Here is a 44,312-nt window from a genome sequence, read left to right as displayed (position 1 = left end):
TGCTCGCGCCGTGTCACCTTCTTCTTCATCGCATCGCGCAGGCCGGGAAAGGCGGGTTGTTTCAGCATCGGCAAGCCTCCTCGTGGGGATGCCCAAGCCTATCAGATCAGGCGGAAAGTGGCAGGTTTTTCAGACGTTCCTATAGTTATTATAGTTGTTATTTATTCGCGCAGGCTTTTACTATAACATGCCGGAACCATGTGAACACCCGTTCAGAACATTCATCCTACATATCTATTATATTGTGGTGGCGGGGCAGCGCGAGAACCGCGGCGGCCGCACCGAAGCTTGCCGCGCCAGCCGCATGGCCAGAGCCGGCACAGGGCGCTAGATATCCTCGACCATCGCCACCCCGCGCAGGGCGCGGATGGCACCCTTGATCTGCGGCGTGACCGGCAGCTCTCGCCCTGCCGCAATCTCGTATTCCGCGCCATGTTCAAAATCGGTGACGCGGAATTCTACCGGGCCGCGGGCGCGGGTCTTGCCTTCGGCTTCGATGCGGGCAAAGACCGTGGCCACCGCCGCCGCCGCCTCGGCGGAGTCGAGGAAAATGCGCAGGCCCGCGCCGCCTGCCGCGGCGGCGACCGCATCGACAGGCTGCACCGCGCGCGCCAAGAGCCGCAGCTTTTCGCCTTCCAGCGTTGCCTCGACGGTCATCACCACCGCTGCCCCCGGCTCAAGATACCGGCGCGCGGGTTCCAGAACGTCGGAGAACAAGGTGGCTTCGCCCAGCCCCGTCGGATCGGAGAAGCTGACAAAGCCAAGGCGGGTGCCGCGGGCGGATTTCTTTTCCTTCACGCCCGAAACCATGCCCGCAACGCGGGCGATGACGGCACCAGATTCGGCGGCGACGGCAATTTCGGCCAGTGTCTGCACCTTGGAACGGCGCAGCGCCGGCATATCATCATCAAGCGGGTGCCCCGAGAGGTAGAAGCCGACCGCCTGATGCTCTTCGGCAAGCCGTTCGGCGGGGGCCCAGTCATCGGTATCGGCAAGCCGTGGTGGCGGCAGGTCTTCGCCCGCCTCGCCAAAGAGCGACACCTGCGCCGAGCCCTGCGCCTCGTGCGCCGCCGCCGAAAACGCGGTCAGCGCATCGAGGCTGGCGAAGGCGCGCTGGCGGTTGGGGTCGAGCGCATCCAGCGCCCCGGCGCGGGCGAGCATTTCCAGCGGGCGCTTGCCGATCCGCTTCAGATCCACCCGGCGGGCAAAATCGGTGAGGTCGGCAAAGGGCCTGTCGCCGCGCGCCGCGACAATCAGCTTCATCGCCTCGACGCCGATGTTTTTCAGCGCGCCGAGCGCATAGACCACGGCACCCGCGTGCACCGAGAAGGTGGCCTGCGAGCGGTTCACGCAGGGCGGCACCGTGGTGAGCCCGAGCTTGTCGACCTCGCGCTTGTAAAGCGCAAGCTTGTCGGTCTGGTGGATATCGCAGTTCATCACCGCCGCCATGAATTCAACGGGGTAGTTGGCCTTCAGCCAGGCGGTCTGGTAGCTGACCACGGCATAGGCAGCCGCATGCGACTTGTTGAACCCGTAATTGGCGAATTTTTCCAGAAGGTCAAAGACTTCGCCAGCCTTTTCCCGGGCAACGCCATGCGCCGCAGCGGCACCCTCGATGAACTTTGGCCGTTCCTTGGCCATATCCTCGGGGTTCTTCTTGCCCATCGCCCGGCGCAGGAGATCGGCACCGCCAAGCGAATAGCCCGCCAGCACCTGGGCGATTTCCATCACCTGTTCCTGATAGACGATGATGCCCTGGGTCTCGGCCAGAATGTGGTCTATCGCCGGGTGGATCGAGACCAGCGGCCGGATGCCGTTCTTGACCTCGCAATAGGCGGGAATGTTTTCCATCGGGCCGGGGCGGTAAAGTGCCACCAGCGCCACGATATCTTCAATGCAGGTCGGGCGCATGCGCCTGAGCGCATCCATCATGCCGGTGCTTTCCACCTGAAACACCGCAACCGTGCGCGCCGCAGCATAAAGCGCATAGGTTTTGGGATCATCGAGCGGGATATGCGCGATATCCACCTGCACCCCGCGCGCCGCCAGAAGATCGAGCGCGTTGCGGATGACGGTGAGCGTTTTCAGCCCGAGAAAGTCGAATTTCACCAGCCCCGCCGCTTCGACCCATTTCATGTTGAACTGGGTCGCCGGGGTATCGGAGCGCGGATCCTGATAAAGCGGCACCAGCTCATCAAGCGGGCGGTCGCCGATCACCACCCCGGCGGCATGGGTGGAGGCATTGCGCAACAGCCCCTCGATCTGGCGCGCATAGTCCAGCAGTCGCGCCACCACCTCTTCGCGCGCCGCCTCGCGCAGGCGTGGCTCGTCGGCAAGCGCCTTTTCGATGGAAACCGGCTTTACCCCGTCAAGCGGGATCATCTTGGAAAGGCGATCGACCTGCATGTAGGGCATCTGCAACACCCGCCCGACATCGCGCACCGCCGCCTTCGAGAGGAGCGCGCCGAAGGTGATGATCTGCCCGACCCGCTCGCGGCCGTATTTGCGCTGGACGTAATGGATCACCTCCTCGCGGCGATCCATGCAGAAGTCGATATCGAAGTCGGGCATCGAAACCCGCTCGGGGTTCAGGAACCGCTCGAACAGAAGCTTGTAGCGCAGCGGATCAAGGTCGGTGACGGTCAGCGCCCAGGCGACCAGGCTGCCCGCCCCCGAGCCACGCCCCGGCCCCACCGGAATGCCCTGCGCCTTGGCCCATTTGATGAAATCGGCGACGATCAGGAAGTAGCCGGGAAAGCCCATCTGCTCGATGATCCCAAGCTCCCGCTCAAGCCGGGCCTGATACTCGGGATCCGCCGCGGCGTGCTGCACCTCGGCCAGCCGTGCCGCCAGCCCGGCGCGCGCCTCGCGCCGCAAGGTTTCGACCTCGTCATCGGCAAAGCGCGGCAATATCGGCTCGCGCCTGCCGGGTGCAAAGGCGCAGCGGCGGGCAATTTCGATGGTGTTTGCCAGGGCCTCGGGCAGGTCCGCGAAAAGCGTGCACATCTCCGCTTCCGACTTGAAATAATGCTGCGGCGTCAGCCGCCTGCGTGGTTCCTGCTGATCGACATAGGCACCCTCGGCAATGCAGAGCAGGGCGTCATGCGCCTCGTACATCGCGGGCTTGGGGAAATAGACATCGTTGGTGGCGACCAGCGGCAGCGCAAGCGCATAGGCGGATTCGACAAAGAACTGCTCGGTGGCACGCTCGGCGGCCATGAGCGCGCCGCCTTCGCCCGCATGGCGCTGCAATTCCACATAAAGCCGGTTCGGATAGATCCCGGCCAGCCGCTCCAGCAGGGCCTTCGCCCGCGCCCCCTGCCCGGCCTGGACGAGCTTGCCCACCGGCCCTTCGGCCCCGCCGCTGAGGCAGATCAGGCCTTCGGCATGCGCGGCAAGCTCGGCCACCGCAACCTGCGGCAACTGCCCGGCCTTGTCGAGATAGAGGCAGGAGTTGAGCTTCAAGAGGTTGCGGTAGCCGGGTTCATTCTGCGCCAGCAGCACCAGCGGCGCGGGCTGCCTTGGCGGCTCGCCGGGGGCCGTGTCCGCATAGGCCAGCGCTATTTGGCAGCCGATAATCGGCTGCAAACCCGCGCCCTCGGCCAGCGTCGCGAATTCGAGCGCGGCGAACATGGCATTGGTATCGGTGACCGCGACCGCGGGCATGCCCGCCTCGGCGGCCATTTTCACCAGCTTTTTCACCGGCACCGCGCCTTCCAGCAGCGAATACTCGGTATGCAGGCGCAGATGGATGAATCGGGGCAGGCGCATGCCCCTAGGCTTAGGCGAGGCGGCGGCGCTTTTCACCCCCCTTTCCGCATCCCCCTTGCGCGGCACCGCCCGCCACCGCTAGCCTTGCAGCCAAAGGAGGCCGACATGCCCGAACTGACCCTGACGCTGCACCGACACATTGCCGCCCCGCCCGCCATCGTCTGGCGGCTCTGGACCGAGCCGCATTTGCTGATGCAATGGTTTGCGCCGCGCCCGACAAAAACTGTCGAGGCGGTGCTTGATGTGCAGCCGGGTGGGCGGTTTTACACCTCGATGCTCTTGCCCGACGGCAGCGAGCACGCCTCGGAGGGCTGTTTCCTGCTGACCGAGCCGGGGCGGCGGCTGGTCTTTACCGATTGCCTGCTGGCGGGCTTTCGCCCGGCACCGAAACCCTTCTTCACCGCCGACATCAGCCTTGCCGCCGTCCCCGGCGGCACCGATTACCTGGTGCGCGCGCTGCATGCCAACGAGGCGACGGCACGGCGCCACGCGGAAATGGGCTTCGAGGCGGGCTGGGGGGCGGCCACCGACCAGCTTGCGGCGCTTGCCGCCACGCTCTGAACGGCAAGGCCCTTGCCAAGCGTGGCATAGGCGGGCTTTCATGACCGAACCGGCGCGCCCGCCGCTTTACGCCGCATCGGGTGGGGGCGCAGATGCCGGAATGGCAAAGACCGCGGCAGGCGAACCCATGCAGATCACGTTTCTTCTGAACGGAGAAACCACCACCCTGGAGCTTGCCGATCCCGGCACCACGGTTCTTGACTGGCTGCGCGAAGAGCGCGGCCTGACCGGCAGCAAGGAGGCCTGCCGCGAGGGCGATTGCGGGGCCTGCACGGTGCTTTTGACCGATGCTGCGGGCAGCCACGCGATCAACGCCTGCATCACGCTGATGCCGCAGCTTCACGGCAAGGCGCTGCGCACCATCGAAGGCATCGGCACCGCCGCGAGCCCACACCCGGTGCAAACTGCGCTGATCGACCTGCACGGGTCGCAATGCGGTTTTTGCACCCCCGGCATCGCCATGGCGCTCGCCGCCGCACATCTCAACGGCGAGAGCGACCACGACGAAGCGCTTGCGGGCAACCTCTGCCGCTGCACCGGCTACGCGCCGATCATCCGCGCCGCCGAAGCCGCCGCCGCCGCCCCGGTGCCAGACCGGATGCGCGAAGACGCGGTGCTTGTGCATTCGGCTTGGGCAGAGCACCCATTGGCCGAGGGCGCGGCGGGTTGCTTTCCCGAAACCGCCGATGCGCTTGCCGCATGGCTGCTTGCGCATCCGCAGACGGTGCTGGTTGCGGGGGGAACCGATCTGGGCCTTGGCATCACCAAGGCGCTCAAGCCATTGGGCGAGGCGGTTTTTCTGCACCGCTGCGCGGATCTGCAGACGATCACCGAGGCTGGCGGCCTGATGCGGATCGGCGCGGCGGTCAGCATTGCCGCGCTGGCGGCGGCGCTTGCCGGGCCGCACCCGGCCTTCGCGGCGCTGCTCAAGCGCTTTGCCAGCCCGCAGATCCGCGCCATGGCAACGCTTGGCGGCAATATCGCCAATGGCTCGCCGATCGCCGATGCGCCACCAGCGCTGATCGCGCTTGGCGCGCGGTTGCAGCTGCGCCGGGGCGCGGCGCGGCGCGAGATGCCGCTTGAGGATTTCTATCTTGGCTACCGCAGCCAGGACCGCGCAGCGGGCGAATTCATCGAGGCGGTAAGCTTTCCCGCCCGCGCCCCGGGGCTGCGCGTCTACAAGCTTTCCAAGCGCCACGATCAGGATATTTCGGCACTCACCGCGGCGTTCAACCTGACCGAGAAGGCGGGGCGTATAAGTGCCGCGCGGATCGCCTTTGGCGGCATGGCGGCGGTGCCCAAGCGCGCCCGCGCGCTTGAAGCCGCGCTGATCGGGCGGCGGCTGGAGGAGGCGACGCTGGCCACGCTCGCACCGCTTCTGGCGCAGGATTTCGCCCCGATCAGCGATTTGCGCGCCTCTGCCGCCTACCGGATGCAGGCGGCGCAAAACCTGGTCATCCGCTATGCGCGTGATCTTGCGGGCGAGGCGGTTCAACTGCGCGCGGTGGCACCATGAGCATCGGTGCCCCGCTGCCACATGAAAGCGCGGCGCTGCATGTGCTGGGCCAGGCGCGCTACATCGACGACATTCCGACGCCCGCGGGCACGCTGCACCTCGCCTTCGGGCTTTCGGGCATTGCGCATGGCACGATTTCGCGCATCGACCTTGGCGCGGTGCGGGCGGCACCCGGCGTGGTCGCGGTGCTGACCGCGGCCGATCTGGCTTTTGCCAATGACGTTGGCCCCGCCATGCCGGACGAGCCGCTGCTGGCAACGGGCATGGTCCATTACGCCGGCCAGCCGCTGTTTCTGGTGGTGGCGCAAAGCCACCTTGCGGCGCGCAAGGCGGCGCGGCTCGGGGCTATCGACTATGCCGAGCTGCCCGCGATTCTGACGATAGATCAGGCGCTTGCGGCAGGTTCGCGCTATGAGCGCGGGCCGCTGGTCTGGGCCAGCGGCGATGCGGGAGCCGCGATCGGGGCGGCGGCGCACCGGATCGAAGGGGTTTTCGAGACCGGCGCGCAGGAACATTTCTACCTTGAAGGCCAGGCAGCGCTGGCGCTGCCGGGCGAAGATGGCATGGTGGTGCATGCCTCGTCGCAGCATCCGAGCGAGGTGCAGCACAAGGTCGCGGCGGCACTTGGGGTGCCCTTGCATGCGGTGCGCATCGAGGTGCGGCGGATGGGCGGCGGCTTTGGCGGCAAGGAGAGCCAGGGCAATGCGCTGGCAGTGGCCTGCGCCGTGGCGGCGCGGGCCACCGGGCGGCCCTGCAAGATGCGCTATGACCGCGACGACGACATGGCGATTACCGGCAAGCGCCACGATTTCCGGATCTCCTACCGCGCCGGATTTGATGCCGATGGCCGCATTGCCGGGGTCGAGTTCAGCCATTTCGTGCGCTGCGGCTGGAGCCAGGATCTGAGCCTGCCGGTCGCCGACCGCGCCATGCTGCACGCCGACAACGCCTATTGCATTCCCGCCATGCGGATCGAAAGCCACCGGCTGCGCACCCATACCCAAAGCGCCACCGCGTTTCGCGGCTTTGGCGGGCCGCAGGGGATGATCGGCATCGAGCGGGTGATGGAACATGCCGCGCATCAGCTCGGGATCGACCCGCTGGAGTTGCGGCGGCGGAATTTTTATGCCGAGGCGGGGGGGGCCTCTGCCCCCCCGAGCCCCCCCGAGGGTATTTCGGCGAAGAAGACACAATGCACCCATTATGGCCAGGAGGTGGTCGATTTCGAGCTTGGGGCGATTGTGGCAGAGTTGGAGAGAACCGCCGATCTGGCGTCGCGGCAGCGCGAGATTGCCGCGTGGAACCGCCGCAACCGGAGTTTGAAGCGGGGCATTGCGCTGACCCCGGTGAAATTCGGGATTTCCTTCACGCTCACCCATCTCAATCAGGCGGGGGCGCTGGTGCAGGTCTATACCGATGGCTCGGTGGGGCTGAGCCACGGCGGCACCGAGATGGGGCAAGGCCTGCACCGCAAGATCGGCCAGGTGGCGGCGGCGGCATTCGGCATCGATGTGGCGGCGGTGCGGGTGGAAGCGACCGATACCGGCAAGGTGCCCAACACCTCGGCCACCGCCGCCTCGTCGGGGACCGACCTCAACGGCATGGCGGTGCAGGCGGCCTGCGACACGATCCGCGCGCGGATTGCCGCGCATCTGGCGGCGGGCGCGGGGCTGGACCCGAAGGAGGTGCATTTCGAGGCCGGGCGGGTGTTTGCGGGTGCAAGCGACATGGCCTTTGCCGAGGCCGTGGCCGCGGCCTATCAGGCGCGGGTCAGCCTTTCGGCCACCGGCTTTTACGCCACACCCGAGCTTGACTGGGACCGTGTGGCGGGGCGCGGGCGGCCGTTTTACTATTTCGCCTATGGCGCGGCGGTAACCGAGGTGGTGATCGACACCCTGACCGGCGAAAACCGGATATTGCGCGCCGACATCGTGCATGACGCGGGCGCGAGCCTCAACCCGGCGATCGACATTGGCCAGATCGAGGGCGGCTATGTGCAGGGCGCGGGCTGGCTGACCACCGAAGAACTGGTCTGGGATGAGGCCGGGCGGCTTTTGACCCATGCGCCCTCGACCTACAAGATACCGGCCGCGTCGGACCGGCCCGGGGTTTTCAACGTGGCGCTCTGGCCGGGGCGGAACCGGGTGGCAAGCATCCACCGGTCGAAAGCGGTGGGCGAGCCGCCGCTGATGCTGGCCATTTCGGTGCATCAGGCGCTGGGTGCGGCCTGCGCCGCCTGCGGACCGCACTGGCATGGCCTCGCGGCACCGGCGACCCCCGAGGCGGTGCTGGCGGCGGTGGCGCGGGCTGGGCGGGCATGAGCCTGAACCCCGAGGCGCTGGCGCGGGCGGCGGCGCTTTGGGGGCCGTTTACCCGGGTGCTGCTGGCCGAGGTCAAGGGCTCGGCCCCGCGCGAGGCGGGGGCGGAAATGCTGGTCTGGCCGGATCGGCTTGAAGGCACGATTGGCGGCGGCGCGCTGGAATGGCGGGCGCTGGCGGCGGCGCGGGCGGGGTTTGAAGGGGTGGAAAAGCTCGCGCTCGGGCCGGGGCTGGGCCAGTGCTGTGGCGGCGCGGTGACGCTGGTTTACGAGCGGCTGGATGCGGCGGCGGTAGCGGCGATGCGCGGGCCGGTGCGGCTCAGCCCGCTGGCGGGCGCGGGGCCGATGCCCGCTGCGGTGGCGCGGCTGGCGGGGCGGGCACCGCGCGGGCCGCGGCTGATTGGCGGCTGGCTGGCCGAACCGGTGGCCCCGGCACCGCTGCCGGTCTGGGTCTGGGGGGCGGGGCATGTGGGACGGGCGCTGGTTTCGGTGCTGGCCCCCTTGCCGCAATTCGCGCTGACATGGGTCGATTTCGACGCGGCGCGGTTTGGCGCGGTTCCGCCCGGCGTGCGCCAGCTGGTCGCGGCCGATCCCGCAGGGCTGGTGCCGCTGGCCCCGCCGGACGCGCAGCATCTGGTGGTCACCCATGCGCATGCGCTTGACCTCGCGCTCTGCCACGCGATTCTTCAGCACGGGTTTTCGCGCCTCGGGCTGATCGGTTCGGCAAGCAAAGCGGCACGGTTTGCCTCACGGCTCGCGGTGCTTGGCCACGGCAGCGCCGAAATTGCGCGCATCACCTGCCCGATTGGCGCGCCTGATTTGGGAAAACACCCGCAGGCCATTGCCGTGGGGGTTGTTGCCGCGCTACTCAAGGGCACGGGGTAGCACGCCGATGGGGGAGCGGATGGGCGCGACAGAGCCGTTGCTGCGCGTGGAGGGCCTGAGCAAGGCCTATCCGGGCGTACTGGCGAACGACGCGGTCAACCTTGCCATCGCTCCGGGGCAGGTGCATGCGCTTCTGGGCGAGAACGGCGCAGGCAAATCGACCCTGGTCAAGATGATCTACGGGCTGGTGCGGCCCGATGCGGGCAGCATGGTGCTGCGCGGCGCGCCCTACGCGCCGCCCGATCCGCATGCGGCGCGGGCCGCCGGGGTGGCGATGGTGTTTCAGCACTTTTCGCTGTTCGAGGCGCTGAACGTGGCCGAGAACGTGGCGCTTGGCATGGAAAACCCGCCGCCGCTGCGCCAGCTTGCGGCACGCATCCGGGCGGTGAGCGATGCTTACGGGCTGCCACTCGACCCCGGCCGGATCGTCGGCGATTTGTCGGCGGGCGAGCGCCAGCGGGTCGAGATCATCCGCTGCCTGTTGCAGGAGCCGAAGCTGCTGATCATGGACGAGCCGACCTCGGTGCTGACGCCGCAGGAGGTAGAGATTTTGTTTGCCACGCTGCGGCTGCTGGCGGCGGAGGGAACCGCGATCCTCTACATCAGCCACAAGCTCGAGGAGATCCGCAGCCTCTGCGACCGCGCGACGATCTTGCGTGGCGGGCGGGTGGTGGCGGCCTGCAACCCGCGCGAACGCACGGCGCATGAGTTGGCCGAACTGATGGTGGGGGCGGAGCTGAAGCTGACCGACCGGGCCGGGCGCAAGCCGGGCGAGGTTCTCCTGGAAGTGGTCGGGCTGCACATGCCGCCAGCCTCGGCCTTTGGGCCATCGCTGAAATCGGTCAGTTTCGAGTTGCGCCGGGGCGAGGTGCTGGGCATCGGCGGGGTGGCGGGCAATGGTCAGGAAGACCTGCTGGCGACGCTTTCGGGCGAGCGGCCAAGTAGCGCCGGCACGGTGGTGCTGAAGGGCGAGGATGTGTCAACGCTGGGGCCGAACCCGCGCCGCGCGCGCGGCCTGCTCGCCGCACCCGAAGAGCGGCTGGGCCATGCCGCCGCCCCCGACATGAGCCTGACCGAAAACGCCGTGCTGACCGGCACCATGCGCCGCCCGCTGACCCGCCACGGTTTCATCGACCGCCGCGCGGCGCGCGCCTTTGCCGCGGAAATCATCGCCGCATTCGATGTGCGCACGCCGGGGCCGCAGGTGGCGGCGCGCGCACTTTCGGGCGGCAATCTGCAGAAATTCGTGATCGGCCGCGAGGTGTTGCAGGCACCCGAGGTGCTGGTGGTCAATCAACCGACCTGGGGGGTGGATGCCGCCGCCGCCGCCGCCATTCGCCAAGCGCTGCTTGACCTTGCAGCGGCGGGTGCTGGGGTCATCGTCATCAGCCAGGACCTTGACGAACTCCTTGAAATATCAGACAGGTTCGCGGCGCTGAACGAGGGTCGGCTGTCGCCGCCGCAGGCCACCGCGAAGCTGACCCTGCGGGAAATCGGGCTGAGCCTCGGCGGCGCGCATGGGATGAAACCGCTGGAGGTGCTGGCATGATAACGCTGGTCGCGCGCCCTGCCCCGTCGCGGTTCTGGAGCTGGGCGACGCCGGTGCTGGCGGTGCTGGCAACGATGCTGGCGGGGGGCGGGCTTTTCGCGCTTCTGGGCTCCGACCCATTTGAGGCGATCCGGGTGATTTTCTGGGATCCGCTGTTCGGTGCCAATGCCGGGTATTTCCGCGGCCAGTTGTTCATCAAGGCGGGGCCGCTCATCCTGATCGCGGCGGGGCTGGCGGTGGGGTTTCGCGCCGGTATCTGGAATATCGGGGCCGAGGGCCAATACATCATCGGCGCGCTCTGCGGGGCGGCGGTGGCGTTGGCGGCATTTCCGGCCGAAAGCGCGCTGATCTTTCCCGCCATGGTGCTGGCCGGGGCTTTCGGTGGCTGGGTCTGGGGAATGATTCCGGCGCTGCTGAAAAACCGTTTCGGCGCATCGGAAATTCTGGTTTCGCTGATGCTCGTCTATGTCGCGCAGAACTTGCTGGCCTGGGCCGCTTTCGGGCCGCTGAAGAACCCGGCGGGGTTCGGCTTTCCGGGCTCGCGCAACCTGCAACAATACCCCTCGGCGCATAACGCGGAGCTGATTGCTGGAAGCGGCGTGCATTGGGGGGTGGTTGCGGGAATTGCGGCGCTGATCGGCACCTATGTGCTGATGAACCGCCATATTGCGGGCTTTCGCATTCAGGTGGCGGGCGATGCGCCCAAGGCGGCGCGCTTTGCCGGGGTGGCACCGGCGCGGCTGGTGGGGTTTTGCCTTGGCCTCTCGGGGGCGCTGGCGGGGCTTGCGGGAATGTTCGAGGTGGCGGGCCCGTCGGGGCAGGTCACCGACAGTTTCAACGCGGGCTACGGCTTTACCGCGATCATCGTGGCGTTTCTGGGCCGCCTCAACCCGGTGGGCATTTTGCTTGCGGGCTTGCTGATGGCGCTGACCTATATCGGCGGCGACATGGCGCAACTGACGTTGCGGCTGCCTGCGGCGGCGATTCAGGTGTTTCAGGGATTGTTGCTGTTCTTCCTGCTCGGGATGGACCTTTTGACCAATTACACGGTGCAATGGGGAAAGGCGCGGGCATGACGCTGGGCGGGATCGACCTTGTGGCGCTGATGGCGATGCTGATGGTGGCCTCGACCCCTATCCTGCTGGCCGCGACCGGCGAGTTGATCGCCGAAAAGGCGGGGGTGCTGAACCTCGGTGTCGAGGGCATGATGATCATGGGCGCGATCGGCGGCTTTGCCGGGGCGGTGATGACCGGCAGCCCGGCGCTCGGCTTTCTGGCGGGTGCCGGTGCCGGGGCGGCGATGGCGCTGGTCTTTGGCTTTCTCACCCAGGTTCTGCTGTCGAATCAGGTGGCGACCGGGCTTGCGCTCACGCTGTTCGGGATGGGGCTTTCGGCGCTGATCGGCAAGGGCTTCGAGGGGGTGCGCCCGCCCGCCACCGGAAAGCTCGACCTTGGCGGGCTGGCCGATCTGCCGGTGCTGGGGCCAGTGCTGTTTCGCCACGACTGGGTGGTGTATCTGTCGCTGGCGCTGATCGTCGCGGTGTGGCTGTTCCTGCACCTTTCGCGCGCCGGGCTGATATTGCGCGCGGTCGGCGAAAACCACGATGCCGCGCATGCGCTGGGCTACCGCGTGGTGATGGTGCGGCTGGCGGCGCTGGCCTTTGGCGGTGCGCTGGCCGGGCTTGGCGGTGCCTATCTGAGCCTGGTGCGGGTGCCGCAATGGACCGAGGGGATGACCGCGGGCGCGGGCTGGATTGCGCTGGCGATCGTGGTCTTTGCCTCGTGGCGCATCGAGCGGGTGCTGCTGGGTGCCTATCTTTTCGGCGGGGTCACGGTTTTGCAGCTGCGCCTGCAGGCGGCGGGCTATGCGATACCCGTGCAACTCTTGTCGATGGCCCCATATGTGATAACCATTCTGGTGCTCGTGATCATTTCTGCGCGCCACCGTCGCGGCGCGCAGGCCGCCCCGGCTGCCTTGGGGCGCATCTTCCACGCCTCGCGCTGAGGCTTGCAACCGAGGGCCGCGTGCCCGCGAAACATTGGGGAGTTTTCGATGAACCGCAGATCCTTCATGACCACCACCGCGATCACCGCCGCGGCCTTGAGCCTTGGCCTTGGCCGCGCGGCCTGGGCCGCCGACCCGCTGAAGGTCGCCTTCATGTATGTCGGCCCGGTGGGCGACATGGGCTGGTCGTTCCAGCACGACCAGGGCCGCCAGGCGGTCGAAGCGGCATTCGGCGACAAGGTCATCACCTCCTATGTCGAGAACGTGCCCGAAGGCCCGGATGCCGAGCGGGTGCTGACGCAGATGGCGCTGGCGGGCAATCAGCTGATCTTCGCCACCTCGTTCGGCTACATGGACGCGGTGATGAACGTGGCCGCCAAGTTCCCGAACGTGCGGTTCGAGCATGCCACCGGCTACAAGCGCGCCGACAACGTTTCCACCTATGACGCCCGCTTTTACGAAGGCCGCGCGGTGATCGGCACGATTGCGGGCCGCATGACCAAAACCAACAAGATCGGCTATATCGGGTCTTTCCCGATCCCGGAAGTGGTGCAGGGCATCAACTCGGCCTTCATCCACGCCCGCAAGGTCAACCCTGCGGTGGAGATGAAGGTGGTCTGGGCCTACACCTGGTTCGACCCGGCGAAAGAGGCAGATGCCGCCGCCGCGCTGATCGCCGAGGGCGTCGATGTGCTGATGCAGCACACCGACAGCACCGCGCCGCAGGCCAAGGCGCAGGAAGCGGGCATCTATACCTTCGGTCAGGCATCCGACATGGGGGCCTTTGCCCCGGCCCCGCGGATTTCGTCGATCATCGACAACTGGGGGCCGTATTACGTTGCGCGCGTTGGCGCGATGCTTGACGGCAGCTGGGCCTCAAACGGAAGCTGGGAGGGCATCGGAGCCGGGGCGGTCGGCATTGGCGAGATCTCGGATGCCGTTCCTGCCGAGGTCAAGGCCGAGGCGCTGGCGCTTGCCGCCGCGATTGGCGCGGGCACCTATCACCCGTTCACCGGGCCGCTGAACAAGGCCGATGGCAGCGCCTGGCTGGCGGCGGGCCAGGTGGCGGATGATGGCATGCTTTCGGGGCTGAACTTCTTTGTCGAAGGCATCACCGCGCAGATGCCGCAATAAGACCCGGCGAGAGAAACTTGGGGGCCGTGGCGGCGACGCTGCGGCCCTTTGTCCGTTCACGCCGTGGTGACTTGCCGCCAGTGCCGCGGCATCGTTACTGACCGCGACCCTTGCCTGATGGAGCGCCCAATCATGTTGTCCTTCCCGATCAGACCGCTTGCCCTTGCGCTTTTCGGCCTTGGCCTTGCCACCGGCGCGGCCTTTGCCCAGGCACCCGCCCCTGCCGAAGCAGCCGCGCCAAGCGCCGAGCTTGTGCCAACCGCGGCGCTGGCCGAAGGCGGGGCAGCACTTGGCGACGACGTGCCCGTGGCATGGGAGCTTTACGCGATTGCCGCTGGCGGCAAGGCCGGGGCGCGGGTGGCCCATGCGGGGCCGGGCGCGGTGCTGAGCGCGCCGCCGGGCGATTACATATTGCTGGCGAAGCTCGATCTTGCCTTTGCCGCAGCGGTGGTGACGATTGCGCCGGGAATGAACACGGTGCCGGTGCTGGCACTGAATGCGGGGCTTCTGGAGCTGACGCCCGCATTGTCACTGGCGGGCGAAGTGTATAACGGCGCGGCCTCGTATCTGGTGACCGCCGATGGTACCACGATGAGCTATGTCGGCCCATTCCGGACCTATGTACCGGCGGGCGAAGTGAAGGCGACGGTGGTTTTCGACGCCGTCAGAACCGAGCAATCGTTGCAGGTTCGGGCGGGCGAAACCGTTGCTGAAAGCGTGGTGGTAATGGCTGCCGCCGCCGATGTGCGGGTTTCCACCGGCGCTTTCGTGCTGCCCGAGGGGCTCCATCCACGGATCGACATCTTTGCCGCCCCGACCAGCGCCGGCGGCGCGCTGCGCATGGTGGTCTTTGACAGGCTTTCCGAGCGGCGGTTCATTCTGCCGCCGGGGGATTATGTGGCGCAGGGTCTGGTGGAAGGGGCGAATACCAAGGTGCCGTTCAGCCTCAAGGCAGGCGAGATTGCACCGGTGGCGCTTGATCTGGCGGCGGGCCTGCTGCGCATTTCCGCGCCGGGGGCCAATTCGCTGGCGGTGATGGCTGCAAGCGACAACCCGGCCGAACCCTGGCGGATGATCTATCACCAGTTCGACCTGACCGCGCTGGAATATGTGGTGGTCGAGGGCGACTACTTGGTCGAGGCCTATTTCGAGACCGGCAAGGTTGAGAAAACCGCGCGTGTCGCGGCGGGCGAAACGGCGAAAGTCACGCTTCCCTGACCGCCGGGCGGCCGCAACGCGCCTCGCTTGCCCGCCCGGTGCCGCGCGCGCCGGGGCGGGCAGATTCTTCTTGACGCGGCAACTTGTCACATTCATTGTCCCGAATATATTTGGGCGGCCGGGTGGAGCGGCTGAGGCAGGGGGAAAAATGGCACATTTCGTGGTACTGGGCGCCGGCCTGGGCGGCGCCATCATGGCGTATGAATTGCGCGAGGCGGTGCGCAAGGAAGATACCGTCACCGTGGTGACGAAGGACGCGAAGTATCACTTCGTTCCCTCCAACCCCTGGATTGCGGTGGGCTGGCGCAAGCGCGAAGACATCACCGTGGACCTGGCACCGGTGATGAAGAAAAAGGGCATCGCGTTCATTCCGGTTGCCGCCGAGCGCCTGCACCCGGACGAAAACCGGCTGCAACTGGCTGATGGGCAATCGGTTTCCTACGATTATCTGGTGATCGCCACCGGCCCGGAGCTGGCCTTTGACGAGATCGAGGGCTTTGGCCCCGAAGGCCATACGCAATCGATCTGCCACATCGACCATGCCGAACAGGCGCGCGAGGCGTTTGATGCCTTTTGCAAGAAACCCGGCCCGATCGTGGTGGGGGCGGCGCAGGGGGCAAGCTGCTTTGGCCCGGCCTATGAATTCGCCTTCATCCTCAACACCGCGCTGCGGCGCGCGAAAATCCGCGATCAGGTGAAAATGACCTTCGTCACCCCCGAGCCCTATGTGGGCCACCTTGGGCTTGACGGGGTGGGCGACACCAAGGGCCTGCTCGAGTCGGAAATGCGCGAGAATGACATCAAATGGATGACTTCGACCCGCATCAAGAAGGTCGAGGCGGGCAAGATGACGGTCGAGGAAGTCGGCGATGACGGCCAGGCGAAACCCGAAAAGGAACTGCCCTTTTCCTATGCGATGATGCTGCCCGCGTTCCGCGGCATCAAGGCGCTGATCGGCATCGAAGGCCTGTCGAACCCGCGCGGCTTTACCATTGTCGACAAATACCAGCGCAACCCGAAGTATCAGAACATCTTCGCGGTCGGCGTTTGCGTGGCGATTCCGCCGATGGGGCCGACAGCGGTGCCCTGCGGCGTGCCGAAGACCGGCTTCATGATCGAAAGCATGGTGACCGCGACGGCGCAGAACCTTGGCCAGATCGTGCGCGGACAGGAACCGAGCAACGTCGGCACCTGGAACGCCGTCTGTCTGGCCGACTTTGGCAACGGTGGCATTGCCTTTGTTGCCCAGCCGCAGATCCCGCCGCGCAACGTGAACTGGTCGGCATCGGGCAAATGGGTGCATCTGGCCAAGATCGGCTTCGAGAAATACTTCATTCGCAAGCTGCGCAAGGGCAAATCCGAGCCGTATTACGAAAAGGCGGCGATGCACATGCTGGGCATCGACAAACTCAAAGCCGTGAAAAAGGGCTGAAATATCAAGGCCAAGGCGGAATGTCCAGCAACCGCGCCGAAGCCTCGCGGTCGGCGTGCAGATCTGCTGGCGCACCCCGCCGCCAAGCGCCTTCCAGCGCGGCGGCAAGCCATTCAGCGCCGCCATGACCGGGGCCGGAAAGATACCGGAACGGCGCGGCGCGGATGGCTGTCCGGCGCGGCGGCTTCTTCGATCAGTCCCTCGGGCAACGGGCGGGCGCGCTTGCGGGCCATTTCGATCTGTCGGTTTCGGGCGATGCGGTAGATCCAGTCGGAAGCCGGGGCCAAGCCGCGATCGAATTGCCCGGCCTTGTGCCAGTCCGTCAGCAGCACATCCCGCACCCCATCCTCGGCCTGCGCGGCACCAAGGCCGCCGCGCATGGCCACGCCCTTGAGGCGCGAGCATCAATTGCGGCCGCGTCGAATACGCGACGCGCCACCTTGCCAGCGGGTTCGGGCAAAGCCGCAACCTGGCGCGTCGGGGCTTTCCCCAAGACCGATTTGCGCGCGCGCCGGGTGTTGCCCGCGTGATGGCGGGGCAGCTTGCTTCACCTTCGGGCCCGAACGCGTTGATGCGGCGGCCCCATGCGTGCGCTGGGGCACCAGCCAAAGCCTTCCGCCATGCGGCCGATTTCCTGCTGATCGACCCGGAAGCTGCGGCAGGCCTTGCCGTTTCCGGAGGTTGCGGGAAGGTATTGGTTTTGCTTCGCCTGCACTGCAGAGCGTGTTAGCATCGGCGTATTCCATGGCGCGGGCAGCGAGGGCGTGGTGGCCACGCTTGTGGTTCGCCCGCGTGCCCGTCGGAAACCGCGCCTGATCGGCGCGGCGCTGCATCGCCCTTTGGGGCCGGGGCGCATGGTGGCACTGATCCACTGGCAGGCCCTGACGCTTTGGCTGAAGGGGTCGCGGTATCACCGCCACCCGCTGCCCCCGAAAGAGGAGGTCAGTTGATGATTTACCTGAGCGCCCGGGTGCGCCGCGAATTTCTTGATGCCCTGGCCGGGATTCGGCAGGGAAGCCTTGCGCTGAGCACGCCCGAGGGCGACGCGCTGATGTTTGGCACCGGCGAGCCTGCGGCCGATCTGCATATCACCGACTGGTCGGTGGTCACCGCACTTGCCGCGCGGGGCGACATCGGACTGGGCGAAACCTATGTGGCCGGGCTTTGGCATACGTCGAGCATTGAAAAGCTGGCGCAGATGGCGCTGCTGAACCGCGATCAGCTTGCGGGTTTTTCCTACGCCGACCGCTGGAACCAGTTGCGCTATCGGCTTGCGGACAGGGTGTTGCGCGCCAATTCCCTGCGCGGTGCCGCGCGCAACATCCGCGCCCATTACGATGTCGGCAACGCGTTCTACCAATTGTGGCTCGACCCCTCGATGACCTATTCCTCGGCGCTGTTCGCGCCGGGCGACACCGACCTATACCGCGGCCAGCTGCGCAAATACGACCGCATCCTGAACCGGATCGGCAATGCCGAGAACGTGCTGGAAATCGGCTGCGGCTGGGGTGGGTTTGCCGAGCGCGCGGCGGGCGAGGGGCGGCGGGTAACCGGGCTGACGCTTTCGCCCGCGCAAAAGGGCTATGCCGACGCGCGGCTTGACGGGCGCGCCGAGATCCGGCTGCAAGACTACCGCAGCACCGAGGGGCGCTTTGATGCGATCGTCTCGATCGAGATGATCGAAGCGGTGGGCGAGGCCTATTGGCCCGCCTATTTCGCCACACTCAAGGCGCGGCTGGCCGAAGGCGGGCGCGCGGTCATTCAAGCGATTACCGTGCCCGATGCCTATTTCTCGATCTACCGCGCCGGGTCCGATTACATTCGCCGCTACACGTTTCCCGGCGGCATGCTGGCAAGCACGGCGGTGCTTGTCGATCAGGCGCGGCGCGCCGGGCTGGAGGCGGCGACGCCCTTTGCCTTCGGCGGCGACTATGCCGAAACGCTGCGCATGTGGTCGGCGCGGATGAGCGAGGCGGCTCCGCGGATACGGCGGCTTGGCCATGACGAGGCGTTTCTGCGCAGCTGGAAATTCTACCTCGAAATCTGCGCGGCTGCCTTTGCCACTGGCCACACCGACGTGCTGCAACTTGAGTTGCAGCACGCTTGAGAACCTGTGTCGCGGTGCCGCGGCCGAGGCAAATTTTGCCGGGCCGCTGCGCGTTCCGGGATTTTGCCGCCCCGGGCTGGCTTTACCTGCGGCTTTTCGCCTTAAGCGCGGATTTGTGAACGCTAGCGGCAGCGGCCAGCTTGATCGGTGGGCGAAGTGGCGCTAGAGGCGGGGCATGACAGCGCCCAGCCGCCCTTCGCGCCTTGTTGCGCTTTTGCTCTGCCTTGCGCTGGCAATTTCGGCGCTGGCGATGCCGCCACCGGCGACCGCTGTAACCGGCGCTGCTGTCCACCACGCGCATGCCGCCCATGCCGCGGTGCCGGGTGCCGCCGAAGCCGGGGTGGTGGATGATCTGGCCTGTGCCATTGGCTGCACCGGGGTTTTCGACCCCACGGGCGCGCGCCCCTTCGCGGGCCCCGCCCGGCAGATGACGCGGCTGCCGTTTGCCGAAGCCGCAATTGCCGCTGACGGGCGCGAGCCTGCGCCGATGCGCCACCCTCCACGCCGCTCCACAACCCTCTGAGCGCCGCGCCCCTCGCGCGGCAGTTTCCCTCAAGGCCGCCCGCTGGGCGGAATGGAGCATCAGATGACAGACCACCCTGCCCCGCGCCACGGCGCGCCGCTGCCCGCAACCATGATCGAGGTGCAGCCATGACCCGACGATTTGCCCTGACCGCGCTGGCGCTTGGTGCCAGTCTTGCCGCAGGTGTCTGGCTGCTTGCCGCGCCGCGTGCCGGGCTGGCCGATGCCGGCGAAATCGCGCGTGGCAGTGAAGTTTATGAGGGCTTCTGCGCCGCCTGCCACGGGGAAAATCTGCAAGGCCAGCCCGACTGGCAGCGCCCCGGCGAAACCGGCCGCTACCCCGCGCCGCCGCATGATGCGACCGGCCACACCTGGCACCATTCAGACAAGGTGCTGGCGCAGATCATCTACTGGGGCACCGCCGCCATGGTCGGTAACGGTTATGAAAGCGACATGCCGGCGTTCAAGGATACGATCTCGGAAGACGATATTCTTGCGGTGCTGAGCTACATCAAAAGCGCCTGGCCCGAGCGCGAGGCGGCCTATCAGCGGCAGATCACGCTGCAGAACTGAGGCGCGGCGGGCGGCATCGGGCTGCGGTTGGGGCTTGCGCCCGGCACCGATGCCGCCAATCCTGCGGCAAACAACGAGGGAGCCGCAGATGATCGACGATAGGGGTTTTGATGCCGAACTGGCAGCATGGCGGGCGCGCCGCCTTGCCGATCTTGCCGCCGATGACGGCTGGTTGAACCTGACCGACAGGGTGCCGCTGGTGCCGGGGACGCAAAGCGTGGGCGCGGGCGCAGGCAATGACGTGGTGCTGAGCGTCGGCCCGGCGCGGCTTGGCACGTTGATGCTGGCTGAGGACGGTAGCGCCGCGTTCGTGGCCCACGGCGCGAGCGCCACGCGCCGTTTCGAGCCTGGGCCCGAAACCCCGCCGCGGCTGTGTGCCGGGCGGTTGTTGCTGGAGATTCACCGCGTTGCGGGCGAGGCGGCGCTGCGGGTGCGCGATCTTGACAGTGCGGCGCGGCGCGCATTTGCGGGCCTGCGCTACTTTCCCGCCGACAAGGCCTGGCGGATTCGTGCCCACTGGCTGGCCCTTGCCACCCCCGAGGCGCGCGGGATTGCGCTGAAAGGTGGTCACGCCGCCGAGTTCACGCTGACCCACCGGGCCGAGTTCGAGCATGCGGGGCGGACGGTCACGCTGTTGCCGACGCACCGCAAGGCGGGCAAGCCGATGTTCGTTTTCCGCGACCTGACGTCGCGCAGCCAGACCTACGGCGCGGCGCGGTTTCTGATCCCCGATGAAATCGGCGATGACTGGATCGTGCTCGATTTCAACCGCGCCTTCAGCCCGCCCTGCGCCTTCAGCGAGCACGCGATCTGCCCGCTGCCACCGCCCGAAAACCTGCTACCCTTCGCCATCGAGGCGGGAGAGCTGAAGCCCTGAACGCGGGGCTGGTGCCGGTGGAGGGCATGGGGAAACGGCCTCGCAGATCAACATTGCTGAACATTTTCGGCACGTTGGGCGGATGGAGAGACTCACGCATTACTCCTCCCAGACCATAGCTGAACTTACAACCGCTCTGCTCGAAGTGGACCAAAAGGTGGACTATAAAAAGGTGAACTGGCGAAGGTCCTGATGGTTCTCTCCACAAGTGGATCACTTTTGCACGCGGATTCACATCGAAGGGCTTGCGCTTCTTGGTCAGGATCGCGCGGGTGTGCAGTTCGTCGATCAGCTGCGCCGTGGAACTGGACCGCGCGAACAACCGGAAGATCGTCTGCACCGCTGCGGCCTCGGCCGGGTTCACGACCAGTTTGCGGTCCTTCACATCATGGCCCAGTGGCACCGGACCACCCATCCAGATGCCCTTTCGGCGCGAGGCGGCCACCTTGTCGCGGATCCGCTCGCCGATCACCTCGCGTTCGAACTGCGCGAAGGACAACAGGATGTTCAGCGTCGGTCGCCCCATGGACGTGGTGGTATTGAAGGACTGTGTGACCGAGACGAAGGTCACGCCATTGCGGTCGAAGACCTCGACCAGCTTCGAGAAATCCATCAGCGAACGCGACAGGCGATTGATCTTGTGGACGACCACCACATCAATCAGCCCGTCTTCGATGTCGGCCAACAGCTGCTTGAGGCCGGGCCGCTCCAGCGTGACGCCCGAGATGCTGCCATCGTCATAATGATCGCGCGCCAGAACCCAGCCGCGACGAGACGGTGCAAGCCTTCGGCTGGCAGTCTGTGGACGTCGCCGGACAGGTTGGCCTTGCCAATATGGCCGCCATGGGCCGGCCGGCGCGCAACATCGTGCTGGTAGGTGACCCTCCGTTACGCGAACTCACGAAACCGCTTCTTTGGCGCAGATGGTGGACAGGCCGGGTTCGCAGCGCGTGGATTGCCCCCGGCGAAGAATAGATTTGACATTCATATAGTGGCATATACAAATTTGAGGACCTGTGCGGCGGGAGGGGAGCCCGGTGCGCGGGGAGTGCTGGGCAGAGGGGGAGTGAAGCCTTGGCCAAAAAGCTTGATATCGCGTTGGCAGGTTCGGCCCCGAGCAGCTTCATGCAACCGGGCGTACCGAATTTGTGGCGGCATGGCTAGCCGGGTCAATTTGGTCTGCACCGCAGCCGCAGCGCTCAATGCGGCGAAAATGACCGCCGACAACTTTGCCGGTCGTGCGGCCTGATTGACAACGGCCTCTCCCGGGAAAGGAACCCCGGGCGATGGCGAAGCAACGAAGCTGAGGTTGACGCCCGGGGCGGCTACGGCACCAAGGCAAGGACCGAAAAACAACGGGGAGAGATCGAATGCTGGACGACCATAACGCTAAGTCAATGTCGATCATCGTCACCAAGGGCACGCTCGATTGGGCCTATCCGCCCTTCATTCTTGCCACTACCGCCGCCGCGATGGGGCTAGAGGTGACAATGTTCTTTACCTTCTACGGCCTGCACCTGCTGAAGAAAGACCTCGACCTGAAGGTCTCGACGCTGGGCAACCCCGGCATGGAAATGCCGATGGGGGGCATGCACATGGCGATGCCGAACATCATGGCAGCGCTGCCGGGTGCCTCGGCGCTGACCACCACCATGATGAAAAACCTCATCAAGAAAAAGGGCGTCGCCTCGATCGAGGAACTGCGTGATCTGGCGGTGGAAGCGGACGTTCGCCTGATCGCCTGTCAGATGACGATGGATCTGTTCGAGATCAAGCGCGAGGACATGATCGAGGGTCTCGACATCGGCGGTGCCGCGTCCTGGGTCGAAGTGGCGACCAAGAGCGACATCAACCTCTACATCTGAGAAAGGAACACCATGGCCGATCTGATACTCGACGCCAAGGGGCTGAACTGCCCGCTGCCCATTTTGCGCGCCAAAAAGGCGCTGAACTCGCTGCCTTCGGGGGCCACGCTCGAGGTGCAGGCGACCGATCCGGGTGCGGTAATGGATTTCGAGGCGTTCTGCCGCACCACCGGCAACGAGCTGCTGGAAAGCCGGATGGACGGGTCCACCTACGTTTTCCTGATCCGCCACACCGGCTGAACCTGACCGCAGAATTCCATCTGCGCAGTGATGCGGTGATGCGACTGGCGCGATCTTCTGAAACAGCATAGCCGGTGGAGCGGTCGATGTGCGTGCGGGGCACAAGGCTGTCGTCACGCTGCTGCAATGCGGGCCGGCGCACTTGCGCCAACGTCGAAAGCCCCATTTAGCAACTCCGCCACGCTAGGCTCAGGCCAGCCACGTCTCGAGCCCGAGAATGACCAGCACCATCACGAGGATGAACAGGGATTCGGTCACGACGAGCGCGAGCGGACGCCACCCGAGTTTGGACAGGTCTTGCAGCGAGGTCTTCATGCCGAGCGCGGCGATAGCGACGACGAGGCACCAGCGCGAGGAATCGATGATTGGCGCAACCGCAAATTCGGGGATCAGGCCAAGGCTGTTGATGACGGCGAGCACCGCGAACGCGACCAGGAACAGCGGCAGCACCGGCCCTTTCGCCCCCGCGCCCGGCGCACCTGCCGCCTCGGCCACCGACAGGGCAAGAAAACCGCGCTTGGCGATTATCCAGGCGATCCCGGTAACCACCGGCATCAGCATCGCCACCCGCAGCAGCTTGACATAGGTCGCCACCAGCCCGGCCTCGTCCGAGATCATGTGCCCCGCGCCGACCACCTGCGCGACGTCATGGATCGTGCCTCCCAGCATGATCCCCGCGGCACGATCGTCCATGCCGAGAGTGTTGACGATTGTGGGGTAGAAGATCATCGCCACGGTCGAGAGGATGGTGACCGAAATCACCGTGAACAGCGTGTCGCGTTCGTGCTCCTTGGTCTGCGGCAGTACCGCCGAAATCGCCAGCGCCGCCGAGGCACCGCAGATCGCCACCGAACCGCCGGTCAAGACCCCCTGCTGTTGCGATAGCCCCAGACGCGGTGCCAGCCACCAGCCAAAGGCGATCGTGGTAAAAACGGCGATCGGAACCAGAAGCACGGGCGTAATGCCCAGTTCCGCGATCTGTCCGGCAGATATCCGCGCCCCAAGCAACGCCACCCCGATCCGCAGCACTGTGCGTGAGGCAAAAGCGATCCCCGGCGCATAGCGCGGTTCCTTCGAGGTGAAGTTGAAGGCCATGCCGACAAGCAGCGCGTAAAGAAGCGTCGGTCCGCCATGATGGTCGGAAATGAAAGTTGCCGCCATGGCGATGATGCCCGACAGCGCCAGACCCGGCCCGATCCGCCGCGCCTCGGCAGGTAGCCGCGTTATCCACGCCATGTGTTGGCGCATTGCACCGGGTTCGGTATTGGCCACGTCGGTCTCCCCCCGATGCGTCTGGCACCCCGCGCCCACAGCCAGCCGATCCGCCTGCGCAATCCCCCCGATTGCCCTGCGCGGCTGTGCTATCCCTCTAACTGGCCGTTCGTGCAAATGCGGCCTTGCGGATATTCGTGCCGGTTCTTCCCCTGTCAGTCCAAGCGCCTGCGACGGCCCCGCGCCCGAGCCAAGACGCAGCCCTGCGCGGCATGAGGCGACTGAGGTTTCATATGCGACCTTTGCAATCTGTGCAAGTGGCTTGCCCTGCGACGCTGACAGCCCACCCGGCGGAACCGGGTGCAGGTTTGCCGCCCCCGCGACCACCTGTTTGCCAACGTCACCCGGCGGTCGGTTCTTCGTGATACTGCGCTTGTGAAAGCCCGGCCGACGCGAGCAACGCACGCAATGACGCCAGAAACCCGGGCGATCCCGCCGCATAGACCTCGGTTTGCGAAAGCTCCGGCACCCCTGCCAGCGTGGCGAGCGCCGCGGCACGCGCCTCCGCCGCCGGGTTCGAAACCGGGACGTAGCGGAACTCATCCAGCGCCGCCGCATAGGATCGCGGCAATGCCTCCTGATACAACCCCTCGGCTCCGCCGAACCAATGCAGCGCGATCGAGGCCGCGCGGTCGCGCGACAGCGCGTGTTGCAGCAGCCCTTTGATCGGCGCGTATCCCACGCCTTCGGCCACAAAAAGCAACGGCCGGGCCGAAGCGTCGTCCAGCACGAAACCGCCGAAGGGCCCGGCGATCTCGACGCACTCGTTCGCGCGCAGACCCTCGGCCAGCACGGCCAGCGCGCCGCCGCGCACAAGATGCAGCTCGATCCGGCGCTCCTCGCATGGGCAAGAGGCGATCGAAACCTCGCCCGTCGCCTCGCCGATCCGCAGGCGCAGCCGCTGCCCGGCAAGAAACTGCAGCCGGTCGCTGCGCGGGGTCAAAAGGTGCAGCGCGACAACCCGCGCGCCCAGTGCCTCGACCGCGCGGACGCGCGCCTCGATGATCTGTTCGGGTATCTCGTCCGCGCCGGGAAGTGCTGCCTCGATCACCATATCGCCCAAGGGTGCGTAGCAGCACATCAGCGTTACACTGCGCGCGACCTCGGCCTCGGTGAGCCGATAGTCATGCGGGCGCAGCTTGACCACCTCGCCCGAGACCAGCCGAGCCTTGCACTCGCCGCAGCCACCGTTGGAGCAGCCATAGGCGAACGACAGCCCCGCCCGCAGCCCCGCCTCCAGCAGGGTCTCGTTGCCTTGGGCTTCGAATGCGATGTCTTTCGACTGCACTCTGACCTGGGCCGAAAACAGCCGCATCGTGCGTTCCCGCGCGACCAGACGCTGCCAGCGTTCGCTGTCTTCGGGCGTCTCGGCCAGTTCGCGCGCCAACCAGCTGCGGATCTCGCGGGCGGTTTCGGGCGGCAGCCGTCCCTCCTCAGCCAGCGCGCCGAGCCGGTCGCCAAGCCAGCCGTGGACCTGTGTCTGGTGCCGCAGCGCCGCCTCAAGCCGCGCGAAATCTTGGCCAAGCGCATCGAGCCGCCGCGACAGAATGGCGGGGTCGGGCAGGCGTTCGCGGTCGCGCCCGCGCTTGCCCAGCGCGATTTCCTTGATCCCCTCGACGCGCGCAATCTCGGTCTCGTCGGCAAAGCGCGCCTCGGGGAAGGCACGCAGCACCTCGGCAAACTCGACCTGGCCGTCAGAGGCGGCAAGTTCGCCCGACTGCACCATGCGCTGCAAATCGGTGCGCGGCAGACCGACGATCTTGGCCAGACGGCAGAGCGGGATCGCCCCGCTCATTCCCCGCCCTCTCGGTCCGGGTGTCGGCGCAGGCGATGAAGCCCTGCGCCCGCTTCCGAGAAATCTGGGAAGGCCCGCGGGCCGATCCCGAGCGCCTCTTGCAGATAGGCCGAGACGCCGCCCTTGAAGTGCTGGATATCGCCGCAGACGTCGCACAGCACGAAGCTGCGCCGACCGATCCGGCGCAGGTACCAGCCCGCGGGCAGTTCGGCCGTGGCGATGGCCCGGCCTTCGCCGTCATGTGGCAGCAAGCCGCAGGCTTCGCACCGGATCCCCTCGCCGGGCATCGGCGGCTCAGTATCCGCCCTTGCGGCGGCTTTCCGGCAGGCCCGCGACGCGGCCGCCCTGTTTCGAGGGATCGAGCGGGAAGAGTTCGTAGAGCGCGGTGGTATCAACATTGCGGCCCCAGGCTTCGCTCATCGCCTTGACGATGGCGCGGGTGTTGGGCTGGTTGCCGCCATTGTCGAAATATTCTTCGCGCAGGAAGTTGATGATGTCCCAATGCGCGTCGGTCAGTTCGATGTCCTCCATCGCTGCCATGTGCCGCGCGAGGTCTTCCGACCAGTCTTCGGGCTCGGCCAGATAGCCGGTCGCGGTGGTCTCGATGTCGGTGCCGTTGAAGTCGATGCTCATGCGATCCTCCCTGATTGCCTATCGACGCTGTGCCCACTATCGGGGCGAAACCATGCAAGCTTGTCGCGCAGGGTCACGACCGAGCCGATGAGAATCATCGAGGGGCCTTTGAGCCCCGCCTCGGCCGCCCTGGCGGCGATGTCGGCGATGGTGCCGGTGATAACGCGCTGATTGGGGCGGGTGCCGTTGTCCACGATCGCGACCGGGGTCGTGGGATCGGCACCATGCGCAATGAAATCCTCGGTCAGCGCGGGCAGCATCGCCAGACCCATGTAAACCGCGACCGTCTGGTGCGGTTGCAGCAGCGTTGCCCAGTCAAGATCGGGGCGACCGTTCTTGGCATGCCCGGTCACGAAAATGCAGGACTGCGCATGGTCGCGGTGCGTCAGCGGGATGCCCGCATAGGCCGCGCATGCGGCGGCGGCGGTGATGCCGGGCACCACCTGAAAGGGAATGCCCTCATCGGCCAGCAACTCGATTTCCTCGCCGCCGCGCCCGAAAATGAACGGATCACCGCCCTTGAGCCGCAGCACCCGCTTGCCTTGGCGGGCGAGCGTAACCAGCAATTGGCTGATCTCCTCCTGAGGCAGTTCATGGTCACCCATGCGCTTGCCGACATAGATGCGTTCGGCGTCGCGGCGCACAAGGTTCAGGATCGGGCTGCCGATCAGCCGGTCATAAACCACCACATCGGCGCGCTGCAAAAGCCGCATGGCGCGGAAGGTCAGCAGGTCTGGGTCACCGGGGCCGCCACCGACCAGATAGACCTCGCCGATCACCGGGCGCGACGGGTCAGCCGCGGCGGCGAGTTCTTGCGCCAGCAGTCTTCTGGCACCGGGTTCATCGCCCGCGAGCACCAGATCGGCGACCGGGCTTTCCAGCAGCCTTTCGAAGAAATGCCGCCGTGCATCCGGGGCCGGAATTTCGGCGGCGACCTCATCGCGAATCGCGCCGAGAAAGCGGGCAAGATCGCCGAAAGTGGCTGGGATCGAGCCTTCCAGTTGTTCGCGGATGAGCCGCGTGAGCATCGGCGAGGTGCCCGCCGACGACACCGTAAGCATCAAGGGCGCGCGCTCGAGGATCGCGGGTGAGGCGAAATCGCACAACTCGGGCTGGTCTGGCAGGTTCACCAGTGCGCCCGCGGCACGGGCAAGATCGCGCACCCGCAGATCTTCGGTCGCCTCCCCGGTTGCGACGTAGGCAAGCAGCGCACCGGCAAAGTCCTGCGGCTCCGCCTGCCTGGAACGATGCCGAAATCGAGCATGCTCGACGAGGGGCAGGAATTCATCGTCCAGTTCCGGCGCGACAACAAAAACCTCCGCCCCGGCGCGGAGTGCCAGCTCCGCCTTGCGCGCGGCAACGATGCCAGCGCCGACGACCACCACCTTGCGGCCCCGAACGGTCAGGTTGATCGGCAATTGGTCCATCAGGTGCGCTCCTGCCCAGCCGCCCAATCGGCCATGGCACCGCCCCAGAGGCGCGCGGTCTCGGCGTCGAGGTCGAGTATGGTAAAGCGTCGGCCTTCGCGGATGCGCACCCGCAGCAGAACCATTCCGCTGTCATGCGCCACCTCCTGAAGCAGCACATCGCGCGTGTAGGGTGCCTTGATCCGCACCAGATCGGTGACGTTGGGCTCGCTCACACCGGGTCTCCCAGATAGCGTGGTCCTTGCAGGAATGCGCGCTCGACCGCTGCCTCCCAGCGTTTGGGCGTGTCGCGGTAGTCGGGCTTGATGTCATAGTCCAGAAATCGCGCGCCGTCCGATGCGGCCATTGCAACCACCACCAGAAGTTCGCCGAACGACTGCACTTCGGGGTGGCGGATGATCAGATCCGAAAGTTGGACCTGCCCGTTCACCGGCACCACGCGCTGCTTCATTGTCGCACTCCCCTGATATCGACGCGACCGATTCGCGATACAGCATGATAGTCTGCGCCCGTGGCCGCCGCCGCAGCGGCGGTGCGGTAACCGGAAAACCGATGCCGGAGTGCCGCTCGATCCTGCTCGAAGGCCATTCCGTCGGCGCGAGCAAGAGAACGGGCGGCGCGGCGGTGACCCGCTCGGGGGCGGCGACTGATTCGCCAGCGCGACGGGTTTGCCACGTTGCGCGGGGGCGCGGCACGCTCTGCGTTGCGCCAGCGCGCACAGGTGGTGCCGCCACAGGATTGGAATCCCAGTTCAAAACCCAAACCCGGATGGCCGGTCTTTATGAACATCTGCAACTGCCCCTCCCTGGTCGGTTGCCCTGTTAGCTGGCCGTCGGCGGGCCCTACGCCTCCCATGCGCGAAATCCCGCCACCAGAGCAGCGAGCCGCAGAATACACGGAGCAATGAACGTATTGCAATGTTTGCGTACGTCGTTAAGATTACCTGACGTGGTCCCTTCCCGGGGGATTGGAGGAGAACCCGGGAGACGACAGGGGCAACGTGCAGACGGCCTAGAGGAGCAAGCCGCCAGCGGGGATAGGTGATCGCGCGCCACATGCAGCAACTTGCTGCTCGCGGGGGATTCACGTCCAAGCGGTGCAGGGAAGGAACAGGGAATGACCGAGGATCTCGGGAAATCGCCGGACAAGCATGCCACGCCCCGGTTGGACGAATTGGAAAGCGGCCCTTGGCCGAGCTTCGTAACCGGCCTCAAGCGCCTGCGCGACAGCGAAGACAAGCCCTATGCCGGCATGGTCAACGACCTCATGGGCCAGCTTGAACATTCCTACACGGAACGGCTGGGTTTCTGGAAGGGTGGCACGGTTTCGGTTTTCGGTTATGGCGGCGGCATCATACCGCGCTTTTCCGAAGTTGCAGAAAAATTCCCTGAATCCAAGGAGTTCCACACGCTCCGCGTGATGCCCCCGGCAGGTTTCCACTACACGACCGAGGTGTTGCGCCAGATCTGCGAGGTCTGGGAACGCCATGGATCGGGCCTGATCGCCTTTCACGGCCAGTCGGGCGACATCATGTTGCAGGGCACCACCACCGACGGCTGCCAGAAGGCGTTCGACGAGCTGAACGAGATGGGCTTTGACCTTGGCGGTGCCGGCCCGGCCTTGCGCACCTCGATGAGTTGCGTCGGAGCGGCGCGCTGCGAGATGTCGTGCTACGACGAGGCGAGGGCGCTGCGCACAGTGATCAACGACAATCTGGGCGAAATGCACCGCCCCGCGCTGCCCTACAAATTCAAGTTCAAGTTCTCCGGCTGCCCGAACGACTGCGTCAACGCCATCCACCGCTCGGACTTTGCAGTGATCGGTACCTGGCGCGACGAGATGAAGGTGGACCAGACCGAAGTGAAGGCCTACGTCGCGGAAAAGGGTCGCAAATACACGATCGACCACGTCATTTCCATGTGCCCCACCCGCGCGCTGTCGCTGAACGACGACGACACGCTGGATGTGGACAACAAGTCCTGCGTGCGCTGCATGCACTGCATCAACGTCATGCACAAGGCACTGGCACCGGGCGAGGACCGTGGCGCCTCGATCCTGATCGGCGGCAAGCGGTCGCTCAAGGTGGGCGATCTGATGGGCACGATGATCAAGCCCTTCGTCAAGCTCGAGACCGAAGAAGACTATCAGGCGCTGAAGGATTTCGGCCGCGAGGTTATCGACTTTTTCGCCGACAACGCCCTCGAACACGAACGCATCGGTGAAACCCTCGACCGGATCGGACTGCCAGCGTTCATCGAAGCGCTGGGGATCGACCCCGATCCGAACATGGTGAGGCACCCGCGAACCTCGTCCTATGTGCGCACCGACGATTTCACCGAAGAGGCGGAGAAATATTTCGTCCGCAAGGGTCTGCGCCCCGACGGCAAGGCACAAGCCGCCGAATGACTTTGGCCCGCGCCGCCGCGCCAGCACCGCGCGGCGGCAAGCCCGCCCCCCATTTTCAGCCAGCGAGATCATCATGACCGACGCGACCGAAGTGAAAGCCGCCCCTGCCAAGCCCCGCAAGCCCGTCGAATCCGGCGTGCCTGACCCGATGCAATACATGCACCCGGTGATGCTCAAGAACTACGGGCAGTGGTCGTGGCACGAACGCCCCCGGCCCGGCGTGCTGCGCCATGTAGCCAAAAGCGGCGACGAAATCTTTACTGTCCGCGCCGGTACGCAGCGGCAGATGGACGTCTATACGATCCGCAAACTCTGCGACATCGCCGACCAGGTGGGCGAGGGCCATGTGCGCTTCACCACGCGCTCGAACATCGAATTCATGGTCGCGTCGTTCGAAAAGGTGCCCGCACTGATCGCCGCACTCAACGAAGCGGGCTTCCCGGTCGGCGGCACCGGCAATTCGGTTTCAATGATCTCGCACACCCAGGGCTGGCTGCATTGCGACATCCCCGGCACCGATGCTTCGGGTGTGGTGAAAAGCATGATGGACATGCTGCACAAGGAATTCATCGCCGAAGAGATGCCGAACCGCGTCAAGATCACCACCTCGTGCTGCCAGATCAACTGCGGCGGTCAGGGTGACATCGCGATCAATGTGCAATACACCAAGCCGCCGAAAATCGACCACAGCCGGGTCGGCATGGTCTGCGAACGACCCACCGTCGTTGCCCGCTGCCCGGTCGCTGCGATCCGTCCGGCAATCGTGAACGGCAAGCCCTCGTTGGAAATCGACGAGAAGAAATGCGTCTGCTGTGGTGCCTGCTACCCGCCGTGCCCGCCGATGCAGATCAACTCGGCGGAATCGACCAAGCTCGCGATCTGGGTCGGCGGCAAGCATTCCAATGCCCGCTCGCGCCCGACCTTCCACAAGCTGGTCGTCGCCAACCTGCCCAATAACCCGCCGCGCTGGCCGGAGGTCGAGGAGGTCGTGCGCAAGATCCTTTACGCCTACAAGGACGACGCCAAGCATTGGGAGCGTATGGGCGAGTGGATCGACAGGATCGGCTGGCCGGCGTTCTTCGAGCGCACCGGCCTCGCTTTCACCAAGCACCACCTCGATACCTGGGTGGGGTCGCGCAACACCATGAACATGTCGGCGCATGTGCGGTTCTGAGGTCCGGGAAAATCCATGAAGTTCAGCATTCTTGTCAACGAAGGGCCGTATACGCACCAGTCCTCGGATTCGGCGCTGCAATTCGCCCGCGCCGTTCTGGACAAGGGGCACGAGATCTATCGGGTCTTTTTCTACCATGACGGCGTCAACAACGGCACCCGCCTGACAGTGCCGCCAGTCGACGACCGCAACCTGCAAAAGCGCTGGAGCGAGCTGGCGGCGGCGCACGCGCTTGACCTTGTCGTCTGCATCGCTGCCGCGCAGCGCCGGGGCGTGCTCGACGAGGGCGAGGCCAAGCGCCACGGCAAGGGCGAGGGTGCGGCCAATATCGCGCCCGGGTTCCGCATTTCGGGGCTCGGGCAACTGATCGAGATGGGAATTCAGTCGGATCGCCTTGTGGTTTTTGGCGATTGAGGGGGCAGGATGGCGGACGTCAGAAGATTTCTCTACATCAACCGCAAGGCGCCCTACGGGACGATCTACGCGCTTGAATCGCTCGAAGTGGTGCTGATCGGCGCGGCCTTCGAGCAGGATGTCTCTCTCGCCTTTCTCGATGATGGGGTGTTTCAACTCGCCAAGGGGCAAGACACCTCCGGGATCGGGATGAAGGGCTTTTCCGCGATCTACCGCGCGCTCGGCGATTACGGGGTGACCAAGCTTTATGTCGAGACCGACTCGCTCGCCACACGGGGGCTCACGCTCGATGACCTGCAGGCGATCACCTTTGAGGACGAGAACGATGGTTACACCGAGAAACCTTCGATCATTCCCGTCAACAAGGCGGAAATGGCCAAGGTGATGGCTGAACAGGACGTCGTCCTGAGTTTCTGAGACCGACTGAACAAGACCCGGAAAGGTTGCTTCGCCCATGCTGCACATCGTCAACAAATCGCCGTTTCAAACCAGCACGCTGCAAAGCTGCCTCGACCATGCGCTTGCAGGCGACGCGATCCTGCTGATCGAAGATGGGGTTTACGCCGCGATCCGGGGCTCGGCGGTCGCCGCCGCGGTCACCGAAGCCAAGGGCAAGGTCACGTTTCACGCCCTCGGCCCCGACATTGCGGCGCGCGGCATCGCGCCGGAAAAGCTGATCGATGGGGTGACGTCGGTCGACTACGGGGGCTTTGTCGACCTCGTCGCAGAACACCAGACCAATCAGGCGTGGCTGTAACCGCCCGCCATGAGACAGCGGAACTGAAAAGGGAGAGAGACCATGGGATACATGTTCAACGGTGCCGAAGCCGAGCATGACGAAGAAGGCTATCTGACCGACCTCGGGCAGTGGACGCCGGAACTCGCGTTGCTGATCGCGCAAGCCGAAAATCTGGAAATGACTGACGAGCGGTGGGAGGTGGTGAACTTCCTGCGTGATTATTACGAGGAATATCAGGTCGCCCCGGCAATCCGGGTGCTGACCAAGGCGCTGTCAAAGTCGATGGGGCCGGAGAAGGGCAACAGCGAGTACCTCTACGAGCTTTTCCCCTACGGCCCCGCCAAGCAGGCCTGCAAGATCGCCGGTCTGCCGAAACCAACAGGCTGCATCTGATCGCCCGACAAGGGGGCATCCAGACCCGGAGCCAATCCGGGCCGCCGCACCCCGTCGCCGCCGCAGGGAGGGATGTGAAGTGATCACCGTGATCTACGCTGCGCTGTTCGTCGTCGCCACCTTGGTTCTGGTGCTTGGCCTTGGCGTGAAGCTGTGGAGCTATGCGACCACACCCGCGCCGCTCAAGATCCCGACGACCCCGGCGCCGATAACACGCCCCGGCGTCGTCTGGCGGCTATTTCGCGAATTCGCGTTCTTCGAAAGCCTGTTCAAGGCAAACAAGTGGATCTGGCTGTTCGGCTACGCCTTTCACCTGGCGTTGGCGGTGGTGCTGCTGCGCCACATGCGCTATTTCATCGATCCGGTCTGGGCCGTGGTCGCCATTGCGCAGCCGTTCGGCGTTTATGCGGGTTTTGCGATGGTCGCGGCGCTGCTGGCGCTCTGGGCGCGGCGTGTGCTGGTGGCGCGCATCCGCTACATCACCGAACCCGCCGATCATCTGATGCTGGCGCTTCTGGTGGCGATCGGGGTCTCGGGCCTCATGATGAAATTCGTTGCCCGCACCGACATTGTCATGGTCAAGCAGTTCTTCATCGGGCTGATGCAGTTCAAACTCAACCCTCTGCCGGGCGACCCGGTGCTGTTGATCCACCTCGGCCTCGTCGCGGCGCTGATGATCGTGTTCCCCTATTCGAAACTGCTGCACGGCCCTGCGCTCTTGTTCAGCCCGACCCGCAACCAGGTCGATAACCCGCGCGAAAAACGCCATGTCGCCAAATGGGCCGAAAAGCTGCCGCGTCGACAGGCGGCGAAATGATGCGGCGAGTGAGGGAGATGCGCTGATGGCGAACTTGATGGGTTCCATCCCCGACGAAGCCGATCCGCTGGAAATCCCGGCGCTCTGCGAAGGCGCGATGGCGGCGCTGCGCTCGTTCCCGGCCAAGCCAGAGCATCAGACGGCTTTGGGCTTTCCCGGCGAGCTGGTCGAAAACTGGCAGGAGAAGGCCATCGAGAAGATGGGCGACCTGCTGACCAAATACCGCTCGCTCAAGGTCTATATGGATGCCTGCGTGAAGTGTGGTGCCTGCACCGACAAATGCCACTATTTCCTTGGCACGGGCGACCCCAAGAACATGCCGGTGGCGCGCCAGAACCTGATGCGCAAGGTTTACCGGCGCTATTTCACCTTCACCGGCAAGCATCTGCCCTGGCTGGTGGGGGCCGAGGACTTCAGCAAGGAAGTGCTCGACGACTGGTACACCTACTTCCACCAATGCAGCCAATGTCGGCGCTGCTCGGTTTATTGCCCCTTCGGCATCGATACCGCAGAAATCTCGATGGCGGCGCGCGAGATCATGGATTCGATCGGTCAGGGCCAGAAATACAGCAACGAAATCATCGGCAAGGTTTTCAAGATCGGCAACAACCTTGGCCTGCCGCCAAAAGCGATGCGTTCCACGCTTGACGACGTCGAAGAGGATCTGAAGACCGAAACCGGCCTCGACATCCGCCTGCCGCTTGACGAGGAAGGCGCCGATATCATGCTGGTCACGCCCTCGGCAGACCTGTTCGCCGAGCCGCATATTCAGGGGCTGATGGGCTATGCCAAGGTCTTTCATCAGGCCGGGGTAAAGTGGACGCTGTCGTCCTACGCCTCCGAAGCGGCCAACTTCGCTATGTTCATCGGTTCTTACGACAACATGCGCGAGGTGGCGCTGCGGATCCGCAAGGCAGCCGAAGACCTGAAGGTCAGGCGGCTGGTGTTTGGCGAATGCGGCCACGCCTGGCGCGTCGCTTATTCGTTCCTCAATACGCTTGCCGGGCCGTTCGACTTTCTCGACCAGAACCACCCGGTGCCGCAGCACATCTGCGAATTCACCCATGATCTGATGCAAGAGGGCAAGCTGCGCTTCGACAAATCGAAGAATGATGCCTATCGGCTGACCTTCCACGACAGCTGCAACGTGGCGCGGGCCAGCCGCATGGACCCAACGCCGGGCGGGCAGTTCGAGATACCGCGCGCCATCCTGCGCGCCACCTGCAACCATTATTTCGACATGGCACCCGACACGATCAAGGAAGCGACGCTGTGCTGTGGCGGCGGCGGCGGGCTCTTGACCGACGATCTGATGGACCTGCGCATGAAGGGCGCTTCGCCCCGCATGCGGGCGATGCAGGAGGTCACGCGCGAGCATGGCGTGACCCACCTCGCGGCGATCTGCGCAATCTGCAAGGCGCAGTTCACCAAGGTTCTGCCGGCCTACGGATACCGGGCAAACGGCATACTCAGCGTGCACCAGATGGTGTCGAACGCGATCGTTCTGGACGGTTCGATCCAGCAGCGGGAATTGAACGGCGAGGGCGCGGCCGCGATCGAGACCGCTGTGGCCGCAAGCTGAAAGGGAGCGAGGGATGAGCAACATGCAAGACAACAGCCAAGGCACCGATCCGGCGGCCGTCACCCATCGCCGCTTCAAGGACGGCGAGAACATCTGGACCGATTGGCCCGATCTGAGCGAAAAGATCTTCCAGCAGGATACAACCTACAAATGCCCGACCTATGTGCACCGCACCGCACCCTGCCAGGGGTCGTGCCCATCGGGGCATGACATCCGCGGCTGGCTTGCCATCGCGCGCGGCATGGACAAGCCCGCCGACAAGGGCACGGCGTGGCAGGAATATGCCTTCGCCCGGATGGTCGAGGCGAACCCCTTTCCCGCCACCATGGGCCGCGTCTGCCCCGCTCCCTGCGAGGACGGCTGCAACCGCAACGAGGTGGACGATTTCGTCGGCATCAACGCGGTTGAGCAATATGTGGGTGACTGGGCGGGCGAAAAGCTTCTCGGGCTGCCGCAGCCCGGTGCCGATACCGGCCGCAGCGTCGCGGTGATCGGCGGCGGCCCGGCGGGGCTTTCTGTGGCCTATTTCCTGCGCCGCAAGGGCCATGCGGTGACCATCTTCGAGGCGCATGCGATGCTGGGCGGGATGATGCGCTACGGCATCCCCGGCTATCGCACCCCGCGCGATGTGCTCGACCGTGAAATCCGGCGCATCCTCGACATGGGCGTGACGGTAAGAACCAACACCAAGATCGGTGTCGATATCAGCCTTGAGCAGATCGACAAAGATCATGACGCCGTGTTCGTTGGCATCGGCGCGCAGAGCGGTACGCCGATCGCGATCCCCGGCGCGCGCGAGGCCATCAACTGCATCAGCGGCGTGGCCTTTCTGGAAGCGTTCAATGACGGCCGCCTGAAACACGGTGCGCAAAAGGTGCTGGTTATCGGCGGCGGCGATACCGCGATGGACGTGGCGGCCGTGGCCCGCCGTCTCGGCCACATCACCCATAGTTCCGAGCACGACCGCCCGGAATATGTGGTGCTGGGTCATACCGCGCATGACGTGGCGACCGTGGCCAAGCGCGACGGTGCCGATGTGAAGGTGATCTACCGCCGCCCGATCGAAAAAATGCCTGCCACCGAGATGGAAGTGAAGCACGTCCGCGAGGAAGGTGTGGAAATTCTCGGCTCGCTGGTGCCGATCGAGGTGGTGATGGCAACCCCCGACCGCGCCCGCGCCCTCAAGGTCGCCCGCGCCGACTGGTCGAGCGGCAAGATGGTGGTCATCGAAGGTTCCGAGCACGAGATCGAGGCTGACCTGATCGTTGCGGCAATCGGCCAGACGGGCGATTTTTCCGGGCTCGAGGGGATGGATGCCGGTCGCGGCCTGATCGCCACCGACGCGCTTTATCGCATCAAGGGCAAGGCAAAGCACTTTGCCGGTGGCGACATCCTGCGCCCGCATCTGTTGACCACCGCAATCGGCCACGGACGTATCGCCGCCGAAAGCATCGACCACTACCTTTCCGGCAAGCCGTTGGACAAGCGCCCGAAGGTTGACGTGCACCAGTTCAACCTGCTGGAAGAACTGCAGCAGCGCGCGCTGGAACCGGTGCCCCATGACGGTGCCCCGACGCGCGGCACTGACGAGGCGAATTTCGCGATCCACAATTACGACGATCGCGGCGCGACGCACATTGTCCCGCACAAGGCGCTGTTCAAGGGCCATTTCAAGTATGAACCACGCGAACGCCGGGCCGAAATCCAGATCGGTGCCGATGCGGTGCTTGGCCATTTCGGCGAGCGCATTGAGGGCTTCACCGAGGCACAGGCGATTGCCGAGGGCAAGCGCTGCATGAGTTGCGGGCTCTGCTTTGAATGCGACAACTGCGTGGTGTTCTGCCCGCAGACGGCCGTGCAGCGGTATCCCAAAAAGGAACGCGCGGTCGGCCACTATGTCTTTACCGACTACGCCAAATGCATCGGCTGCCACATCTGCGCCGATGTCTGCCCGACGGGCTACATCCAGATGGGGCTTGGAGAGTGACCATGGCGGCGCGCGCGCTTCTGCATCGGTCTCTCGCGGCGGCGGCGCTGGCGCTGGCCGGGCTGATGGCGACGGCGCAGCAGGCACCCGCGCCGGGGGTTGGTGACAAGTGCGTGGCACCGACCGACTGGATGCGGCGCTATCATATGACGGCGCTGCGCCATCAGCGGGATGAGACCGTGCACAAGGGCGCGCGCGACACCCGATTCAGCCTCGAAGGCTGCATCAGCTGCCACGCGGTGAAAGATACCGCAGGCGTGCCGGTAACTGCCGACGACCCGCAGCATTTCTGCCGCACCTGCCACGACTACGCCGCGGTCAAGCCCGACTGCTTCCAGTGCCATGCGTCGCGTCCGGGCGAGGGGCTGTTGCAGGGTGGAACGGCGCAGCTTGGAACGGGCGGCTTGCTGCCCATTTCCGGCACGATTTCGGTGGCGGCGCTGGAGACCTATCTGCGGGAGGCCCGGCCATGAGCAGACGCGTAGTAGGCGCCGGCAAGGGCAATGGGTTCGCTGGCAGCGGCGCTGCGCCGGTCGATGCGGCCCGGCGCGGGTTTATGGCGGGCGGTGCGGCCTTCGCCACCACCGCGCTCGCCCCCGGCGTCACGCTGATGGCCTACCCCGAAAGCGCCGGTGCAGCCAACGCCCCGGCACGCCGTTGGGGCATGCTGATCGACACCCGGCTTTGCCCCGAAGGCTGCACCGACTGCGTCACCGCCTGTTCCACCGAGTTCGGCTGGGTCCCGGCGGCGGGACAGGTGCCGCGGCCCGAAACCGATCCGCAGTGGATCCGCAAAGTTGCGGTGAAAGACCCCGATACCGGCACCTCGTTCTCGCTGCCGGTCATGTGCCAGCACTGCGCCGAACCGCCTTGTGTCGATGTCTGCCCGACGGGCGCGTCGTTCAAGCGCGCCGACGGCATCGTGCTGGTGGACCGCCATATCTGCATCGGCTGCCGATATTGCATGATGGCCTGCCCCTACAAGGCGCGCTCCTTCGTGCATGAAGAGGTGCAGGACCAAAAGCCCTACGCGCCGCGCGGCAAGGGCACGGTCGAGGCCTGCACGCTTTGCGTTCACCGGGTGGATCGCGGCGGCCAGCCTGCCTGCGTCGAGGCCTGCGCGGCGGCGGGGCACAACGCGATGATCTTCGGCGATCTGGGTGACCCCGCGTCGGAAATTTCGCGCCGCGTGGCCGAACACCGCACCACCCGGATCCGGGCCGATCTCGGCACCGATCCGGGCATCCACTACGAGATCTGAGGCGAAAGGCACACCACCATGGCCAAGGTCACCTACCGCAAGCTCGATGAACACTCGCTCCGGTTCTGGGGGCTTTTGGTGTTGCACGCGCTGGTTATCGCCGCCGGGCTGGGCGCTGCCTGGTACATGGAACACAACGGCCATGTGGTCACCGGCATGTCGAACGGCATTGTCTGGGGCCTGCCGCATGTATTCGCCGTGTTCCTGATCGTCACCGCCTCGGGGGCGCTCAACGTCGCCTCGATCTCGTCGGTGTTCAACCGGCTCGCCTACAAGCCCTTTGCGCGGCTTTCAGGCGTGCTGGCGATTGCGTTTCTGATCGGGGGTCTGGCGGTGCTGGTGCTCGATCTCGGCCGCCCCGACCGGCTGATCGTGGCGATGACAACCTACAACTTCCGCTCGATCTTTGCATGGAACATCTACCTTTACATCGGCTTCCTTGTGGTCGTCGTCGTCTATCTGTTCACGATGATGGACCGGGTCATGCAGCGTCGGCACGGCTACATACGCGCTGCTGGCTGGCTGGCCTTTGTCTGGCGGCTGGCGCTGACCACCGGCACCGGCTCGATCTTCGGCTTTCTGATGGCGCGCGAGGGGTATGACGCCGCGATCATGGCACCCCTCTTTATCGCCGCATCGTTCCTTTACGGCCTCGCCTTCACCGTGCTCGTACTCGCCACGATGAGCAGCGAGACGCAGCGGCAACTGCTGTCAGATGAAATGGCGTCGAATTTTCGCGGCTTGCTGATCATCTTCGCGCTGGTGCTCGGGTATTTCACGGCGGTGATGCACCTTGCCAATCTCTACATGCCCAACCGCCAGGGGATCGAGGCGTTCATTTTGCGCGATGGCGGCATCTACACGGCGCTGTTCTGGATCGGGCATGTGCTGACCGGCCTCGTGCTGCCGGTGCTCGTGCTGCTGCTGCCTGCATCGGTGCTGTCGCGACGCCTCGGAATGACCGTCGCCTCGGTGCTGGCACTCGCGGGGGGGGTGGCGTTCATCTATGTCACGATCATCGGCGGGCAGGCTTATCCGCTGAACCTGTTCCCCGGCATGGAGGTTTCAAGCAGCTTCTCGGATGGCGAAGTCCTGAGCTATTTCCCGTCTTTGCCGGAATTCCTGCTTGCCATCTCGGGCATTTCAATCGCCATGCTGGCGACCGGCATCGCGCTGAAACTGCTGCCGTTCTTGCCGGCAGACGGCGCGGCGAACTGAGGTGAGCACGAACGCATCAATTTACCTGCCACGGGTGCTGATCTCGGCCACGCGCAAATCGTCGGGCAAGACCACGCTGGCGCTTGGCATTGCCGCGGCGTTGCGGGCGCGGCGGCTCGACGTGCGCGGCTTCAAGAAAGGGCCAGACTACATCGACCCGATGTGGATGGCGCGCGCCACCGGGAAGGCCTGCTACAACCTCGATTTCAACACCCAGAGCCGTGGCGAGATCACGGCAATGCTGGCGGCAAAGGGCGCGGGCGCTGATCTGGCACTGATCGAGGGCAATATGGGCCTGCATGACGGGGTAGACCCCGACGGAGGCGATTCTTCTGCGGCGCTGGCTCGGCTTGTCGCGGCACCGGTGCTGCTGGTGCTCGATTGCACCGGCATGACCCGATCCGTTGCGGCGCTCGCGCTTGGCTTTGCGGCGTTTGAACCCGACATCCGGATCGGCGGCGTCATCCTCAACCGCGTCGCGGGGCCGCGCCAGGAGGAAAAGCTGCGCGCCGCGCTTGAACGCCATACTGACCTGCCCGTGCTTGGCGCAGTGCCGCGTGCCGACGCGGGGTCGATTGTTGAGCGCCACCTTGGCCTGACCACGCCGGGCGATGTTTCGGGGCCGGAGGCGGTGCTCGCCGAGCTTGGCCGCCGCGCGGAGCAGACGCTCGAACTCGATGCGATCCTGGCACTTGCCGGCAGCGCCCCGGCACTGCCCGCGCCGCCCGCCTTGGCGGCAGCCCGGGCGGCAGGCGTAACCATTGCTGTCGCACGCGACGCAGCTTTCGGCTTTACCTATCCCGACGATCTCGAAGCGCTGGTGCGTGCCGGGGCACGGCTGGAGTTTTTCAGCCCGCTGTCGGATGCGCGGCTGCCCGAGGCAGATGCGATCCTTTTGCCCGGCGGCTTTCCCGAAACCCATCTAAAGGCGCTATCGGCCAACGCGCCGATGCGCGCCGCGATCCGTGCGGCGGCGGCGACGGGCGTGCCGATCCATGCCGAATGCGGCGGGCTGATGTATCTGACGCGCGCGATCAGCTTTGGCGGCCAGCGCGCTGAAATGGCTGGCGTGATCGCGGCCGAGACCGAAGTGGGCGCGCGCGCGCAGGGCCGCGGCCTTGTTGTGGTGGAACCGACGGGTGCCGGGCTATGGACGGACTTCCCCGGCCCTGTCGCGGCGCACGAGTTTCACCACGCGGCCCTTGTGGGGCTGCCCGCGAATACGCGTTTTGCGTGGCGTGTGCGGCGCGGCCACGGGATTGACGGGGTGCATGATGGCATCGTCATCGGAAATGTCCTTGCCTCGTTCACGCATCTGCGCAACACCGCTGCCTGCGACTGGGCCGCGCGCTTCGTGGCCTTCGCACGCGCGAACGCACGCGAGAATGCTGCGCGGGTCGCGCCGGAACCGCGCCTCGCGACCCGCGAGCGCAGCCAGAGGATGACACCGTGACACTTGCCCGCCTTGACACCGTAATCGCCGCCATCGACGCGGCCAATGCCGATGACCCGCGCCGCACCGAGGCAGGTGGCGTGCCGCGCCCCTATGAGAACGTCTATTCGGAACGCATGACCGCGCGGCTGGCGGCAATGTATCCGGGTGCCAGCGAGCTTTTGCAGATTGCCGCGCGCGCGCAGCACCTGCGCCGCTTCGACATTCCGCGCGCGGGCTACCCCGAGGGCCGCGCCGGTTACAACGACTGGCGCCGGGCCTGCCGCGACCACCACGCAACCTTGGTTGCCGCAATCATGGCACCCGCAGGCTATTTGGCGGACGAAATCGCCCGTGTCGGCATGCTGATCCGCAAGGAGCAGCTCAAGAAAGACCGCGAGAGCCAGGCGTTGGAAAACGTCGTGGACGTGGTCTTTGTCGAGCATTACTTCGATGACTTCCTCGGCAAATATTCACAGTATTCCGAGGACAAGCTCATCGACATTGTCGGCAAGACGCTCAAGAAGATGTCCCCCGTCGGTCACGGTGCCGCGCTAGCGCTTGATCTGCCGGAGCGGACGCGGGCGCTGATCATGGCCGCGGTTGTCAAGGAATCCGAGGCGTTGGCCAGGCTTGCCAAAGTGGCGATCGACTGAAACCGGAACCGACGGAGAGCAGAATGACCATCACCATCAACCAGATCCACGACGCGCTGCGGAAGGTTCCGGGCCCTGACGGAACCGGCAACATCGTGGAGAACGGCCTGGTGTCGGAAATACTGGTGCGCGGCGGCCGTGTCGCTTTTGCCGTCACCGTGCCCGCAGATCTTGCGGCGGGGCTGGAAACCTTGCGCCGCGCCGCCGAAGCGGCCGTGGTGGAGCTTGCGGGTGTCGAGGCTGCAACTGTGGTGCTTACCGCCGATGCGACCAGCAGCAATGGCGCACCGCCAACGACCGCGCCACCCAACCTGCGCGGTGCCGCGCCGGGTGGCGGGCAGAGCGCATCGGATGGCGTCGAGGGGCTGCCCGGCGTCGGCCATATCATCGCCGTCGCCTCCGGCAAGGGCGGGGTGGGCAAATCTACCACAGCGGTCAATCTCGCGCTTGGGCTGCAAGCGCTCGGGCTGCGCGTGGGCATCTTTGACGCCGATATCTACGGCCCCTCGCTGCCGCGCCTGATCGGCCTTTCCGGCCAGATGCCGCATGCAACGGCAGACGAGAAAAAACTCATTCCGCTTGCCGCCTATGGCCTCGCGGTAATGTCGATGGGGTTTCTGGTTGACGAAGACCTGCCGGTAATTTGGCGCGGCCCGATGGTCGTGCAGGCGCTGCAGCAGATGCTGTTCGATGTCGCCTGGGACCACGAAGGCCCGCTTGATGTGCTGGTCATCGACATGCCGCCCGGCACCGGCGACGTGCAATTGACGCTGGCGCAACAGGTGCCGCTGTCGGGCGCGGTGATCGTATCGACGCCGCAAGACCTGGCGCTGATCGACGCGCGCAAGGGGCTCAACATGTTCCGCAAGGTCGATGTGCCGGTGCTGGGGCTGGTCGAGAACATGAGCTATTTCATCGCCCCCGACACCGGAACCCGGTGGGACATCTTCGGGCATGGCGGTGCCGAACGCGAGGCCGAACGGCTTGGCCTCGTCTTTCTTGGCGGGGTGCCGCTGCACATGGACATCCGCGAGCTGTCGGATGCCGGCACCCCGGTCACCGCGATCCGCCCGCAAAGCGCCGAGGCCGCGATCTACCGCGATCTGGCGGCGCGCGTGTGGGGCGAAGTGCTGGCAGCGCGTGGCATGGAGGCACCGGTGATGAAGCTCTCGCCCGCGCGCGACACTTTGCGGGTCAGCTTCAAGGACGGCTTCAGCTATGACTTGCCAGCCGAAATGCTGCGCGTCATGAGTCCCTCTGCCGAAGTCCAGGGCCATTCGCCGTCTGAGGCAAAGCTGGTGGCCGGAAAGCGCGGCGTGAAGATCATGGAACTGAAGCCGGTGGGCAAATACGCGGCCCGGATCGTCTTTGACGACGGCCACGAAACCGGGCTTTACCCGTGGTCGTACCTCGCCGATCTGGGCCGCGACCGCGACCACCTCTGGGCGAGCTACGAGGCCGATCTGGCCGCGCGCGGGCTGAGCCGCGACCCGGCCTGAGCCGCAGCGACCGGCGTCACCCTTGCTGGGCGAAGCGGTCCGGGCCGGGGTTCTTTCCTTCGGCGCAAAGAACCTGAGAACGTGAATGGGCTCTGTTGCTCAAATCCCTTGGGGGATTCATCTCGTGAATCCAGCGTGATAGCTGGGGTGGATGAGCGGACCGAATACACCGACCTACAAGACCCTGAACTGGCGTCACATGCGCGAGATGCTTGCCGCAGGCGACACGGTCTTTCATGAGTTGAAGAACCTTTGCGTCTGGAACAAGACCAATGGCGGCATGGGCAGCTTCTACCGCTCGAAGCACGAGTTGGTCTTTGTCTGGAAGGTCCGCCCCGGGCAGCACGTCAACAGCTTCGGTCTCGGCGACACCGGGCGCTATCGGGCCAACGTCTCGGATTATGCTGGGGTAAACACCTTCAGCGCCTCGCGGAACGAAGACCTCGCGATGCATCCGACGGTGAAGCCGGTGGCGCTCGTTGGCGATGCCATCCGCGACTGCTCGAAGCGCGGTGACATCATCCTCGACATGTTCGGCGGTTCAGGCAGCACGCTCATCGCGGCCGACCTGGCTGGGTGCCAGGCCCGGTTGATCGAATATGACCCAGGCTATTGCGATGTGATCGTCACGCGCTGGGAGAAGCTGACTGGGAAGACAGCCGTTCGGGTGTGCTGAATCCTTTTCTGTCAGGCAATCCAGCGTTGCTTGAAGGCGTTCCGGTGTTTCGGTTGACCTGTCCCGGCAACGGAGCATTGTGGTTCGCCAGAAAGGACCTACCCGATGCAGATCGACCCCGTTGTTCGTGCGCGACGCGAGGCGCTTCGCGAAGCGCAGTCTTGGCTATTGGCGCGCGCACGCGAGATGAATGATCCCCCTGCGCGCCAGGTTTTGAACTCGGTAGTGCCCCATTTGGTGGTGTATGAGCGCCAACCCTCGGAGAGGCTCGGTCTCGATCAGGCGGCCACGGCGGGCAGCCTATGGTTGGGAGTATCCGTGATGCGGGCGAGGGATTCCAGCCCCATGTAGCGCCGCGC

General features: G+C 65.5%; 43 protein-coding genes and 1 pseudogene. 34 read left to right on the top strand and 10 right to left on the bottom strand.

The genetic code is table 11. The features are described from left to right. On the top strand, positions 1 to 186 hold a 186-nt coding region (locus Q8J98_RS05040), incomplete at its 5' end, for a hypothetical protein (RefSeq protein WP_305293416.1). 141 nt (positions 187 to 327) lie between these two features. On the opposite strand, the gene dnaE is transcribed toward Q8J98_RS05040, so the two are convergent. Beyond that, positions 328 to 3,771, bottom strand: coding sequence for a DNA polymerase III subunit alpha (gene dnaE / locus Q8J98_RS05035; protein ID WP_305293415.1), 3,444 nt, complete (start codon positions 3,769 to 3,771; stop codon positions 328 to 330). 105 nt (positions 3,772 to 3,876) lie between these two features. Between dnaE and Q8J98_RS05030 the strand changes: the two genes are divergently transcribed. From Q8J98_RS05030 to Q8J98_RS04985, 10 genes are all read left to right on the top strand, one after another. Beyond that, on the top strand, positions 3,877 to 4,332 hold the full coding sequence (locus Q8J98_RS05030; RefSeq protein ID WP_305293414.1) for an SRPBCC family protein: 456 nt from the start codon (positions 3,877 to 3,879) through the stop codon (positions 4,330 to 4,332). A gap of 40 nt (positions 4,333 to 4,372) precedes the next feature. Then, complete coding sequence (gene xdhA / locus Q8J98_RS05025) at positions 4,373 to 5,848, top strand: xanthine dehydrogenase small subunit (RefSeq protein WP_370868061.1); 1,476 nt, start codon at positions 4,373 to 4,375, stop codon at positions 5,846 to 5,848. Further along, entirely contained in the window at positions 5,845 to 8,169 is a 2,325-nt protein-coding gene (gene xdhB, locus Q8J98_RS05020) for a xanthine dehydrogenase molybdopterin binding subunit (protein WP_305293413.1), read from the top strand. The genes xdhA and xdhB overlap by 4 nt, the downstream gene beginning before the upstream one ends. Further along, positions 8,166 to 9,050, top strand: a complete 885-nt coding sequence (gene xdhC, locus Q8J98_RS05015; RefSeq protein ID WP_305293412.1) for a xanthine dehydrogenase accessory protein XdhC — start codon at positions 8,166 to 8,168, stop codon at positions 9,048 to 9,050. The genes xdhB and xdhC overlap by 4 nt, the downstream gene beginning before the upstream one ends. 19 nt (positions 9,051 to 9,069) lie before the next feature. Further along, on the top strand, positions 9,070 to 10,599 hold the full coding sequence (locus Q8J98_RS05010; protein ID WP_305293411.1) for an ABC transporter ATP-binding protein: 1,530 nt from the start codon (positions 9,070 to 9,072) through the stop codon (positions 10,597 to 10,599). Then, complete coding sequence (locus Q8J98_RS05005) at positions 10,596 to 11,675, top strand: ABC transporter permease (protein WP_305293410.1); 1,080 nt, start codon at positions 10,596 to 10,598, stop codon at positions 11,673 to 11,675. Before Q8J98_RS05010 ends, Q8J98_RS05005 begins: the two co-directional genes overlap by 4 nt. Next, positions 11,672 to 12,604 carry an ABC transporter permease gene (locus tag Q8J98_RS05000; RefSeq protein WP_305293409.1) on the top strand — a complete coding sequence of 311 codons (933 nt, stop codon included), beginning with the start codon at positions 11,672 to 11,674 and terminating at the stop codon, positions 12,602 to 12,604. Before Q8J98_RS05005 ends, Q8J98_RS05000 begins: the two co-directional genes overlap by 4 nt. Positions 12,605 to 12,652: 48 nt before the next feature. After that, the gene (locus Q8J98_RS04995; protein WP_305183769.1) at positions 12,653 to 13,738 is read left to right on the top strand and encodes a BMP family ABC transporter substrate-binding protein; all 1,086 of its coding nucleotides are present in this window, start codon (positions 12,653 to 12,655) and stop codon (positions 13,736 to 13,738) included. Between the two features lie 132 nt (positions 13,739 to 13,870). Then, positions 13,871 to 14,956: a hypothetical protein gene (locus tag Q8J98_RS04990; RefSeq protein ID WP_305293408.1), complete on the top strand. Its 1,086-nt coding sequence runs from the start codon at positions 13,871 to 13,873 to the stop codon at positions 14,954 to 14,956. 148 nt (positions 14,957 to 15,104) lie between these two features. After that, positions 15,105 to 16,388 carry an NAD(P)/FAD-dependent oxidoreductase gene (locus Q8J98_RS04985; RefSeq protein WP_305293407.1) on the top strand — a complete coding sequence of 428 codons (1,284 nt, stop codon included), beginning with the start codon at positions 15,105 to 15,107 and terminating at the stop codon, positions 16,386 to 16,388. A gap of 113 nt (positions 16,389 to 16,501) precedes the next feature. On the opposite strand, the gene Q8J98_RS04980 is transcribed toward Q8J98_RS04985, so the two are convergent. Next, positions 16,502 to 16,774, bottom strand: coding sequence for a sigma factor (locus Q8J98_RS04980; protein WP_305183765.1), 273 nt, complete (start codon positions 16,772 to 16,774; stop codon positions 16,502 to 16,504). A gap of 279 nt (positions 16,775 to 17,053) precedes the next feature. Here Q8J98_RS04980 and Q8J98_RS04975 point away from each other — a divergent pair, with 279 nt between their 5' ends. The 5 genes from Q8J98_RS04975 (at position 17,054) to Q8J98_RS04955 (ending at position 20,467) form a co-directional block, all read left to right on the top strand. Continuing rightward, positions 17,054 to 17,338, top strand: coding sequence for a DUF1365 family protein (locus Q8J98_RS04975; protein WP_305183764.1), 285 nt, complete (start codon positions 17,054 to 17,056; stop codon positions 17,336 to 17,338). Beyond that, complete coding sequence (locus Q8J98_RS04970; protein ID WP_305293406.1) at positions 17,338 to 18,495, top strand: cyclopropane-fatty-acyl-phospholipid synthase family protein; 1,158 nt, start codon at positions 17,338 to 17,340, stop codon at positions 18,493 to 18,495. Before Q8J98_RS04975 ends, Q8J98_RS04970 begins: the two co-directional genes overlap by 1 nt. 175 nt (positions 18,496 to 18,670) lie before the next feature. Further along, positions 18,671 to 19,018, top strand: a complete 348-nt coding sequence (locus tag Q8J98_RS04965) for a hypothetical protein (protein WP_305293405.1) — start codon at positions 18,671 to 18,673, stop codon at positions 19,016 to 19,018. A gap of 128 nt (positions 19,019 to 19,146) precedes the next feature. After that, positions 19,147 to 19,590, top strand: coding sequence for a cytochrome c (locus tag Q8J98_RS04960; protein WP_305293404.1), 444 nt, complete (start codon positions 19,147 to 19,149; stop codon positions 19,588 to 19,590). A gap of 88 nt (positions 19,591 to 19,678) precedes the next feature. Continuing rightward, complete coding sequence (locus Q8J98_RS04955) at positions 19,679 to 20,467, top strand: DUF1684 domain-containing protein (protein ID WP_305293403.1); 789 nt, start codon at positions 19,679 to 19,681, stop codon at positions 20,465 to 20,467. A 315-nt stretch (positions 20,468 to 20,782) separates the two neighbouring features. On the opposite strand, the pseudogene Q8J98_RS04950 reads toward Q8J98_RS04955, so the two are convergent. Then, positions 20,783 to 21,233: pseudogene (locus tag Q8J98_RS04950) on the bottom strand (recombinase family protein); the annotation flags it as partial. Between the two features lie 604 nt (positions 21,234 to 21,837). On the opposite strand from Q8J98_RS04950, the gene Q8J98_RS04945 reads away from it, so the two are divergent. Next, on the top strand, positions 21,838 to 22,332 hold the full coding sequence (locus tag Q8J98_RS04945) for a DsrE/DsrF/DrsH-like family protein (protein WP_305293402.1): 495 nt from the start codon (positions 21,838 to 21,840) through the stop codon (positions 22,330 to 22,332). A gap of 12 nt (positions 22,333 to 22,344) precedes the next feature. Beyond that, positions 22,345 to 22,572, top strand: coding sequence for a sulfurtransferase TusA family protein (locus Q8J98_RS04940; protein ID WP_305183758.1), 228 nt, complete (start codon positions 22,345 to 22,347; stop codon positions 22,570 to 22,572). A gap of 189 nt (positions 22,573 to 22,761) precedes the next feature. Here the strand turns inward: Q8J98_RS04940 and Q8J98_RS04935 are convergent, their stop codons facing one another. The 7 genes from Q8J98_RS04935 to Q8J98_RS04905 form a co-directional block, all read right to left on the bottom strand. Further along, positions 22,762 to 23,844: a YeiH family protein gene (locus tag Q8J98_RS04935; protein WP_305293401.1), complete on the bottom strand. Its 1,083-nt coding sequence runs from the start codon at positions 23,842 to 23,844 to the stop codon at positions 22,762 to 22,764. Positions 23,845 to 24,184: 340 nt separating this feature from the next. After that, a complete protein-coding gene (locus Q8J98_RS04930) occupies positions 24,185 to 25,639 on the bottom strand; it encodes a 2Fe-2S iron-sulfur cluster-binding protein (protein ID WP_305293400.1) in 1,455 nt (484 codons plus the stop codon). After that, a complete protein-coding gene (locus Q8J98_RS04925; RefSeq protein ID WP_305293399.1) occupies positions 25,636 to 25,926 on the bottom strand; it encodes a hypothetical protein in 291 nt (96 codons plus the stop codon). The genes Q8J98_RS04930 and Q8J98_RS04925 overlap by 4 nt, the downstream gene beginning before the upstream one ends. Before the next feature lie 7 nt (positions 25,927 to 25,933). Then, positions 25,934 to 26,272 carry a TusE/DsrC/DsvC family sulfur relay protein gene (locus Q8J98_RS04920; protein WP_305183754.1) on the bottom strand — a complete coding sequence of 113 codons (339 nt, stop codon included), beginning with the start codon at positions 26,270 to 26,272 and terminating at the stop codon, positions 25,934 to 25,936. Beyond that, the gene (gene cysG / locus Q8J98_RS04915) at positions 26,269 to 27,699 is read right to left on the bottom strand and encodes a siroheme synthase CysG (protein WP_305293398.1); all 1,431 of its coding nucleotides are present in this window, start codon (positions 27,697 to 27,699) and stop codon (positions 26,269 to 26,271) included. Before cysG ends, Q8J98_RS04920 begins: the two co-directional genes overlap by 4 nt. Next, a complete protein-coding gene (locus Q8J98_RS04910) occupies positions 27,699 to 27,914 on the bottom strand; it encodes a hypothetical protein (protein WP_305293397.1) in 216 nt (71 codons plus the stop codon). The genes cysG and Q8J98_RS04910 overlap by 1 nt, the downstream gene beginning before the upstream one ends. Then, on the bottom strand, positions 27,911 to 28,150 hold the full coding sequence (locus Q8J98_RS04905; protein WP_305183751.1) for a hypothetical protein: 240 nt from the start codon (positions 28,148 to 28,150) through the stop codon (positions 27,911 to 27,913). Before Q8J98_RS04905 ends, Q8J98_RS04910 begins: the two co-directional genes overlap by 4 nt. A gap of 665 nt (positions 28,151 to 28,815) precedes the next feature. On the opposite strand from Q8J98_RS04905, the gene dsrA reads away from it, so the two are divergent. From dsrA to Q8J98_RS04825, 16 genes are all read left to right on the top strand, one after another. Continuing rightward, positions 28,816 to 30,105: a dissimilatory-type sulfite reductase subunit alpha gene (gene dsrA / locus Q8J98_RS04900; protein WP_305293396.1), complete on the top strand. Its 1,290-nt coding sequence runs from the start codon at positions 28,816 to 28,818 to the stop codon at positions 30,103 to 30,105. 73 nt (positions 30,106 to 30,178) lie between these two features. Beyond that, entirely contained in the window at positions 30,179 to 31,279 is a 1,101-nt protein-coding gene (gene dsrB / locus Q8J98_RS04895; RefSeq protein ID WP_305293395.1) for a dissimilatory-type sulfite reductase subunit beta, read from the top strand. A gap of 15 nt (positions 31,280 to 31,294) precedes the next feature. Then, positions 31,295 to 31,693, top strand: coding sequence for a sulfurtransferase complex subunit TusD (gene tusD, locus Q8J98_RS04890; protein WP_305293394.1), 399 nt, complete (start codon positions 31,295 to 31,297; stop codon positions 31,691 to 31,693). Positions 31,694 to 31,702: 9 nt separating this feature from the next. Next, positions 31,703 to 32,110 carry a sulfurtransferase complex subunit TusC gene (gene tusC, locus Q8J98_RS04885; protein WP_305293393.1) on the top strand — a complete coding sequence of 136 codons (408 nt, stop codon included), beginning with the start codon at positions 31,703 to 31,705 and terminating at the stop codon, positions 32,108 to 32,110. 37 nt (positions 32,111 to 32,147) lie between these two features. Further along, complete coding sequence (gene tusB, locus Q8J98_RS04880; RefSeq protein WP_305183746.1) at positions 32,148 to 32,450, top strand: sulfurtransferase complex subunit TusB; 303 nt, start codon at positions 32,148 to 32,150, stop codon at positions 32,448 to 32,450. 42 nt (positions 32,451 to 32,492) lie between these two features. Then, positions 32,493 to 32,825, top strand: a complete 333-nt coding sequence (locus Q8J98_RS04875) for a TusE/DsrC/DsvC family sulfur relay protein (protein WP_305183745.1) — start codon at positions 32,493 to 32,495, stop codon at positions 32,823 to 32,825. A gap of 79 nt (positions 32,826 to 32,904) precedes the next feature. Further along, complete coding sequence (locus Q8J98_RS04870) at positions 32,905 to 33,642, top strand: respiratory nitrate reductase subunit gamma (protein ID WP_305293392.1); 738 nt, start codon at positions 32,905 to 32,907, stop codon at positions 33,640 to 33,642. Between the two features lie 25 nt (positions 33,643 to 33,667). Beyond that, positions 33,668 to 35,224, top strand: a complete 1,557-nt coding sequence (gene dsrK / locus Q8J98_RS04865; RefSeq protein ID WP_305293391.1) for a sulfate reduction electron transfer complex DsrMKJOP subunit DsrK — start codon at positions 33,668 to 33,670, stop codon at positions 35,222 to 35,224. A gap of 13 nt (positions 35,225 to 35,237) precedes the next feature. After that, the gene (locus tag Q8J98_RS04860; RefSeq protein ID WP_305293390.1) at positions 35,238 to 37,211 is read left to right on the top strand and encodes an NAD(P)-binding protein; all 1,974 of its coding nucleotides are present in this window, start codon (positions 35,238 to 35,240) and stop codon (positions 37,209 to 37,211) included. A 2-nt stretch (positions 37,212 to 37,213) separates the two neighbouring features. Further along, entirely contained in the window at positions 37,214 to 37,684 is a 471-nt protein-coding gene (locus Q8J98_RS04855; RefSeq protein WP_305293389.1) for a hypothetical protein, read from the top strand. After that, on the top strand, positions 37,681 to 38,472 hold the full coding sequence (gene dsrO / locus Q8J98_RS04850; protein WP_305293388.1) for a sulfate reduction electron transfer complex DsrMKJOP subunit DsrO: 792 nt from the start codon (positions 37,681 to 37,683) through the stop codon (positions 38,470 to 38,472). Before Q8J98_RS04855 ends, dsrO begins: the two co-directional genes overlap by 4 nt. An 18-nt stretch (positions 38,473 to 38,490) precedes the next feature. Beyond that, positions 38,491 to 39,690 carry an NrfD/PsrC family molybdoenzyme membrane anchor subunit gene (nrfD, locus tag Q8J98_RS04845; RefSeq protein WP_305293387.1) on the top strand — a complete coding sequence of 400 codons (1,200 nt, stop codon included), beginning with the start codon at positions 38,491 to 38,493 and terminating at the stop codon, positions 39,688 to 39,690. 1 nt (position 39,691) lies between these two features. Continuing rightward, a complete protein-coding gene (locus tag Q8J98_RS04840; RefSeq protein WP_305293386.1) occupies positions 39,692 to 41,143 on the top strand; it encodes a cobyrinate a,c-diamide synthase in 1,452 nt (483 codons plus the stop codon). Beyond that, complete coding sequence (locus Q8J98_RS04835) at positions 41,140 to 41,778, top strand: DUF4202 domain-containing protein (RefSeq protein WP_305293385.1); 639 nt, start codon at positions 41,140 to 41,142, stop codon at positions 41,776 to 41,778. Before Q8J98_RS04840 ends, Q8J98_RS04835 begins: the two co-directional genes overlap by 4 nt. A 23-nt stretch (positions 41,779 to 41,801) precedes the next feature. Further along, entirely contained in the window at positions 41,802 to 43,277 is a 1,476-nt protein-coding gene (locus tag Q8J98_RS04830) for a P-loop NTPase (protein ID WP_305293384.1), read from the top strand. Between the two features lie 151 nt (positions 43,278 to 43,428). Next, complete coding sequence (locus Q8J98_RS04825) at positions 43,429 to 43,953, top strand: site-specific DNA-methyltransferase (RefSeq protein WP_305293383.1); 525 nt, start codon at positions 43,429 to 43,431, stop codon at positions 43,951 to 43,953. The last annotated feature ends 359 nt before the right edge of the window (positions 43,954 to 44,312 follow it).

Source organism: Phaeovulum sp. (genome assembly GCF_030684035.1).
Taxonomy (GTDB): domain Bacteria; phylum Pseudomonadota; class Alphaproteobacteria; order Rhodobacterales; family Rhodobacteraceae; genus UBA6213.
Note: the sequence above shows the minus strand (reverse complement) of the source record. Positions and strands in the feature narration are given on the sequence as shown.

Bases quoted from the DNA above. Each gene is read 5' to 3' on its own strand.
- dsrB (WP_305293395.1), top strand. From the start codon at position 30,179: ATGACCGACGCGACCGAAGTGAAAGCCGCCCCTGCCAAGCCCCGCAAG.
- tusC (WP_305293393.1), top strand. From the start codon at position 31,703: ATGGCGGACGTCAGAAGATTTCTCTACATCAACCGCAAGGCGCCCTAC.
- Q8J98_RS04955 (WP_305293403.1), top strand. From the start codon at position 19,679: ATGATCGACGATAGGGGTTTTGATGCCGAACTGGCAGCATGGCGGGCG.
- Q8J98_RS04905 (WP_305183751.1), bottom strand. From the start codon at position 28,150: ATGAAGCAGCGCGTGGTGCCGGTGAACGGGCAGGTCCAACTTTCGGAT.
- dsrK (WP_305293391.1), top strand. From the start codon at position 33,668: ATGGCGAACTTGATGGGTTCCATCCCCGACGAAGCCGATCCGCTGGAA.
- Q8J98_RS04825 (WP_305293383.1), top strand. From the start codon at position 43,429: ATGAGCGGACCGAATACACCGACCTACAAGACCCTGAACTGGCGTCAC.
- Q8J98_RS04830 (WP_305293384.1), top strand. From the start codon at position 41,802: ATGACCATCACCATCAACCAGATCCACGACGCGCTGCGGAAGGTTCCG.
- Q8J98_RS05030 (WP_305293414.1), top strand. From the start codon at position 3,877: ATGCCCGAACTGACCCTGACGCTGCACCGACACATTGCCGCCCCGCCC.
- dsrO (WP_305293388.1), top strand. From the start codon at position 37,681: ATGAGCAGACGCGTAGTAGGCGCCGGCAAGGGCAATGGGTTCGCTGGC.
- Q8J98_RS04860 (WP_305293390.1), top strand. From the start codon at position 35,238: ATGAGCAACATGCAAGACAACAGCCAAGGCACCGATCCGGCGGCCGTC.
- Q8J98_RS04930 (WP_305293400.1), bottom strand. From the start codon at position 25,639: ATGAGCGGGGCGATCCCGCTCTGCCGTCTGGCCAAGATCGTCGGTCTG.
- xdhA (WP_370868061.1), top strand. From the start codon at position 4,373: ATGACCGAACCGGCGCGCCCGCCGCTTTACGCCGCATCGGGTGGGGGC.
- Q8J98_RS04965 (WP_305293405.1), top strand. From the start codon at position 18,671: ATGACAGCGCCCAGCCGCCCTTCGCGCCTTGTTGCGCTTTTGCTCTGC.
- dnaE (WP_305293415.1), bottom strand. From the start codon at position 3,771: ATGCGCCTGCCCCGATTCATCCATCTGCGCCTGCATACCGAGTATTCG.
- Q8J98_RS05010 (WP_305293411.1), top strand. From the start codon at position 9,070: ATGGGCGCGACAGAGCCGTTGCTGCGCGTGGAGGGCCTGAGCAAGGCC.
- cysG (WP_305293398.1), bottom strand. From the start codon at position 27,699: ATGGACCAATTGCCGATCAACCTGACCGTTCGGGGCCGCAAGGTGGTG.
- Q8J98_RS04960 (WP_305293404.1), top strand. From the start codon at position 19,147: ATGACCCGACGATTTGCCCTGACCGCGCTGGCGCTTGGTGCCAGTCTT.
- tusD (WP_305293394.1), top strand. From the start codon at position 31,295: ATGAAGTTCAGCATTCTTGTCAACGAAGGGCCGTATACGCACCAGTCC.
- dsrA (WP_305293396.1), top strand. From the start codon at position 28,816: ATGACCGAGGATCTCGGGAAATCGCCGGACAAGCATGCCACGCCCCGG.
- Q8J98_RS04875 (WP_305183745.1), top strand. From the start codon at position 32,493: ATGGGATACATGTTCAACGGTGCCGAAGCCGAGCATGACGAAGAAGGC.
- Q8J98_RS05000 (WP_305293409.1), top strand. From the start codon at position 11,672: ATGACGCTGGGCGGGATCGACCTTGTGGCGCTGATGGCGATGCTGATG.
- xdhC (WP_305293412.1), top strand. From the start codon at position 8,166: ATGAGCCTGAACCCCGAGGCGCTGGCGCGGGCGGCGGCGCTTTGGGGG.
- xdhB (WP_305293413.1), top strand. From the start codon at position 5,845: ATGAGCATCGGTGCCCCGCTGCCACATGAAAGCGCGGCGCTGCATGTG.
- Q8J98_RS04990 (WP_305293408.1), top strand. From the start codon at position 13,871: ATGTTGTCCTTCCCGATCAGACCGCTTGCCCTTGCGCTTTTCGGCCTT.
- nrfD (WP_305293387.1), top strand. From the start codon at position 38,491: ATGGCCAAGGTCACCTACCGCAAGCTCGATGAACACTCGCTCCGGTTC.
- Q8J98_RS04920 (WP_305183754.1), bottom strand. From the start codon at position 26,272: ATGAGCATCGACTTCAACGGCACCGACATCGAGACCACCGCGACCGGC.
- Q8J98_RS04855 (WP_305293389.1), top strand. From the start codon at position 37,214: ATGGCGGCGCGCGCGCTTCTGCATCGGTCTCTCGCGGCGGCGGCGCTG.
- Q8J98_RS04945 (WP_305293402.1), top strand. From the start codon at position 21,838: ATGCTGGACGACCATAACGCTAAGTCAATGTCGATCATCGTCACCAAG.
- Q8J98_RS04995 (WP_305183769.1), top strand. From the start codon at position 12,653: ATGAACCGCAGATCCTTCATGACCACCACCGCGATCACCGCCGCGGCC.
- Q8J98_RS04940 (WP_305183758.1), top strand. From the start codon at position 22,345: ATGGCCGATCTGATACTCGACGCCAAGGGGCTGAACTGCCCGCTGCCC.
- Q8J98_RS04925 (WP_305293399.1), bottom strand. From the start codon at position 25,926: ATGCCCGGCGAGGGGATCCGGTGCGAAGCCTGCGGCTTGCTGCCACAT.
- Q8J98_RS04970 (WP_305293406.1), top strand. From the start codon at position 17,338: ATGATTTACCTGAGCGCCCGGGTGCGCCGCGAATTTCTTGATGCCCTG.
- tusB (WP_305183746.1), top strand. From the start codon at position 32,148: ATGCTGCACATCGTCAACAAATCGCCGTTTCAAACCAGCACGCTGCAA.
- Q8J98_RS05005 (WP_305293410.1), top strand. From the start codon at position 10,596: ATGATAACGCTGGTCGCGCGCCCTGCCCCGTCGCGGTTCTGGAGCTGG.
- Q8J98_RS04985 (WP_305293407.1), top strand. From the start codon at position 15,105: ATGGCACATTTCGTGGTACTGGGCGCCGGCCTGGGCGGCGCCATCATG.